This window comes from Fulvimarina thalattae (assembly GCF_040239565.1).
Lineage (GTDB): Bacteria > Pseudomonadota > Alphaproteobacteria > Rhizobiales > Rhizobiaceae > Fulvimarina.
The window spans coordinates 1-56,711 of record NZ_JBEHWS010000002.1; the positions used below are offsets into that span (position 1 = coordinate 1).

A 56,711-nucleotide genomic window follows, 5' to 3' on the forward strand; every position below is an offset into this window, starting at 1 on the left:
AAAAAATCCAGCCGACCCGAAAGCCAACCAGACAAAAAGAGACCCGGCATCGTCGATCATCCATCAGCCAAGGCCGAAACCCCAACCAACAAGACAACCAACGTCATCTATGCTTCGAAAGACAAGACATAAGTCAGCGTTCAAAAGCTCTCCCCAGTCATCCGGTAAAGGCAAAGGTACCCTACCGAAAGCCAGGAGCCGCAAAAACGCCGCCCACGTCTCTCTTTCTTCTCAATAAACATAACCAACTTGTCAAAGAACACGCAGAGAAAAAAACCCTGCGCCGGACACGACGAGACCCAACCCGCAAGTACAGGTCGAATGCTATACGCCGAGACCGAGATAGCGACGAATGAAGGCGCGAATTCGAACCGGACACTTCCTCATCAGAAGATGACCAGTCGATGAAATGACAGAAAACGAGAACTTTCAGCTCTCGGCTCAATCAACTCGCTCGGCGCCAACGCCGTCGTTGATGAACACCTTATAGCCCCCTCTTGAGCGCCCCGTCAACAGCGAAATCGAAGAAGAGGCGATTTTTTCGCGGAGCCCTGAAAACCCTCGCCTGCGGCCCGCTGTCGACCGGCGGAGGCCACTGCGGGCGACCTTATGCGCCCGATCTTTAAGAACGCACGCTGTGGGAGAAGAGGTCCTCGTTTTCCCAGCCCGCGAGATCCATACGAACGCGCGTCGGCAGGAAACGGAAGCATTCACGCGCCAGATCCATCCGCTCTTCCCGCTCAAGCCTCTTGTAAAGGGCGCCCATGATATCGTGGAGGTAAAGGACGTCCGAGGCCGCATAGTCGAGCTGCGCCGGGCTGAGCGTTTCGACCGCCCAGTCGGACGATTGCTGCTGCTTGGAGAGATCGACGCCGACCAGCTCGCGGGCGAGATCCTTCAACCCGTGACGATCTGTATAGGTCCGTGTCAGGCGCGAGGCGATCTTGGTGCAGAAGATGCCATCGGTCATCGTCCCGAAGGCATGGTAAAGCGCGGCCACATCGAAGCGGGCATAGTGAAAGATCTTCGTCCTGGAAGCGTCGGCGAGAAGCGCGGTTATATTCGGGGCTTCGCTTTGCCCCTTGGCGATCTGGACGACGTCGGCCGTGCCGTCCCCCGGCGAGAGTTGCACCACGCAAAGCCGGTCACGCAACGTATTGAGGCCGAGGGTTTCCGTGTCGATCGCGACTGGACCGGAATAGCGGTCGAGATTGGGAAGGTCGCCCTTGTGAACGCGAATGGTCATGAAGTCGTCTTTCATCGGTCTTGCAGAGATTTGGTTCTCCATAAACCAACCGGCACGAATGGAAACCCATGGCTTGGAGCCGCATTCGTTTTCCGTCTAGAAGCTATGCGGATCGAAATAGCTCGTCGCGGGTACACTTGAGATCGGCAACGATATCGAAGGCGGAAACTCGGTCGGCGCTGGATGATTTCCAAAGTGTCGTACGGTATGCGCGGTAGACTGCGGCCCATCGACATCGCGATGAAGGCAAGTGACGAGACCGATGACAAGACCCGAAACCAGCAGTGACGTATCGATCGCCAAACGCCTCGTTTTCGTCTTTCCGGGTTTCGAACCGCTTCCGCCAGAGGCACAGATCGCACGTTTTCGGCGGGCTGCGGAGCGTTCGGCTGCCGTGTTCGAAGCTGAGGTCGCTTTTACCGCAGGGGATGCGACGGCCGATAAGAACCAGTCGCTTACCGTCGGAGATAAGGCTGCGAACGAGCTCAATGCCAGATTGACGCCGCGGGACGCCAAAGAAAGCGTCGATACCGATCTCATCTTCTGCACGTGGGACGATCTCATCGAGGAGTATGCGGCCATATATCTCCCCAAACGTGTCAGCCGCGGGTTCGCGGCACTCGGCGCGTTCCTGATCAACGGCACCTTCTTTCGTTATTGCCGGACGTCCTGGCGATATGCGCTGTTCTTCCTCTTTCCGATCCTCCTGACGCTCGCGATCCTTGCGATCGGTGTTGCGCTGGCACTTACGCTGGGCAGTCTGTTCGACGGGCCGACGACATGGCTCGCAGGCATTCTGATAGGAACGGCCGCGTCGGCGATCCTCTTCTATCTCGCCAATCGCCGCTGGTTTCTGACGACGGCTTTCGACGACTGGGCGCTGGCGCGGGAACTCTGCGAGGGCACCAATCCCAAGCTCGACCGACGCATCGACGAGTTCGCAAAACGGCTCAAAGACAGGGCACAGTCGGGAGAACCGGACGAGATCATCGTCGCCGCGCATTCGCTCGGCGCGAGCTTTGCGGTTCCGGCGCTCGCAAGAGCATTCGCGAACGGTCTCGCACCGAACGTGCCGCTGCATATCCTCACCGTCGGGTCCAGTCTGATGAAGACGGCGCTTCATCCGAAGGCCGAGGAGCAGCGCGAGGCGGTTCGACATCTGACGGTCGATCACGGCATTCCATGGACCGATTGTCAAGCGCTGACCGATCCGATCAACTTCTACAAGTCAAACCCAGCAGGATCACTCGGCATTGCCGCGGACCCGATGCCGCTCGTCGTCAAATTGCGATTGAGGCAGATGGTGGCACCCGCGACCTACCGGCGAATCAAGCGTGATTTCTTCCGGCTTCACCGGCAATTCGTCCTCGCGGTCGAGCGCCGCAGCCCCTATTCGTTCCATATGCTGCTTCTCGGACCGGCATCGATGCAGGCCTTCCGCGAGCATCGCACGATCAACCGGGCGCCACTTGCGCAGCAGCGGGAAAAGAGGCTCGGAAACACGGTCATCGCCGAACCGGAACCGACCCTCGTTCAGGAGACCGCACGATGACCGTCGAACTCGCCGGAATGTTCTCCTGGGTCATCATGGTGATCGGCTGGTATGTCATCCGTTATCCATTCGAGCGCCGCGCCAAACGGGCCAAGGTCAGGGCCACCCGGCGCGGTGGTGCGGAAACCCTTCGGATGCTGGTTTCCTTCAGCGGCCTGGGGCTGATTCCCGGGCTCTTCGTCGCAACGGGTTTTCCCGATTTCGCCGACTACAGCCTGTCTGTCGTCCAGCTGCTGCTCGGGGTTGCGGTCGGTATCCTGGCCCTCACGCTCTTCCGGCTGACCCACAAGGCGCTCGGCAAGATGTGGTCGGTCTCTCTCGATCTGCGCGAAAAGCACAAGCTCGTCACAACCGGCATCTACGAGAAGGTGCGCCATCCGATGTATTCGGCATTCTGGTCGATGGCGCTTGCCCAGGCACTGCTCTTGCCGAACTGGATTGCGGGTCTGGCTGGCCTCGTTGGCTTCGGGACGCTGTTCTTCCTGCGGGTCGGCCCCGAGGAGGACATGATGGAAACGGCGTTCGGCGAGGAATATCGCGACTATCGCCAGCGGACAGCGCGAATTATCCCCGGCATCTACTGACCGGGACGTCTACTGGAGTTCGAGTGACGCCGTCTTGCCCTGATCCTCAAGGTCCCAGAAGGCGGACCAGTTTTGGCCGTCCCGCTCGAGAACCATGAAGTTGCGTTCCTCGACATAGATCGTGCGCGCCGATGGCATGCGGTGCATCTTGATCTTGCGCTTGGGAAGCGGGCTCTCGCCGAGGCGCGCCAGCATTGTGAGAACGAGTGCATAGGCTTTGGGTGGCGCACCGTGCGAGATACCGGACGAGACGAGCTGATGGATCAAAGACTTGTCCTTGAGGCGCATCTCTCCGCGGGTGGCGAGATGTATCTCTCCCGAAAGGATCGTCACCCGATTTGATGTTCCTTCCTGGGCCTCCGCGATAATACGAAGGAAGCGCTTCCACTCCTCACGATGGCTACGGCTCTGCCATTGGTCCCGCAGGTCGTCCTCATATTCCCGGGCCGGCGGCACGTAGTCTGCAACCAATTCCAGCCAGGAGAGCCGCGGGCCCATTACCGGGACGCTCGACATGATCAGGATACGCGTATTCGCAGGCGTGTCGGCCATTGCGGCTTCGAACCCGCTCCAGCCCTTAGGGCCCATTACGCGGTCACGCCGACGTTCACTGCGAAGATCGGGAACGATCACCCTTATGCCTGGAAAGTCGAGGGTGAAACTCAGGCTCTCGCGCGATTTGTCGTGGAAGCAGGATGGCAGTGGATTCTCGCCGATTCCGAGCTGGAAGAGCAGGAACATCTCCCGCGCAGCCTCGAAGATGCCCCGACCAATCGGGCTGTCGAGAACCTCGTCGGCATGGCTGCCCCAGCCGTCGATGATGTCGTGGTCGTCCCACATCATCATGGCAGGCACTTCCGCAGACATCAACGCCATGGACGGGCGACAGTACGTGATCGCGTATCGGTTGAAATAGAAGAAGCGGATCGCGTCGCGCGCTTCCTCGCTCAGCGGCATTGAAGCACAGTCTTCGTCCGAGGCCTCGTCCCAGGCGATCACATCGGGATGGCATTGGAGAACGTCGTCGGCGTAGAGCTGATCGCCGCCCTCGCAGAGCAATCCGAACGGATCCTGCCGATGCTGGGTGACGAGCCGGTCCCACATCACTTCACGCTCTTCGAGCGGACGTTCCAGATCTCCGTCTTCCTGACCGTTGCAGGACACATAGGCGATCCGGAGGTCATCGGTCCCGCAAGGCGCGATCTGCCGCGACTCGCCGCCAAGCGTATAGTCGACGGCTTCGGCAGCGGGCGCGTCGAAACTGTAGCGCCAGACCTTCGAGCCGAACAGGGTTGCGAGAAGTTCGACTTCCACCACTCCACGATCGGACATCACGAATTCCGGCGCAGCTTCGTTCTCCGGACGCACGAGGATCGCGACAACACGGTGCCGATCTGCTTCGACGCCACGCGAAATCAGAATGGGACCGACCGAAAGTCCGGCTGAGCGGATGCCGTCGCCGTTCGAGGTCTGAGCCATGTTCCGATCCTTGCCTGAAAAGCCACAGGGTATAGGGCGTGGCTCGATGGTCCCGGCTGATGATCTAAGAACGCGGCCGCACTTCGCAACGCGTCAATGGCGCCGCAGGTCTCGAATTCGGGTTTGGGGCGGAGACGAACGTCATGCTTTCAGACAAAGCGAAGCGAGGAGAATGCGGAAGGAAGCCAGCCCATACGCGCTCACGAGACACTCCCAGCGCGATCCAGGAACACAGCGCAAAAGCAGGCCCTAGAAGCTACCGCATCCCGAAGCGTCCCCGCTCCAGGAGGCAAAACTAGCTCTCCGAAAGAGGTTTGCGAGCCGCGTGACGAAACCGGGCAACAACGATCTCGTCGGCCGCGACGCGATAGAACAGAACATAAGGGTAAGGCGACAGGACCACACGCCGGAAGTCGCGGCGGCTCGTCATCTGCCCCGCCTGCGCATGATCTCGGATCAGATCGACGGCCGTAAGGATCCGCTGGCGAAGCGCGGCCGCTCCCTGCGGCGATCGTTCAGAGGTGTATGATAACGCCTTATCGATTTCGCGCAGTGCGGTGCGGGTATAGCGGAGCTTCACAATTTGTATTTCGAGAAAACCGCATCGACATCGTCGTCACTGGCAAACTCTCCGCGTTCGATCTCAGCTTCCGCTTCGATCAAATCCGCCTCTTCCTCGGGCGAAAGCCGAAAGACTGCCTCGTCGTGACCAGCCAGCCGCAATAAAACCCGCGCGAAATCATCCTGCGTTTCGGGTGGCAGGGAGCGAACGCGTTCGATGGCCTGTTCGAGGAGTTCAGTCATGAAGAGAATATGGCTCCAAACAGACTGACAAAAAAGTGCTCGACAGAATGATGTTTCGAAGCGACTGAAACGGCAGCTTTCGGCAAAGTGAGTCCCGTTCGGGCATGCCGGACCGCTACTGCTTGCCACCTGAAAGCGAGCCGAACAGCGCCATGAACGGATTGCTGTCGGTCTTGGGTTTCGTCTGCCCAAGAGCCATCGCTTCCATCGAGTCGCTTTCCGTATCGCCGCCCTGCGAGAGCGCTGCGAAGTCGAAACTCGGCCTGCCGGCCTTCACATCGGCCTGGGTCGCGAGCGGAACCTGGCTGCGCAGCTTTCGGCCGATCTTCTCGTAGAACGAATTACCGCCGGCGATCGCGACATAATGCATGTTCGGATAGCTGAAACTGTGGCCCGCCGTATGGAAGAAGCGTGCGGTTCGGACGGCTTCGTAGCGCTCGCCGCGCAGGACCCTGGCGGCCGTGTTCATCGCGAGTTCCCGGCCGGAATTCATCTCCCGGGTCATGACGCCCGGAGCGAACTGGCCCGGCTGTGACACCACACCGCAAACATCGTTCGGAAAAGACTCGCTCTCGACCCGGTTCATGACGACCGTACCGACGGCCAGCATGCCCTCCTCGCTGGAGCGGTTCGATTCGAAATACATCGCGCGGGCAAGGCATGTCTGCTCTCCTACATCGACGGAGGCGAGAACCTCCTCGACGGGCGAGCGCGAGTTCATGCAGCCAGCGAGCGGCACGAGAAGCGCGGCAAGAAGGCCGCAGCGGAGAAAGGTGTGGTGCGTCGTTTTCATGGGGAAAAGCCGTGTTCCCGGAATCGGGCCAGAAATCGGCAGACCTGGTCCTTGCCTATCGAACCGGGGACGACTGTTGCAGCCACGCATCGAGAAGCCTGACCCATCTTGCGCGAGCTTAGGGGGATGCGCCCGCCTTGTGAGGCTGCTCAAGCTTTAGGCGCAGCGCTGCCCATAAAAGACGCAAACCATCGCGAAAAGCCCTGAACTGAGCCGATTGGCCCTGATTAGTCAGGAATGGCACGGCACTTGTATGTGTAGATCCGTGCGGTGCGTCTAGGGTTCCGGCATTCGTTCAATGGATGCGGCTGGTCCGAGAGACGCACTCCCCGTGATCAGGCGGGGAGACACGGCGGGCCAAAATCCCGGGAGAACGCCGCACGGACCCGCGCGAGCGGGCCGTCTCCCGGTCCTCTTCGCGCGAAAACCAGATTGGCCGCTTCGGCCCAATGCGACGAAAAGGATGCTGCCTCATGAAGAGTCTCGCCACCGCCCTCGCTTTCAGCGCCGCGACCTTCCTCACGCCTTCAGGCGCACTCGCGCAGGAGAGAACCGACTTCTCCGTCTGCTGGTCGATCTATGCCGGCTGGATGCCGTGGGGCTACATGCAGGACTCGGGCATCCTCAAAAAGTGGGCCGACAAGTACGAGATCAGCATCGATGCCGTGCAGATCAACGACTACGTCGAGTCGATCAATCAGTACACAGCCGGCCAATATGACGGCTGCTCCATGACCAATATGGACGCGCTGTCGATCCCTGCCGGCGGCGGCGTCGATACGACCGCACTCATCGTCGGCGACTATTCCGATGGCAATGATGGCATCGTGCTCAAGGGCGACGGCGATCTCGCTTCAATCAAGGGTCAGAACGTCAATCTCGTCGAGCTTTCTGTCTCGCATTACCTCCTCGCCCGGGCTCTCGACACGGTCGACATGTCCGAACAGGACCTGACGGTGGTCAACACCTCCGATGCCGATCTCGTCGCCGCGTTCTCGACGCCGGACGTCACCTCCGTCGTGACCTGGAACCCGCTCCTGTCGGAAATCCTGTCGATGCCGGACACGACCGAGGTCTTCAACTCTTCTGAAATCCCGGGCGAAATCATCGACCTGATGGTCGTCAACACCGAGACGCTCGAAGCCAATCCCGATTTCGGCAAGGCGCTCGTCGGCGCGTGGTATGAAACCATGGACCTCATGGAGTCGGGTAACGAGGAAGTTCTGACGGCGATGGCGGAGGCCGCCGGAACCGACCTCGAAGGCTACAAGGCCCAGCTTGAAAAGACCGCCATGTTCTACAAGCCAGCCGAGGCGGTCGAGTTCACCCAGTCGGCCGACCTTCCCGAGACGATGACATTCGTCGCGAACTTCCTGTTCGATCACGGCATCCTCGGCACCGGTGCGCCGAGCGCCGACTTCATCGGCGTTGCCTATCCGGGCGACAAGACGACGGGCGACACGAACAATATCCAGTTCCGCTATGACCCGTCCTACATGCAGATGGCCGCAGACGGCTCCCTGTAAGGGGCGCTCGCCATGCGGCTGATCAACCGCAAACCCGGTCGCCCGGCGCGTATCGCGCTGGGTGCCCTCCCCTTCGTCGCAGCGATCGTCGCCTATGCGATCGGCAGCGCGATCCGCCGCGCCGACAATCCGGCCGACAAGCTGCTGCCCTCCTTCGAGGCGATCGCGACGGCGGTCAACACTATGGCCTTCGTCCCGGACAGGCGCACGGGCGATTATCTCCTCTGGGTCGACACGCTCGCGAGTCTGGAACGCCTGTTCATCGGCATGGCGATCGCCGCCGTCATCGCACTCATCGTCGGCGCGCTCATCGGCATTCTGCCGATCGGTCGCGCGCTGTTCTCGCCCTTCGTCTCGGCATTCTCGCTGATCCCGCCGATCACAGTCCTGCCGATACTCTTTATCGTTCTAGGACTGGGTGAAGCCGCCAAGATCGGGCTGGTCGTCGTCGGCACCGCGCCACTGATGATCCGCGCGCTCGGCCAGGCCATACTCGACATACCGCGAGAGCAGATCGTCAAGGCCGAGACCCTCGGGGCCTCGACGTGGCAGATCACCATGCGGGTGATCCTTCCGCAGCTATGGCCGCACCTCATCCGCGCGATCCGCCTTGGCCTCGTGCCCGCCTGGATCTTCTTGATCTCCGCCGAAGCCATCGCTTCAACGGAGGGGCTTGGCTACCGGATATTCCTCGTCCGCCGCTATCTCGCGATGGACGTGATCATCCCATACGTGATCTGGATCACCATTCTCGCCTATGCCATCGACCGGGCGCTCGCGATCCTGTCGCGCCGGGTGTTCCGCTGGGCCCATCTGACGGGAGACAGCCTATGAGCTTCGTCAACGCCCGACAGATCGCCGTCTCCTACGGCGATGCCCAGATCCTCGAACAGGTCTCGCTCTCCGTCACGAAAGGCGCCTTCGTCACCATCGTCGGCGCCTCCGGCTGCGGAAAATCGACATTCCTGCGCATCCTCCTCGGCCAGGAACGGCCATCGCGTGGGCATGTGGAGATCGACGGCCACGAAATGGCGCCCGAACCAGATCCGGAGCGGGGAGTCGTTTTCCAGAAATACTCGGTCTTCCCCCATCTGACCGTGCTCCAGAACCTGATGCTTGCCTTCGATCTGGAAGGCTCCGCCTTTCTCGGCCGCCTCTTCGGCGCCAGGAAGAAAGAAGCCCGCGAGCAGGCTCAGGAAATGATGAAGACGATCGGGCTCGACCACGCGGCGAACCGCTATCCCGCCCAGCTCTCGGGCGGTATGCAGCAGCGGCTAGCGATCGGTCAGGCCCTCCTGAAGCGGCCGAAGATCATGCTCCTCGACGAGCCCTTCGGCGCGCTCGATCCGGGCACCCGCAAGGACATGCAGGCGCTCCTTCTCGATCTCTGGCGCGAGACCGGGATGACCGTCTTCATGGTCACCCATGATATCAAGGAGGCCTTCGAACTCGGCACGCGGCTCCTCGTCTTCGACAAGGTGCGCCACGATCCGCAATTTCCAAACGCCTATGGCGCAACCGTCACCTATGATCTACCGCTCGACCACGGCAGCCGGCGAAAGGATGCCGAAGCCGAGGCGGAAGCCGCCCTCAAGAAATCGCAAACGGAACAAACTCAATGACCTTCGAAAACCGTTTCGAACGCCCTGCACGCTTTAGCCGAAAGGCCGGCGCCAGCCCCTCGCCCAAGCGCGAGCGGCTCCACCATCCGAACTTCGACGCGAAGGAAACGCGCGGTTGGAAGGCGCTGGAGGCCGAGGACAAGCTTTCCGCCGACGGCTGGAAGCGCGAGCAGAAGTGGGCGCTCGACATGGGCCTGCCCGGTGCCGATTCGATCACCGACAAGTCGATCCCCACCTTCGCGCGCGGCGAACTTCCGCATTTCGCCGGTATCAACACTTTCTTGAAGGCGCCGTATGTCGAGAATGTCCGCGACGTCGGCAAATATGACGCCGCCGTCCTCGGCATCCCATTCGATTCCGGCACGACCTACCGGCCCGGTACGCGCTTCGGGCCGCAGGGAATCCGCCGCATCTCGGCGCTCTATACCACCTACAACTACGAACTCGGTGTCGATCTTCGCGAGCAGATGACGCTCTGCGATGCCGGCGACGTCTTTACGATTCCCGGCAATCTCGAAAAGTCGTTCGACCAGATCAGCCGAGGCGTGAGCCACGTCTTTTCCTCGGGCGCGCTGCCGATCATGCTTGGCGGCGATCACTCGATCGGCTTCCCTTGTGTGCGCGGCATTGCCGAATGCACGTCTAAGCGCATCGGTATTATTCATTTCGACCGGCACATCGATATCCAGGAAAAGGATCTCGACGAACGCATGCACACGACGCCCTGGTACTGGGCGACGAATCTGCCGAACGTGCCGGCGGTCAATCTCGTCCAGCTTGGCATCGGCGGGTGGCAGGTCCCACGCCCCGGCGCGAAGGAAGCCTACCGGCGCCAGACCAACGTTCTCACGATCGAGGACATCGAGCATTACGGCCTCGAAAAGACCGCCGAGATCGCGCTCGAACTCGCCTGGAAGGATGCCGACGCGGTCTACGTCTCCTTCGATGTGGACAGCCTCGACTGCGGCTTCGTTCCCGGCACGGGCTGGCCGGAGCCCGGTGGCTTCCTGCCGCGCGAGGCACTCAAAATCCTCGGCCTCGTCTCGGCCCCCGGCATCTGCGGCCTTGAAGTCGTCGAGGTCTCGCCGCCCTATGACACCTCCGACATCACCGCCCTGATGGGTGTGCGCGTCGCAGTCGAGGCGCTTGGCTCCATGTGCGCACACGGCACGATGGGCAAGCACAAGGCGATCATCGACAAGCCGGTCGCCTTCTAGGAACGCGCCACACACGAAGCGCTACGCCTCCTGTTTGCCAGAAGACGGCCCGCGCTTTTCTCACTGCCGACCGCATCATCAGGATGCGGTCGGCGTCGCTTGTTTCCAAACGAAAAGCGACATTCCAATCTGAATCGAGACGACCATGCACCGCGATCACGACCACGTTCATCACGATCACTTCCATCCTTACGACATGCCGCGGGGCGGAGCGGGCCACAATCAGATGGATACGGCCCAATGGCAGACCCCGCATCTGCCGCACGGAGCAGAGGGCGGGCATGACCATCCGCACCTCCACGAGACGGATCTCGATCTCGTCGAGAAGGCCTTCGTCGAGGGCTTTCAGGCCGCCAACGATCCGACAAGCTTTCTGCGCCTTGCCGGCATTCCATTCAAGGCGCGCCTTGCGGACGGCACCGAACTCAAGCTCCTGCGCGTCTCACAGGAGCGGCGAGTGGACATGGGCTCGCTCACCCCGCATCTCGGAGGGCAGACATTCCGCTACGATCCCCTGCCCGGAGCGATGGTCTCGAAGCGCGACAATCTCGCCTTCATCTATTTCGACGGCGCCGCAGCGCGCGAACTCTCCTTCGAGGAAGCTCGGGCACTCAAGACGGATTGATGGGCCGTTCGGGGTGTGACTGAGGTCACTGAGAGCCGACCAGCGGATCGGTAACTTCTGGATATCGGCGGACGAAACGACCGCCCTAATTCAGAGATGGAAGCCCCATTATCCGCAACACCGTCCTCGCCCTCGCCACCCTCAGCCTCGCTGCAACCGCCACAACGACCGGCGCTCAGGCCGGCAGCGATGGCAAGGGATACTGACGCTCTCATTCCTACGAAAAGCGCGTCTGGAAGAAGCAGAAGATGTTCGTCGGCTACAACTATTTCGGCAACGCGATCTACGAATGGCGGAAGGTGAAGATCTGCCACTGAGATCGGCTCCCGTCTCCCCGCACAAGCAAAGACCCTCGGCACCCAAATGCCGAGGGTCTTGTCAATTGTAGAGGGAGACTTTCAGCCTCGATCCGCCAACGTCAATCCGCTTGTCAGCAGCCTGAAATGTCAGACGCGCCGCTCGACCATCATCTTCTTGATTTCCGCGATCGCCTTCGCAGGGTTCAGTCCCTTCGGACAGGACTGCGTACAATTCATGATCGTGTGGCAGCGGTAGAGCTTGAACGGATCTTCGAGCACATCGAGCCGCTCGCCCTTGGCTTCGTCGCGGCTGTCGATCAGCCAGCGATAGGCCTGAAGCAGCACGGCGGGACCAAGATAGCGCTCGCCGTTCCACCAATAGGAAGGGCACGAGGTCTGGCAGCAGAAGCAGAGAATACACTCGTAGAGCCCGTCGAGCTTCTCGCGATCCTCATGGCTCTGCTTCCACTCCTTCTGCGGCTCCGGGCTTTCGGTCTTGAGCCAGGGCTCGATCGAGCGAAGCTGCGCGTAAGGAACAGTCAGGTCCGGCACGAGGTCTTTCACAACCGGCATATGCGGCAGCGGATAGATGGCGACCGAACCGTCGATCTCGTCCATGCCCTTGGTGCAGGCGAGCGTATTCGCGCCGTCGATATTCATCGCGCAAGACCCGCAAATGCCCTCGCGGCACGAGCGGCGCAGCGTCAGCGTCGAGTCGACCTTGTTCTTGATCCACAACAGCGCATCGAGGACCATCGGCCCGCAATCGTCGAGGTCGACATAATAGGTATCGATGCGCGGGTTCTCGTCGTCATCCGGCGACCAGCGATAGATCTTGAATTCGCGGATGTTGTTCGCGCCTTTGGGCCGATCCCAGGTCTTGCCCTCGTTGATCGTCGAGTTTTTCGGAAGCGCGAGTTCGACCATGGTCGTTCAATCCGGTCCTGTTACTATCGAAGCGCAACATAACGAGTGCACCGCAAAACGGAAGGGGCGAATCGGCGCGGCCTATGCGCCCGCACCGTCTTGCGCCGTCAAAGCCACCACCGCAAAGAGCGATTGCGGATCGGTCCACGTCTGATCCAACGACCAGCCGGCCGAATTCGAAAGCTCGGCGAAATCGTCGAGATCGTATTTCCGGGAACTCTCGGTGTGGATCGTTTCACCACCTTCGAAGACGAAGGTCTGATCACCCACCGCAGCGCGGGTCGGGTTCACGCAAACGAGGTGCATCTCGACAGCTGATGCCTCCGGGTTCCAGCGCGCCTCGTGTTCGAAGCTCGCATGATCGAATGAGCCGCCGAGCTCGCGATTGATCCGCGTCAGGATGTTCAGATTGAAGGCCGCGGTCACGCCCGCCTTGTCGTCATAGGCCGCGAGCAGGGTCTCGATGTCTTTCTTCAGGTCGATACCGATCACGAAGCGGCCGCCCTGCCCCACATGGCCGCGCACACGCCGGAGCAGCGCGTACGCTTCCTCGCGTCCGAGATTGCCGAGCGTCGAGCCGGGAAAGAAAGCGCCGCGATTATCCGCAGGAAGATCGGAGGGCAGGTCGAAGTCGGCCGTAAAATCTGCCGTGACAGGGCGGATGGTCAGGTTTGGAAATCTCCCGCGAAGCCGTTCTGCAGAGATTTCCAGAAAGTCGCCCGCGATATCGACCGGCACATAGCATTCAGGCCTCTTGAGCGCGGAGAGGACGATCTCCGTCTTCACGCCCGCTCCGGCACCGTATTCAATCAGCACGGCGCCTTCGCCAAAGGCAGCACCGATCTCAGCGGCATTCTCGTTGAGAATCTTCGTCTCGGTGCGCGTCGGATAATATTCGTCGACGGCGGTGATCGCTTCGAAAAGCTCCGAGCCCTCGTCGTCGTAGAGCCAACGGCTCGGCAGCGTCTTCTGTTTCCGAGAAAGCCCTTCCAGCACGTCGGCGAGAAACGCCTCGCGCTGCTCGAAATCGATATCGACGACATCCATGGCGATCAATTGTCCTCCGCGAGACGCAGGCCCGAGAACTGCCAGCGGGCATCGGGCGGGAAGAAATTGCGATAGGTCGGACGGATATGGGCGGGCGGCGTCACGCAGGAGCCGCCGCGCAGCACGAACTGGCCGCACATGAACTTGCCGTTGTATTCACCGACCGCGCCTTCGACCGGCTTGAAACCCGGATAGGCGGAGAAGGCGCTGCGGGTCCATTCCCAGCAATCGCCGAACATCTGCTTGAGGCCGGTACCGTCAGCAGACGCCGGCTTCGGGCGCAGCCGGCCCGAATCGGCGAAATTGCCGTCCATCGAAACGCCTTTCGCGGCGTTTTCCCACTCGGCCTCGCTCGGCAGGCGCTTGCCCGCCCAGGCGGCGAAGGCATCCGCCTCGAAATAGCTGAGATGGGTGACCGGCGCGGAGCGGTCGACCGGCTGGAAGCCGCGCAGTGTCATCGACCAGTACTCGCCGTCACGCTTGTCCCAGTAAAAGGGCATCTCCCAGCCGTTCTCCAGAATGTCCGCCCAGCCTGAGGAGAGCCAGAGGAGCGGATCGCGATAGCCGCCGTCCTCTATGAAGTCGATCCATTCTCCATTGGAGACGAGGCGATCGGCGAGCTTGTAGGGCTCGAGAAGCGTGCGATGACGTGGCCCTTCGCAATCGAAGGCGAAGCTCTCGCCCTGATGGCCGATCTCGACGATCCCGCCATCGAACGCCTTGTAGAACACCGGCGCCGCATCCCGGGCCTCGACCGCCAGCGGCTGCGGGTCCTTGAAGGCCGGCTTCAGCGGGCTTTGCGCAAAGAGATGCAGGATGTCGGTTAGAAGCAGTTCCTGATGCTGCTGCTCGTGATGGCAGCCAAGCTCGACCAGTTCGGCGACGTCTTCGCTCGGCCCGTCTTCTAAAAGGCTGGACATCGCCGCATCGACGTACTCGCGGTAGGCCATCACCTCGTCGAGCGCAGGGCGCGTGACCATGCCGCGCTTCGGCCGCGGCTGTCGCTCGCCCACGCTCTCGTAATAGGAATTGAAGAGGAAGTTGTAGCTCTCGTCGAAGGGCTTGTAGCCCGGATTGCGCCCCTTTAGGATCATCGTCTCGAAGAACCAGGTCGTATGCGCCAGATGCCATTTGGCCGGGCTCGCATCCGGCATCGACTGGACCGTCGCATCGGCATCGGAAAGGTTGGCGCCGAGCCCGTTGCTCGCCTGACGCACGCTTTCGTAGCGCTCCGTCAATTCGGCTGGCGTCGCTCGACGGGCAAGGTTGTCGGTGAGAGCGGCCATGGGGACCTCCTCGCTTTCGCGTGTCAATGGACCCGGTCCATCGATCGGGCACGCCACGATGCCGATGGACCTTCATACGGTGCGACGGTAGCTAAGCATCGAAGGCGACAGTGCAATGAAGCCAAAACTTGCCCGGCTGCCGATCGCCATCACCGGTTCATGCTCGCCGCGGCACCACCCGAAGCCCACACCAGCCCCAGGCCATTGAACTAGCCTGGGTTTCCGGGGCTTCTCGGCATTACCGCCAGACGGGGCCCGGCCGACTCGACCTGTGCCATTCTATCGCGGGCACCCGCGGCCAAACACGCTTCGGTTCGCTACTCGACAGTCTCGCTTCGCTCGCGCTCGAGAATCCTGTTCTGTACGTCGCGAACATCGCCCTCGGAGATAAACCCGGCTTTCTGGGCTTGCTTGGCCGCTTCATAGAGCGTCGGCGCAAGTGTCACCGGAATTCCCATCTCCTTCAGCTCGTCGATGCCGTTGGTGATGTGATCTTCCAGAACGCCCTTGGTCACGTCGCGGATGTGAACCTGCGCCACGCGGCCCGGATGTTTGCTTGCCACATCGGCATAGATGCGCCCGTCGTCCTGTCCGGAATCGCCGATAAGCAGGAAGTTGAGATGCGGATAGGCGCAAAAGATCCGCTCGATCATCTTGGTCTTGTGGTTGTCGTGACCGCCGGTCAGCCATTTCGAGGCATCGAGCCCGAAATCCTTCAGAAACAGCGGCCCGCGCGGAATCTCGTGGATGACGAGAAACCGGTCGAAGAGATCGAACAAGTTCCAGGGACTGGACGAAACGAAGAATACCGGGTTCGTCTCCGGTCCGGCTTCTCCCTTTGCGAGCGCGCGGTAGAAATGCGAAACGCCGGGAAAGGCCGTTCGCGTCTCTGCGGAATTGGCGACGACAGTCCGCCAGTGCTTTACGAAGTTGAAGGCGCCCGTCTTCACGATCGTATCGTCGATATCGGAAATCACACCGTACTCGGCCTTGTCCGACACCGAGCGAACGGGAAGCTCGCCCCCTATATCCTTGCGCGCCGATTCGTAGCCCGGCACTTCACCCAATTCGATCCGGACCTTGTCCCAAGGCTGGGAGAGCGTGTTCGGATCAAGTGAGACGTTGATATCGAAATAGCCTTCTTCGTTCGTACGCGTCTCGCCGCTCTGATCGCCGATACTCCAGAAGATCTGGGCGTCGAAAATCTCGTCGGTCTCGTACCGCTTGAAAGTGAGCTTGAGATTTTCGATCAGCGATTCGGTCGGCGGCGCGCTGATCGCGCCATTGTCCTCGATCACCCGCCCGCGCATCCAGACACCTTCGGCGCCGGCCATCCCCACGAAAGGTAAAAGGATGGGCGTGCCCAACTTGCCGAGGCGGCGCTTCGCCTCGAACCGGACCTTGTCCCACCGCTTTTCGGCCCAGTGGACGCCTTTTCGGATCATTCTGCCTGCCATCGGCGGTGACATAGGCCAGCAAGGCACGAAACATAGGCGGTTGCGGGTGCCGCCATGTCCATGCTTGTTTTGCCGCCAACATTGTGTCGTTGAGAAATCAGTGCAGAAGGACGCGAAGGTGCCTGGCTGTCCGGAACGCTGTTCGGTAGCGCCTTGCGCGAAAGCAGAGCGGCAAGGCCTGGCTTCTTGCTTTCGCCCTTTTTTTGATCGACACGCCAACGCAAGACAATGGCTCGAGGGGATGAGGGGTCTTGGCCCAATCGAAGCCGGCTTTCGGCGATGAACCACCACTTTTGGTGGACCGTCGGCGCAAGCCCGACCGCAGACAGGTATCGCTCCGCTGGCTCACCGGCACGCTTCTGACGGGCGTGACGTCGAGCGCGCTCATGGGAATCGCCCTGTCGGCTGCGCTCGAAGGGGGCGCCGGTGTCTCACGCCCGTCCCATCTTGCAACGCAAGTCGCCGAAATCTCGGACGTCGCCGAAAAAGGTGCGCGCGTCATCGCAACTGCGCTTCCTCTCGCCAGCTCCCATCAGGTCGTCGAACTTTCGACCATCGTGCGCGAGGGTGATCGCGAAGTCGTCTCGACCCAGCCCTTCGCGCTGGTCAACATGCTGCTCGCCGCCCGTCATCCGACAACCCAAGAATACCCTGACTTCAACCCGCTCACCATCATGTCTGAGGCCGAGGAGTCCTCTTCCGAGGCAGCCGAGGATACCGACCGGCTCTCTCTCGCCGCGACCCAGATTTACGGTGAGCGCGTCGAGACCGACATCACGCTCAAGGTCTCGGACTTTCCGTTCGACGAGACGACCTATGAAAACGCGCCGCCTCTGACATCGGAAACGGCGGAACAGCTCGTCCGCCAAGCGATGCCGGGGCTGAGCTACGAGCCCGTTCAGGTTGCGTCGCTCTCCAGGGTCGATCCGTTCCGGTTTGGCTTCGGCAGCGAAGCCGACAATTACGAGCCGGGCTCCGCCTTCCGTGTCATCCAGGAAAACGTCTCGTTCGAGCCATCGGAAACGGCGAGCGAACATGCCAGGTTCTACGAGGAGATCCTGCCGCTTCGCGAGGAGCAGTCGGTCACCGACGCACTCGCCGGGCTGAGCGAGCGTGGCATCGAAAGCGAAGAGGCAGCCGCCGCCCTCGGCGAACTCCTCGGCGATACGGCGCTTGAAGCAGGGGACGCCCTGCGGCTCGGCATCGAAAGCGTCGGCGACAAACGCGAGGTCGTCCGCCTTTCGGCGTATCGCGGCAAGAAGCATCTTGGCACGACGGCCAAGACCAAAGACAACATATTCGAAGAAGGCCTTGCGCCCGAAATGGCGGACTCTGTCGCGGCGATCTTCGATGAACGCGAGAGCGAGGCACCGATCCGCTCCGACATGCCGACGATCTATGACGGCATCTACCAGGCCGGCCTCGCCTACGGCTTCGACACCATGATGTGCCAGGAGCTGATTCGCACGATCGCCAGCGATGTAGATCTGCAGTCGCGCCTTGCCCCGACGGACAGGCTGTCGGTCTTCTATACGATGGACGAGGGGCGCGAGGGACAGGGTGCATCGCGTTCGGACATCCTCTTTGTACATCTCGAACTCGGCGACATGGAAAAGCGACTTTATCGCTTCAAACCGGATGGCGCCGAACATGCCGCCTATTTCGACAGCGAAGGCCGCAGCGCGCGTCAATTCCTGATCCGCAAGCCCTTACCCCGTGGCCGGTTTACCTCCGCTTTCTCGACCGGACGCAAACATCCCGTGCTCGGCTATGTCCGCCCGCACTGGGGCGTCGACTGGGCGGCACCGCGCGGTACGCCTATCCTCGCGGCCGCGAGTGGCACTGTTCTCGAAGCGGGCTGGAAGTCGGGCTATGGCCGCCACATCAAGATCAAGCACGCAAATGGCTACGTGACGTCCTATTCGCACCAGTCCGGTTTCGCCAAAGGCATCAGTGCCGGCGGGCACGTCAGCCAGGGCCAGGTGATCGGCTATGTCGGGTCGACAGGCCTTTCGACCGGCAACCATCTTCATTATGAGATCGAGGTCAACGGCAAGAAGGTCGATCCGATGCGCATCAAGGTGGGCTCGGAGACGGTTCTGAAGGGCGACGACCTTTCGACCTTCAATCTGGAGCGCGAACGCATCGATGCCTTGATTGCGGAACGCTTCGAAGCCCCGCAGATCGCCTCGCGCTGAGGTAGTGGCGGCGCAATGCGTCATGAAACGGTCACAGGGTTGCAGCAACCGGGCCACACGAGAAAGCCTTAAGGTATCCGATCGCTTTCAATCGGCGAGGCGATTCCCTATAGCTTCGCTCGAATTTTCAGGTCCCATTCAGAAAAAGCGAGACTCCCAGTGTCGTCCACATTCGACAAGGTTGCCGACATCATCGCCGAAACGAGCGAAATCGAACGTGAAACGATCACGCCCGAAAGCCACGTGATCAACGATCTCGGCATCGACTCCCTCGACTTCCTCGACATCGTGTTCGCGATCGACAAGGAATTCGGCATCAAGATCCCGCTGGAGAAATGGACCCAGGAGGTCAACGAAGGCGAGGTCGAGACCGAGGAATACTTCATCATGAAGAACCTCTGCGCCAAGATCGACGAACTGCGCGCCGAAAAGGCGGCCTGACCTTTAACGGCTATCGCCGCGCCCACCAGGCACATCGCAGTCCTTTTTCAGGCACCAACCTTTTCGGCCCGCAAGCATGTCCACCACTTCCCGCGACGTTCTCGTGACCGGCATCGGACTCGTCTCCTCGCTCGGGGAAGGGCTCGACGCGCATCTGGAGCATTTCTCCGGAAACGCGCCGGAGCCGGTGCTCGAACGCGAAGCCTATGCCCCCTACTCGGTCCATCCGCTGCCCGAGATCGACTGGTCCAAGCAGATCCCGAAGCGCGGCGACCAGCGGCAGATGGAGAACTGGCAGAAGCTCGGCACCTATGCCGCCGGGCTCGCCCTCGAAGACGCCGGGATCCCGTTCGACGAGAGTATCCGCTCCGAGATCGACATGGTGGTGGCCGCAGGTGGTGGCGAACGCGATTCCGCTGTCGACGCGATGGTGATGGAGCGGGCACGCAAGTCGAACGCGCCTGAAAAGGTCATCAACGAGACGCTTTCGACCGAGCTGCGACCAACGCTGTTCCTAGCCCAGCTCTCCAACCTCCTCGCCGGCAATATCTCGATCGTTCAGAAGGTGACCGGTTCGTCGCGCACCTTCATGGGTGAAGAGGCGGCCGGGATTTCCGCGGTCTATTCGACCCGCGCGCGCATCGCGAGCGGCCAGAGCGAGATCGCGCTCGTCGGCGGCTCTTTCTCTGCCGCACGGCGTGATCTCATCCTCAATTTCGATCTCGCCGAACTGATGCTGAAGAGCGAATGGGCACCGGTTCTCGCCCGGCAGGACGGCAAGGACGGAATCGCCGTCGGCAGCGTCGGGGCGTTCCTCATCCTTGAATCTCCGGAACATGCGGAGAAGCGCGGCGCGAAGGTCTATGCCAAGCTCGTCTCCGCCGTCGGAGATCGCGGCAAGCGTGACGGGGACAGGACCGCAAAGCGGTTCGCCGAATTGCTGCCCGAAGTCGATCCATCGGACCTTCTCCTCCTGTCCGGGGCGAGCGGCCTCGCCGACCACGCGAAGATCGAAACCGAGGCGCTCGACAAAGCCTATCCGGACGCCGCGCGAATCGCCTACGGCTCGCTCCTCGGTCATTCCTTCGAGGCCCATGTTCCGGCCGGTATCGCACTTGCCGCCGGCGCACTTTCCCGTGGCTCCATTCTGACGCCGACGGACCCGGCGAACGAGCGGGCACAAGGCGCCGCCGCCAAACGCGCATTGGTGACCGCGATCGGCCATCTTCATGCCGAGGGTGCCTGTTATCTGGAAGCGGTGGACGGATCCTGATCCCTTCTCGGCGCTTCGGCAGAAAGACGTTTCGCAAATGACGACAAACACTCGCGATCACCTCGGCCGCTCGATCATTGCCGTTACCGGTCTCGGCGCGGTTTCCGCGCTCGGCCGCGGCATCGAGGAAAACTGGGACAAGCTGACGAGCGGCACATCCGGCATCCACCGGATCGAGCGCTTCGATACCGAGGGCCTGCGCACGACGATCAGCGGCTCCGTCGACTTCATGCTCGACAAGAATGCGAGCTCCGTCGACCTGTCCTATGCGATGGCGGAAGCCGCTGGCGCGGAAGCCGTGATCATGGCCGGTTTCCCGGAGGACGATTTCGGCGGTCCGCTCTTCCTCGCTGCCCCGCCGGTCGAGATGGAATGGCGCTTCCGTCTGGCGCTCGACAAGCAAGATGGGGCGACCCGAGAAGAAGCCGGCTATGAACGCCTGCTTGAGATCGCCCGCAAGCACCCCGACCGCGCGATCTACAATTCCACCCAGTGCAGCCGGATTTCCGAGTTGCTGGCCGACCGGCTCGGCACGCGCGGCCTTCCGATCACGCTCTCGACGGCCTGTGCCTCCGGCGCTAGCGCCATCCAGCTCGGCGTCGAGGCGATCCGGCGCGGCGAGACGGCCCGCGCGATCTGCATCGGCACCGACGGTTCGATCAGCCAGGAATCCCTCATCCGCTTCTCGCTGCTGTCCGCGCTCTCGACGTCGAACGAGGATCCGGCAAAAGCCTCAAAACCCTTCTCGAAGGATCGCGACGGCTTCGTCATGGCGGAAGGCGCCGGCGCGCTGGTTCTGGAATCCCTCGACAGCGCCCTTGCGCGCGGCGCGAAGGTTCACGGGCTCATTCTCGGCTGCGGCGAGCGGGCCGACGACTTCCACCGCACACGCTCCAAACCGGACGGCTCGCCCATCATCGGTGCGATCAAGGCCGGCATCGAGGATGCGGGCCTGACGCCCGACGATATCGACTACATCAACGCCCATGGCACCTCGACGCCGGAGAACGACCGCATGGAGGCGACCGGCCTCGCGGCAGTCTTCGGGGACGCTCTCGCCTCGACGCCGATCTCTTCCAACAAGTCGATGATCGGCCATACCCTGACAGCGGCGGGTGCCATCGAGGCGGTGTTCTCGATCCTCGCCCTGCGCGAAGGCGTGCTGCCGCCGACGATCAATTACGACATACCCGATCCGAAGATCGAGCTCGACACTGTTCCGAACACGGCGCGGAAAGCTGATATTCGCGCGGTTCTGTCCAATTCTTTCGGCTTCGGCGGACAAAACGCCTGTCTCGTCTTCGGCCGCGCGAACTGATAAGTCCGGCGCGAACACCGATTCCAGAACGAGAGCCTTCAGGATGCGCGCACTTCAGCTTGTCGGCGACAAGGACCTCAAGATCGTCGATCTGCCCGAGCCCGAAGCACCGGGTCCCGGCGAGGTCACGGTCCGGGTCGCGACCGTCGCACTGAACCATATCGATGTGTGGGGCTGGCGCGGCATGGCCTTCGCCAAGCGCAAGATGCCGCTCGTCATCGGCGCCGAAGCCTCAGGCGTCGTCACGACGCTCGGCCAGGGCGTTTCTTCGCTGCTTCCAGGTCAGCTCGTCTCGATCTATGGCGCGCGCACATGCGGCCTCTGCAAGCCTTGCCGGGAAGGCCGCGACAATCTCTGCGAGCACGTCTCCGGGGTCCACGGTTTCCATCTCGACGGCTTCGCCCAGGAATACGTGAACCTGCCGGCTCGCCTTCTCGTACCGGCACCTCCCGGCTGTGACGCCGTCGGAGCCGCGCTTGCTCCGGTCACCTTCGGCACTGTGGAGCACATGCTCTTCGACAATGCCAAGCTCGAACCCGGCGAGACGATCCTCATCCATGCCGGTGGCTCCGGTATCGGCTCGGTGGCGATCCAGCTCGCCAAGAAGATCGGCTGCACGGTCATCACCACGGTCGGGTCGGATGATAAGATAGAGAAAGCTAAGGCCCTCGGCGCCGATCACGTGATCAACTATCGCGAAGACCGGTTCGAAGGCGTCACGCGAAAGCTGACCAAGAAGAAGGGCGTCGACGTCGTTTTCGAGCATGTCGGCAAGGACACCTTCGCGGGATCGATGCTGTGCATGAAGCGCGGCGGCCGGCTGGTCACCTGCGGCTCTACCTCCGGCGTCTCGACCGATGTGAACCTGATGATGCTTTTCCAGCAGCAGCTGAAGCTCTTCGGCTCTTTCGGCTGCCGGATGGAGAACATGGCCAATGCCATGCAGAAGATCGCGCGCGGCCTCGTCCACCCGGTCATCGACACCGAGGTCACCATGGACGAGATCGAGGTCGCCCTTCAGCGCATGGAAGGCCGGCAGGTCTTTGGTAAGGTCATCCTGAAGATGAGCGACGCGTGACCTTGCTGCCCGTCATTCGCATGACATCATGAACCCACGCCTCATGAAACTGGCGCTTCGCACGAAGCGCTTCACGGATTGGGTGGTCGCTAAGATCCTCTTTGCCCTCCTTTCGATCGTGCGCGTGCTGCCGCCCGAAACGGGTCTATGGCTTGCCGATCGCGTTGCCCGCACGCTGGGTCCGTTCACGCCGCGCCACAAGCTCGCGGTGCACAATCTCAAACGCGCCTTCCCTGAAAAGGACGATGCCTGGGTCGAGAAGACGGCGCGCAGCAATTGGGGCCATATCGGCCGTATGGCCGCCGAGTTCGTCTTTCTCGACGATCTCTTCGATTTCGACGACTCGCGCCCGAACGCAGGCCGCATCGAGGTCGAGGGCATCGAGACCTTCATCGAACTCAGGGACAGAAAAGGCCCCTTCATCTTCTTCACGGCCCATATGGGCTGTTTCGAGCTCCTGCCGATCGGCGCGGCGTCCTACGACCTCGAATTCACCGCCCTCTTCCGCCAGCCCAACAACCGCTATGTCGCCGAAAAGGTGCTGGCGGCCCGGCACACGGCCGGCGGACATCTGGTTCCCTCCAAGACCGGCGCGACCTGGGCTTTGGCGGGCATCCTGAAGGGCGGAAGCTCGGTCGGCGTCCTCGTCGATCAGAAGTTCCGGCGGGGCGAGCGGACGAGCTTTTTCGGCCTGCCCTGCAAGACCAACCCGCTCCTGCCGAAGCTTGCCCGGCAATACGGAGCCGAGGTCTACCCGGCGCGCTGCATCCGCCTCGACAACTCGCGTTACCGGCTGGAGCTCCAGCCGCGCCTCGATCTGCCGCGCGGCGCCGACGGCGAGATCGATATCGCTGCCAGCTGCCAGACCCTCAACGATGTCGTCGAGGAATGGGTGCGCGAATATCCCGAGCAATGGATGTGGTTTCACGACCGCTGGAGCCAGAAAAAGAAGCTCCGGTGACCGCCTGACGCGCGAGCCGTGGAACCGAAGCAAGCGCGCTTAAAACCCCAAGGACAACGAGTCTTGGATGCTCGGCGGGCGATCGAACGAGTCCTGAGCCACCGAGCCGGCCCCGTTTTCCGTGTCTCCGAAGTCGAGCACCGGTTCATTCGCGCTTTTCGGAGAAGTGCTGGCCGACTTTGGCGGCGCGGCAGGGGAAGCGGAGGCCTGCTCGGCCCGGTCGTCCGGCACCGGAGCGGCAGCATCCTGTTGTGGCTCCTCGCCGTCATCCGCCGGGCTTGGGGAGCTATCTTCTTCGCGCTTCCGTTCGAGCCAGCGATAGAACCGCGTCTCGCGGCGCAGCCGAAGTGTCTCCTCCAACCGCTCCTGCATCGCCTCGACGCGCGCCTGTTCGCGTTCCAGTGCACGCACGGCCAGATAATTGGCCAGAACGGAGTCGTTCCGGTCGAGCAGCGGCGCATCGACCGGGCCCTGGAGAGCATAACGCACTTCGGGCTGCGCGCCTTCGACCGCTTCGTCCCCGGGATCGATGTCCAAACGCAGATCGGCATCGAGGTCGAACGATGCGAGATCAAGCCGGCCGGACATCGTCAGTTCGCTGCCCGTCTCAGACACTGTCACAGGCGGCAGAATAACCTCGCCAGCGGTGACAGAATAGCCGCTGACGAGCCGCGGTATCTGAAAGCGCTGCTCGCCTGAAATCTCGTCAAAGGTCGCTGATGTATCGTCGTCCGCCGAAAAGCCGTCGACATCCGCAGCGGCAAGAAGCGGCTCAATCGGCGCCGAGGGAACGCCTGGAATGACGAGCCCAACGGCAGTCAACTCGCCAGCCCCGGTCATCGCCGAAACCAGACCTGCGGCCGATTGCGCGGTCGAGTCGAGCTTGGTCGTCACAGTCAGATCGGAGTTGTCGCCGTTTGCTGCGAGCGCTGGCGCGATCGCGGACAGGCGAAACTCGTCGCCCCGAATGTCAGCACTGAAACTGCCGAGACCATCGAGATTGCGGAACATGATATCGCCAGCGATATCGCCCCCCAGATAGGTGCCGGACATGCCGGCCAGGGAAAGCTCACGCGCCGAGCTTGACAAGGCGGCCGAGAAGCTCTCGATCTCCAGCCCGCCAGCATCGGCCAGATCTGAGCTCACATCGATCGAAACCGGGATATCGGGGAGAAGCGATGACGCGAACGGGTCGGTGGACCAGACATCCTCTCCACCGCCGTTGAGATCGACGCCATAAACCAGTCGTGCAAGCCAAGGGAGCGATATACGGTCGGTGCTCAAGCGGCCGATGATCCCAGCAGTCTCGGAAAGTTCGAAATTCCCCTCGACAGCCTGCCCCCCGAGCGCACCGGACAGCTCAGACACCTGCCAGAGATCATCGGTATAACCAATGCTTGCGACAAGGTCCGAGTCGAGAGCGGCGAGCGTCTCTTCTTTCAGTCCGGCATCGATCCCGAATGCCTCGATCCATGGCCCCAAGGACTGGCTCGACAGCCGAACGCTGCTGTCTACGTTTTCGACCCCGTTATCGGTGAGATCGAGAACGCTTTCGAGATCGCCGTCGGTCTGCGGGCTTCGCAGCGTGGCGCTGACCACCGCCGGGCCCCGGGCGGACGCCGAAACCGACGTTTCGAGTTCCAGTGGACCTTCGATAGCGCTCTCGCGAGACGGTAGTCCGAGCTGTGTGAGGAGCGCAGTCGGCCGATCGGTTTCGAGCCGGAGATCGACGCCGATCCGCCCACTCAGTTCGAGCGCGCGGAACCCGTTCTCGACGGCAGCGGAGAAATCGATGCTCGTTTCAGCGGCCGTTCCATCCAGCCGCAGCAGCAGTGTCGGCGCGTCGGTCCCGCGTTCGATCGATTCGATCTCGCCCGAAAGCGCAAGCGGGCCGAGCGTGTCCGCGCGCGATCGCAGAACCTGGATCAGAGGCGTATCGGGGCGAATTCGATCGAGAAAAGCCAGGAATGTCTCGGGATCCTCAGAACTCAGATCGAGATCGATCCGGCCTTCAGTATCGGCGCCGAGACCGCGAAACTGTCCCGTGCCGGAGAATGAGGCACCGGCCAGCCCGTCGACATCGAGCTTGGCGATCGCCAGAACCGTGCCGTCGTAAAGAAGGTCCGCATCGACCCGGTCCGCCTCAAAGTCCCCGTACCGGACGGGCCCGGCATTCAGGGCGATGTCATAGCGCGCGACGCTCGTCATCGGCGTTTCCGAGCCGGTCGCCATCGCGCCCAGGGCGCGCAGCGCGTCGAGATCGGTTTCGCCGCCCGTCAGGCGCGCCGTCAGCCGGCCGCCGGCCTGGTTTGCAACCCTTTCGATCATGCCGGTCAGCGTGCTGCCATCCAGATCGAGTTCCAGATCGCGGAATGTCTGCCGCCCCGGTCCGAGCGCGACGCGGGCGGAGAGCCCTGCCCGGTCGAGATCGCGGATCACCGGATCGACCTCGCCGGTCAGCCAGTCGGAAAGCCCCGAGGGTTGGCGCGATGCGATCAGAAGATCGCCGGTGAATCCGAGTGCGGGATCGAGCCGCACCACACCGTCGGCCTCGACGAGCGTACGACCGGGTATTTCGGCACTGAGACCGTCGATCATCCAGCCGCTCGATGCCGGCATCGCCCGGAACGAAAGCGTACGGATCGTCGTGTCGCCAAGCGTCACCACCGGAAGCGACAGCTGTAGGACGCCGTCGATCTGGGGTTTCGGAATCTCGCGGAGGACCTCGCGAACGCCTTCGAGCCGATCGGTGAGATTGCGGTAGGCAGGCTCTTCGGACGTTTCCGAATCTTCCTGCCTTTGGGCAAGCTCATCGACATCGAAGCTTTCGCCTTCGAGCGCGAGGCCAAAGCCGGGCGCACCATTTCGCACGAAGAGTTCACCGCTGCCGGTCAGGACATAGGGCTCGCTCCCACCGCCAACCTCGACCCTCAGGGCGTCGCTCACCGCGCGATCGGCGGTGACCCGCACCGAACCGCTCGCCCGAACCGGTGGCTTGGCTCTTTCGGACATCTCATCGGAAACCGAACCGCGCAGCCCTTCGACCGGGCCGCTTTCATCACCACCATCGTCCTGAAGCGCGGCAAAGACGCTTCCCGTCTCTTCTTCCTCGGCGGTCTCTGCCGCTAGAGGCTGACGGTAGGCGAGTTGCCCCTCGAAGCGGGCCGGGCCGTCGGCAGTCAGCACCCGTCCGTCGAGATCGATGGCGGCGGAATAGCGTTCGCTCAGGAACGAGACGCGCAGCGACGCGCTGCCTGTGGCATCCGTATTCCCGGCATCGAGTTCGAAGGCCACTTGTCGCCCGTCGAGACGAAAGGCACCATTGCCTTCGAAGGGGCCAGAAAGACTGCCGGCCGAGAAGTTTCCATCGATTGCGGAGATCCGGGAAATGCCGGCATCGATGACATTGCTGTCCTCGGCAAAGAGAATCGCGCCATTCGAAACATCGACGTCTTCAAGCACGATTTCCGCGCTCGTCGGGATCGAAGGATGCGGAAGCGAGAGCCCCTCATTGCCGATACGAAGCACCGGATTGTCCAGCGCCATCGCGAAAATGCGGATTTCTCCAGAAAGATAGGGAGCAAGCTCCGCGTTCATGCGGAATTCGTCGATCGTCAGGAACGGCTCGTCTTCACGATCGCCGGCAACGCTTAAGTCCTGAAACGTGACGGAGGGAAACGGAAGCAGACGCGCGGATGCTTCGCCTTCGACGCGGACTTCGCGCCCAAGAATGCGGCTCGCCTCGCGCTCGAAGTCGGACCGATAGGCCGACCAATCGATAAAGAGCGGCGCGATCAGCGCGGCGAAAAGCGCAGCAACGAGAAGACCGCCGAAAAGGACGAAAACTCGGACCAGCTTGACGCTCCTTTCTTGTCTCCTGGGTTGCTTTGTCTACATCGGCACGACCGTTCGGCGACGGTCTGCCGAACTCATCATCGTCTTCGTTCCTTGGGTCAATCGTGCAGGAATATCGCCGAAACGAAGCGCCTCACGGATCTTCATAGAAATCAGGCTCTTGCCCGCAGGTCCATCGGAGGCATCGATATTATTGGACAAAGATGAGGCGGGGCGTCGATGCCACAGGCATCACACCGCAAGAAAAAAGCCGGATTTTTGGATCGAGAACCGCGAATCGCCGCGCCAAGGCGAAATCGGGCATTCTGTAGAGAGAACGGCGGAGAAGTCCGAAGTGTCGGCCATTGGGCCATCCAAAACTAGCCGGAGCCCGGAGATCGACGACAAGGGCGCTTGGGACGCAGAACCCTGACCAAGCCCGCCTTGCCGTCTGATCTCTTTTTTAGATTGCGAGGGTTACTGTTCGGTTAGCACGTAACGTCAGGCGCAATAATTTTCGAATTGATGTCAGGAGAGCCGGTCTGCGTTTGCCTGAAGCCGGGTGACGAACGGCTCAAGTGCGCTCGAAGGAAGATCGCCAAAGCCCTCGAAATAGGCGCTCGGCGCGAAGTTGCCCTGCAGAACCGCCGCCTGCAACGCAAGCAGGGATGCCGTGAACTGAACCTGGAATGCCACGGCCCCTTCGATCGCGGCTCCGACCTTCTCGACGACCGCAAGTCGGGTCTCTTCACGTTCGACCAGGGAATACGTTCCCGTTTCCGCGACGAGCTTCGGTACACGGGCCGCCATCACGAACGGGGTCAGATGCCAAAGGGTCAGGACGCTCGAAAAGGCCGCGACGGGATCGGCGGAAAGCCAACTGGCAGCCGGCTCGCTCTCCTCTGCCGCGTCCTCTTCAATCAGAAAGTCGAAGCTCTCCTGGTCGCGCATGATTGGTCATTCCTTTCTCGGTCCGTCTCGCAACTCCTCGGACAGACCTTCAAAGCCGGCGGAACGTCGATCGAAACGGCAATATGTCGCAGCAATAGGTGGCTGAGACATGGAGGGGATCGCGCTCTGTATCAGCTGTCGTCTCGACGATGTGCGCCGACGTTTCTTTCGTTTGTGCACCGCACAATATAGGAGCGCAGCCACACGTGAAACCCCTCACCCGAAAAGTCCAGTGAAGACCTGATCACGGGCGATGCGTACAATAGCCGCTTGGTCAGTAAATTGCCTTGGCATGCCAGAAAGACTGTCCTAGTCTCAGAGCACTGCGCATGAGGGGAGACATGTGAGCTATGGGACTAGAAACAGGTCTCGATCGAGAAAGACTGTTCACTCGCCATGCTCTTCGACTCCTGAAAACTCGCAAAGACTTCCTGACAACATCCCGAAGGTGCAATCCATGAAATTTCTCTTCGCATCAACCATTCTGGCCGCGGGCCTCTTCGGCGCGGCGACATCGGCGTCCGCCCAGGAATGCGACGTCACCATCTCCAACATGAACTGGGCCTCGGCCGAGGTGATGGCGGCCATCGACAAGCTTATCCTCGAAGAGGGCTACGACTGCTCGGCAAATCTCATTCCGGGCGACACGATGCCGACTTTCGCCTCCATGACGGAAAAGCAGCAGCCCGACGTGGCACCGGAAATGTGGGTGAATCAGTTCCGCGAACAAATCGATGCCGCCGCCGAGGAAGGCACGGTGAAGTTCGGTGCTGAAGTGCTGTCCGATGGCGGCGAGGAAGGCTTCTGGATTCCGAAATATTTTGCCGACGCCCATCCCGAGATCAAGACGGTGGCCGACGCCTTCGCCAATCCCGACCTCTTCCCCTCGTCGGAAGATCCGTCCAAGGGCGCGTTCCACAACTGCCCATCTGGCTGGGGCTGCCAGATCACCTCGGCCAACCTCTTCAAGGCGTTCGATGCCGAGGAGCAGGGCTTCGTCATCGTCGATACCGGATCAGCCGCAGGCCTCGACGGCTCGATCGCCAAGGCCTTCCAGAACGAAGAGCCGTGGCTCGGCTATTACTGGGCCCCGACGGCCGTTCTGGGAAAATATCCGATGGTGAAGCTCGACTTCGGCGTCGAGCATGACCCCGAGGAATGGCAGAACTGCACGACCGTCGCCGATTGCGAAGACCCGAAGAAGAACGCCTGGACGAAGTCCGAGGTCTACACGATCGTCACGCCCAAGGTCGAAGAGATCGGCAATGGCGTTCCCGAGTACTTCAACAATCGCTCCTGGACGAACGACGTCGTAAACCAGCTTCTTGCCTGGAAGGACGACAACCAGGCCACGGGTGAGGACACCGCCTACTACTTCCTCGAAAACAACGAGGACATCTGGAGCGAGTGGGTGAGCGACGAAGCGGTCGAGAAGATCAAGTCCGCGCTCTGAGTGCCTGAAGTGAGTGCGCTCGTTTCGACCCGATGGGCGGCAAGCGAGCGCCTCACGAACCATGGCGAGACGATCATGTCGGCAGCCTGACGGCGGCCGACATTTTTTCGCGTCTCCCATCATGATCAAGAAGAGCCAGCAAAAACGATGATCCGGCACTTACGAACGACCGGCACCAGGAGACCTGCCCCTTGGATTGGCTGACTGAATTCCCGCAGATACCCGGGCGCGATCTGCGGCAGCTTTCCCGCGCCATCGACCAGCAATATCGCGCATTCTCTCGCGCATGGGGCGATTCGATCGAGGCATTCTTCCGCCCGCTCCTCGATTTTCTGCTCTGGTTCGAGAACCTTCTGCTCTCGACGCCATGGTTCATCATCATCGGCGTGCTTGTCGCGATCGTCTGGTTTGCAAGCCATTCCAAGCGCATCACGATTGGCACCGCGATCGCGCTCGTCCTGATCGGCCTCTTCGGAATGTGGGAGCCGACCATGCAGACGCTCTCGATCATCGTCGTCTGCACGCTGCTCTCGATCGTCATCGGCATGCCGATCGGCATCGTGATGTCACGGTCGGACAAGGTTCAGGCGGTGGTCAATCCGATCCTCGACGTCATGCAGACCATGCCGTCCTTCGTCTATCTCATTCCCATCGTCATGCTGCTCGGCATTGGGCTCATCCCGGGCCTCATCGTTGTGGTGATCTACGCCATGCCGCCGATCATCCGCCTCACCAATCTCGGCATAAGGCTGGTCGACAAGGAAGTGCTTGAAGCGGCCAATGCATTCGGTTCTTCCAACTGGCAGAAGCTCGTACAGGTGCAGCTTCCGCTGTCGCTCCCGACCATCATGGCCGGCATCAACCAGACGATCATGATGGCACTCGCCATGGTCGTCGTCGCCTCGCTTATCGGCGTCAGAGGCCTTGGCCAGCCGGTGCTTCAGGCGATCACCAACCAGTATTTCACCCAAGGCGTCCTCAACGGCATGGCGATCGTCGCGATCGCCATCATCTTCGACCGCGCGAGCCAGGCTTACGGCAAGCGTCTCCAGCGCCACCGGGAGGCTGCCCATGGATAAGTCCGCGATTTCCGTCCGCAACCTCTACAAGATCTTCGGTCCCAACGACCGCGCGCTGGTCGAAAAGGTGAAAAAGGGGATGTCGAAGACCGACCTCCTCGCCGAGCACAACCACGTGCTGGGGCTGAAAAACATCAATCTCGACATGCCGGCCGGCGCGGTCCAGGTCGTGATGGGGCTGTCCGGCTCGGGGAAGTCGACCCTCATCCGTCATCTCAACCGGCTGATCGAGCCCTCGGCGGGCGAGGTCTATGTGGGTGACGACGACGTCCTGAAAATGTCGGCCAAGGAGCTGCGCGAGTTCCGCCGGCACCGGATCTCCATGGTCTTCCAGCGCTTCGGCCTCCTGCCGCACAAGACGGTGATCGACAACGTGGCCTACGGGCTGGCGGTGATGGGAAAATCCGCCAAGGAACAGCGCGATGGCGCGATGGGCTGGATCGAGCGCGTCGGCCTCAAGGGGTATGAGGACAATTACCCCGCCCAGCTCTCCGGCGGCATGCAGCAGCGCGTTGGTCTCGCCCGCGCGCTGGCGACGGACGCCGATATCCTCCTGATGGACGAAGCCTTCTCGGCGCTCGATCCCCTCATTCGAACCGATATGCAGGGCGTGCTCCTCGACCTCCAGAAGGACCTCCACAAGACCATTGTATTCATCACGCACGATCTCGACGAGGCGCTTCGACTTGGGGAGAAGATCGCGATCCTGCGCGATGGCGAGATTATCCAGCAGGGCACCGCCCAAGAAATCGTCCTGCGCCCGGCCGACGACTACATCGAGTCTTTCGTAAGAGAGGTGAACCGGGGTCGCGTGGTTCAGGTCGAGACCATCATGGAGCCTGCGCCTGAGGGCGTGAGTACCGAAGGCCTCACGGTCGAAAAAGGCTCGATCATCGAGACGGCCGCAAGGCTGATGAGCGAGGCGGACGTCACCAGCGCCATCGTCACCGAGAACGGCAAACCCGTCGGCCGCGTTACCATGCGCCAGATCATGGCCGCCGTGGCGACGCCGAACCTGAAGGAAGCGCTGGCGGCATAAAGGAGCGGCTATCCGATCGATCTCGTATCCACGCAGTGTCGCACCAACAGGTCTAGCCTCTTTCGCTCATACGCTTTTGAAGCCAGACGCTCTCATTCGTGGTAAACCGCGCGAAAACCAAACCCTTCGGAGACCGGCTGCATGAACGAGCCAATCAAACTCTATTTCAACGCGCGCAGCCGGGCGGTAACCGCGCGCTGGATGCTCGAAGAGGTCGGCGCAACCTATGAGCTCACGCCGATCGACTTCGAGAAAGGCGAACAGCACAGCGCTGAATTTCTGGCTCTGAACCCGATGGGCAAGATCCCAACTCTTGTTCTTCCAAGCGGCACAGTGGTCACGGAAACGCCCGCGATCCTTCTGACGCTTGCGGATCTCTTTCCAGCAGCCGGCCTCACTCCGGACATCGGGACCGACGAGCGCGCGCTCTGCTATCGTTGGCTATTCTTCGGCGGAAGCTGCTTCGAGCCTGCCATGACGATCGAAATGGCGGCAAAGCTGAAAGAGCCTCTACCGCCACAGATGGTCGGCTGGGCCGATTGGAAGCGTGTTCTGGACACGCTCACGGCACAACTTTCCGATCATTCCTATCTGTGTGGCTCAGCACCCAACGTTGCCGACATCTTTATCGGTGCACAGCTGATCTGGGCGCGCATGTTCGGCGCACCCGGCATCACGGACAATCCGGTTCTGTCGGCTTATGCAGATGGAATGGCGGCGCGCCCAGCGTGCCGAAAAGTCTTCGAGTTCGGATGAATTCTGGCCAAGCGCTTCTCTAAGAGAATTACTGCCCCCGCTTCTCAAGCCATTCGCGCATCTGATCGATTTCAACCTGCTGACTGGCGACGACATCCTCGGCGAGCCGGCGGGTGAAGTCGTCCTTGCCGTATTGGAGAACGATCTTCGCCATAGCGACAGCGCCTTCGTGATGGGGGATCATCGAGCAGACGAAGGCGACATCGGGATCGGAGGCCATGGCACCTTCCATCATCGGAGCGTGGGTCTTCATCATCGCATCGCGATAGGCGGACTGGGCCTCGCCGACCGGTGCATCTCCGTCCCCTGCCGTACCTTCCACGGCTGCCATGGCGTCTTCGGTCTTCGCAGCCGCTTCGCCGTCAGCTGCCCGAGAAGCATTGCATGCCGCGGGCAGCGCCTCCGGTCCAGAGCCGCCGCCCATTGCATGTTCCTCGTGGTTCATACCCTGATGTGCCGATGGCTCACTCGTCTGGGCGTAAACGCTTCCGCCTGAAGTTCCAGCAAGCAAGAGCGCTGAGAAGAGGATGCGGGTCGATGTCGACATCGTGACTTGTCCTTCAATGTGCCCAACGACCGACGGCAAAGATTGCCGTCGAACGATTTGTACACTTGAGAACGTCTCGGCTGCGGCGGAATCACGGCGAAGGCGATCACGTCACCGACATCGACCGGCCGGTTATTCGCTCGACATCGTGACCGTCTCGCGCCGCGCCGCCAGTTCCGCGTCCCGCCGGGTCCGCTTCTGAAATTCGCGCCAGGAGAACGGGATCGAAATGAAGTAGAAAAAGGCGGTCACCGTCAGCGTTTCCCAGAAGAAGCTGATCAGGGTCGTGACGTAGAGAACGGCGACGAGGATGATGGGGATCGCATAGGTGCGCGGAATGCGCAGGCCCGCGCCTTTGCCGGACCATGTCGGAATGCGGCTCGACATCAGAAGCCCGACGAAGACAAGATAAACGGCCGAAACGCCGGCCGTGAAATCCGGCACGCCCAGATCGGGCCCGATGAAGCCGACATACATCGGCAGAAGCGCAAGCCCCGCGCCCGCCGGGGCCGGCACGCCGACGAAGAAGGCGCCATGCCATTTCGGCCGCTTGGGATCATCAAGCATCGTGTTGAACCGAGCGAGGCGGAGCGCACAGCCGGATGTGTAAAGCAGCGCGCAGATCCAGCCGAAGGAACCCGCCTCGTGCAGGACATAGCTGTAGAGCACCAATCCCGGCGCAAGACCGAAATTCACGATGTCGGCGAGTGAATCCATCTCCGCGCCAAATCGGCTTTGCCCCTTGAGGAGCCGCGCGATGCGCCCGTCGATCCCATCGAGAAAGGCCGCACCCAGGATCATCGCGACGGCAAGTTCGTAGCGACCTTCGAAGGCGAGGCGCACGCCGGTCATCCCGGCGCAGATGGCAAGGATCGTGACGAGGTTGGGGACGATCTGCCGGATCGGAAGGCGCCGGCGAGACTTGCCGTCGTCGTCGTCCGGTTCGCCCGGTGCGAAGGGCGGGAAGAAGTCTTCGAGCGACATCAGCCTCGCCTCACATCGTAGGTCGAAAGCGTCTCTCCGAATTCGGCAAGCACGGTTTCACCGGCCAGCGCGCGCTGACCTTCGGCGACCCTAGGCACGAAGCCCGGCGGGCAGTAGATATCGAGCCGCGAGCCGAAGCGGATCAAACCGAAGCGCTCGCCGGTCTGAAGTCCATCACCCGTCTTCGACCAGCAGATAATGCGCCGCGCGACCAAACCGGCAATCTGGGCGACACCAACCGACCCATGAACGCTGTCGATCACGAGGGAATTGCGCTCGTTCACCTCGCTCGCCTTGTCGAGCTCGGCATTCTTGAACGAGCCCTTGCTGTAGACGATTTGCCGGATCGGCCCCGCCACCGGGGCGCGATTAACATGGCAGTCAAAGACGTTCATGAAGACCGAGATGCGCAGCATCGGCTCTTCACCGAGGTCGAGTTCTTTGGGCGGAGCGATGTGGCCGACGAGCGAGACATGACCATCCGCGGGGCTGACCACCAGATCATCCGAGACCGGAGTCACGCGCTCGGGATCGCGGAAGAAGTAGGCGCACCAAGCCGTCAGCACGAGACCGATCCAGAAGAGCGGTTCCCAGAGAAGGCCGAGAAGGATCGAGGCTACGAAGAAACCGGCGACAAAGGGCCAGCCCGCTCGATGAACGGGAACGAGCGCATTTCGGATGGAATCGATGATGTGCAAAGTAATGGCGCCGTGGGTTCGGTGGTTGCGTTTGACGACAACATAAGCCGCATGCCGCACTTATGCAGCCCTTCCCATTTCGGCTTTTAGCTCTTCGAACCCGTCATGGATCGCAAAAAGGCGCTCAACTCCTGAGAAACGGCGGTCACGCGCACCGCGTCATAGCCCCTCCGTGTAGCCAGCTTGTCGAGCTGGAGGAGAACAGATAAGACCAAAGTCAAGAGCCCATTCGCACAAATAGTAAAATTTGTCTCAATATATCATGAAAAGCAAGATTCTCGGTATCCTCATCGCATTTTTCATGATCATCGGCGCCATCTTGGCCGGTTATTGGGACATGCTGGAAAGCGAGCGCGCGGAACTGCGAAATATCGCTCAGCGCGCCCTTGATCGCTTCTCGACATCCGAAGAGGGAACAGATCCCTCCGCTGCTGGCGACAACCGCAACACCGGAAATGGCAGTCAGGCAACTGCAAGCTCCGACGAGACGGACGACACGTCGGACGGACAGGAGAGCACTGCGGACAGCGCCCAAGGAGAAGGCGAAGAGGTTAATAGTACTGCGGCCAGCCAACAGGCCGCGGATGGTGGCGGAAACGAAGGCTCGGCAAGTTCGGATCAGGCCGTTACAGATGGTGAAGAGGACGACTCCTTAGATGTCGCTTCCGGAGCTGCAGGAGACACTGCCGAGGAAAGCACCTCGAATCGGGCCGTCGAGGCGGATGAAGCCGACGCCAGTTCGTCGCAGACCGAAACGAGCGACGGCGCGGCAACGGACACTTTGGAGGCGTCGGATACCGCATCCAACGAGGCTGATGCCGATACGCCAGAGGCAACAGAATCTGAGGCAGAAGTAGCGCCGAAGGAGCCGGCCGAAACGGCTACCGCATCCGATCTCTCGGAAAGGCAGGCCGCCCAAAGCACGAAAGGCAGCGCGTCAGAACGACAGGCCGACAATTCGTCAGACGCAGCGCGCGCTCAGGACGGCGTTGCTGCGGCGAGCGGGTCTCGGGAGAGCGAGGCGAGCGATAGCGTTGCGTCGAGCTCCGATAACGAGAACTCCGAACCGAACGAACGCAACGCGGACACCGCATCGGCAGATACTGAAAGCCCATCCGACGTCGCTTCCAACGAATCCAGATCGTCGGATGACAACCAGCAGAACGGTTCGTCCGCCGCATCGGATACAGCTTCGGCGGCCTCCGAAGGCTTCGACGAAATGGCACAGTCGGGCATCGACGGAAAAGCGACGCCAGAAGCACCGAGCGAGGCGGGCGATACTACCGACGAGAGTGACGTGGTCATGCTGCCGCTCACGCCGAGCGAGGGCGGCGATGTGGAAGCCGTTTCGAACGACCGGCTGCGTTTCGACGTCCTCAGGGTCGAGCCCGACGGCTCGATGGTCGTCGCCGGTAAAGGCCCGGCGAACAGCACGATCTATCTCGAAGATGGCGGCGAGCGGATCGGCTCGGATACCTCCGGCACGAGCGGCGACTTCGTGGTGATCCTGTCGGACGGGCTCGAAATCGGCGCTCATGCGATCAAGCTCGTTGCCGAAACCGAGGACGGCACACAGGCCGTTTCCGAGGAGACGGCGATCATCGACGTGCCCGACCGAGGCCAAGAGGATCAGTTGCTTGCTCTCGTCGAATCGCCCGACGAGCCCTCGCGCCTCATCGACATTCCCGTCGCCGACCCATCCGCCACTGCTGATTCGAGTGATGCAGAAACCGGCACCAAGGCGGCAGAAGCTGGATCGAGCCCCGGAGAAGCTACACAACAAGCAACAGCGTCCGAATCGTCCAGCAGCGAGCAGGACCAGAGTGCGTCGGAACCATCCTCGAGCAGCGAAGACGGGTCGGCCGAGACCGCCTCCTCCGCTGAAGTCAGTGCATCTGCAGCCGAAAGCAGCGGCGGGGCCGAGCCTGCATCTGACAGCCCGGAAATGCTGACCGCCGAGACACCGACCTCGACAGACAGAAGCTCTGACAAGTCAGCCGATGTAGTGTTTCTCCCCCGCGAAGACTCGGGCTCGGCACCGTCCCCACAGCAGGAAGAGTCGAATGCCCTGCGCGTCGAAGCGATCGAAATCGAGGGCGAACGGATATTCATAGCCGGTGTATCCCCGAGCGGGTCGAACATCCGGGTCTACCTCGACAACGAACTCCTCGCGGAGTCGCGCTCCGTCGGCTCCGGACGCTTCCTGATCGAAGCGGCGAGTTCGATCGCCGTCGGAGACCACACGGTGCGCGTCGATCAGCTCGATGATAGCGGCGATGTCGAGGCGCGCGTCGCCGTGCCGTTCATGCGGCCTGATTCCGGTTCGATGTCAGCCGTCTCCCCTTCGGTAGATCTTTCCCAAGGCGGCAGCGACACGGCACAAGCAAGCGATAGCCCGGCACAGACGGATAACTCGGAAAACGAGACGAATTCGGGTGAGAGTGCTGGCGCAGACGGGATGAGCGAAGGTTCGGCTCAGTCGAATTCCGAGCCTTCAAACGTCCCCTCCGGCGACGCCGCAGCATCCACACCAAGCAGTTCGGAGAGTCCTGAGACGATATCCGGCACGCCCAGCGAGGGAGACGAATCCGCCGCCAGCGAGACGCCGGTGTCCAGCGATTCGTCTTCACAAGACGCCGACGCGGTTTCGCAGTCGTCGACTGATGGCGACGAGTCCCCAGCTACTGTCGACGCAGGCTCGGGAACCACCGCACACGAAAGTTCGAGCGATTTACAAACCGGCTTGGCTGACGATAAGAGCGGCCAGTCGGACAAGAACGCGTCCTCATCATCCAACACGAATACGGACCTCTCCGAGACGTCCGTATCCGACGGCGCTTCGGCAGCTGCTTCGAACGCGGGAAATACTTCGCCCAACACTTCGAATTCGGCGGAGCCGTCCGGCGAAGCTACCGCTGACGCTTCCAGCGACACGCAGCCGGACGAAACCCGATCGAACGGCCCGGCCGCTGACGAAAATTCCGGGAGCCAGACGACACCGGCCACCTCCCCCGAAACCGCGACAAGCGTGCCGGAGCAAGGCGATGAAGGGGCAGCGGCTGCGGATCGAGAGCCGCAAAACGAGACAACCGAAGCCGGCTCATCTCAGGACTCAGGCCTGACCGGCGATGCGCTTGCGGACGCCCTGACCCGGCGCGGGCCGCCTGATGATCAGACCAAGATCGTCGCCTCCTCGTCCGCGTCTTCGAAAGAAGACGACGCTTCCAGCCAGTCCACCGGCTCGGACACTAGCGCCGCAAGCAGCAGCACCGAAAACACCGGCATGAGCTCCACGGCAGAAAATGCCAGCGGTCAAGCGGCGGATACTTCGGCGGAACGAGAGGCTACCACCGATTCAGAAACGGCAAGCGAGCCCGATCGAGAGAGCGCTTCGGCCACCGCAAACGGCCAGACGGATTCCGGCGGCACCGAAGTTGCGGCTCTGGACAACGACTCGACGGAAAATGCCGGCGAACCGGCGAGCGCGCGCAACCGCGACAGCCTGCAGGACTATTCCGTGCCGACGCGCATCCAGGCACCTCTCGAAACACGCGCCGGCCGCGTCCTGATCCGCAAGGGCGACACGCTCTGGCGCATTTCGCGGGACAATTACGGTGAAGGCACGCGCTATACCGTCATCTATCTCGCAAATGGCGATCAGATCCGCGATCCCGACCTGATCTATCCCGGCCAGATCTTCCGGATGCCGTCGAAAGCGAATGCCGAAGATCCGCCTTCGCCGAAGCCCCAGAAATAGGGCGTCGGCTGCCTCCCCACTTATCGGCGCTTCGCGGATTGACGGTTGGAGCGTCAGGGTCCACTTAGAGTCTTTCTAATCTACGGGCGCCTATGGCGTCCTTTCGATCCCGCCCTGATCCCCGCATTCGAGACCTCGAGCAGCCTATTGTCCTCCCAGCAACGGACAGTCTCCGGCGACAGCGGCAAGACGCTGTCGACGATCAGAAATCTCTGGCCTTACATGTGGCCGGACGACCGGCCGGACCTGAAGCGCCGGGTCGTCATCGCCGGCATATTCCTCGTCGCGGCAAAGCTGCTCACTGTCGGTGTTCCCTACTTCTACAAATGGGCGACGGATGCCCTCGATGGCGCCAACACGGCCTATGACTGGCTACCCATCATCCTCACTGGCGCGATCACGCTGGTGGTCGCCTACAATGTCGCGCGGGTAATCGCCGTCGGCCTCAATCAGGCGCGGGATGCGCTGTTCGCCAGCGTCGGCCAGTACGCCGTTCGCCGCCTCGCCTTCCGTACCTTCGTACACATGCACCGGCTATCCCTACGCTTCCATTTGGAGCGGCGCACGGGCGGGCTTTCGCGCATCATCGAGCGCGGTACGAAGGGCATCGAGTCGATCGTCCGCTACACGATCCTCAACACGCTGCCGACGATTCTCGAATTTGCGCTGGTCGCACTCATCTTCGGCTTTGCCTACGGCCTCGCCTACATCGCCGTCATCGCGATCACTATCGTCCTCTATGCATGGTTCACGATCAAGGCGAGCGACTGGCGCATCGCCATCCGCCGGAAGATGAACGATTCCGACACCGAGGCGAACACCAAGGCGATCGATTCGCTGCTGAACTTCGAGACCGTCAAATATTTTGGCAACGAGGCCATGGAGGCCCGCCGGTTCGACGAATCCATGGCCAAATACGAGGTCGCGGCCACCCGCATCTGGACCTCGCTCGGCTGGCTGAACTTCGGCCAAGGCATCATCTTCGGCCTCGGCATGGGCGCGGTGATGGTGATGTCGGCGTTGGAGGTGCGCGCCGGAACGCAGACGCTGGGCGATTTCGTCTTCATCAACGCCATGCTGATGCAGCTTTCGATCCCGCTCAACTTCATCGGCTCGATCTACCGCGAAATCCGGCAGGGCCTCACGGATATCGAGGCGATGTTCGACCTGCTGGCGGTGAAGGCAGAAGTGAAAGACCGGCCCAACGCACCGCCGCTCGACGTCTCCGATGGCACGATCCGCTTCGAGAACGTACGCTTCGGCTACGATCCGGAGCGCGAAATCCTGAAAGGCGTCTCCTTCGAGGTGCCGGCCGGCAAGTCGATCGCCATCGTCGGGCCGTCAGGAGCGGGCAAATCCACCATCTCCCGGCTTCTTTTCCGCTTCTACGACGTCGGCTCTGGCCGCATCACCATCGACGGGCAGGATATTTCGCGGGTGACGCAGGAGAGCGTGCGCGCGGTCATCGGCATCGTCCCGCAGGATACGGTGCTCTTCAACGATACGATCGCCTATAATATCCGCTACGGCCGAACCGATGCTTCGGAAGCGGAGGTCCAGCGCGCCGCCGATCTTGCCCAGATCGGGGATTTCATTCGCTCGCTGCCGGCAGGTTTCAAGTCGATGGTCGGCGAGCGCGGACTGAAGCTCTCGGGTGGCGAGAAACAGCGCGTCGCGGTGGCCCGCACCATCCTCAAGGCCCCGCCCATTCTCGTCCTCGACGAGGCAACGAGCGCGCTCGACACCCACACGGAAAAGGACATCCAGTCCGCCCTCGATCTCGTCTCGAAGGATCGTACGACGCTGACAATCGCCCATCGCCTGTCGACGGTGATCGGCGCGGACGAGATCATCGTCCTCAAGGCCGGTGAAATCGTCGAGCGCGGCAGCCATCGCGAGCTTCTCGCCATGGACGGTCTCTACGCCGAGATGTGGACCATGCAGCGCGAGGCGACCGAGGCGGAAGAAGCCTTACGCCGCGCCCGCGAGGCCGACGAGATGGGCGTAATCGAGCGCAAGCCCGCCCCGGTCAGGGTATCCTGACGCGCTTCTTCAAACCTTGCCTTTCATCGCAGACCGTTGCGGCAGGCGGGCTGGCGAGCTATCGAGAGACCGAAATGGTGCCGGGTCGCATATTATGGGCCGGCCCACCCTGTTCGCCGCGCGTTTGAGGAGTTGAGAAAAAAGTGCCGCAGCGTCTCAACATCGCCGATCCCGATTTCGAAGCGGACTTTGCCGCGCTGATCGACGGCAAACGGGACGCCTCGACTGATGTCAGCGACCGGGTGCGCGGGATCATCGCCGATATTCGCAAACGCGGCGACGCGGCCCTCATCGAACTGACGCGCACGCTCGACTCGCTCGATGTCGATCGCGCCGATGCCCTTCGGGTCGATGCTTCGGAGATCGAAGCCGCGTGGGCAAATGCTGACGAGGTGACCAAAGAGGCACTTCGCACCGCCCATGACCGCATCCGCTCCCATCATGAGCGCCAGCGCCCGAAGGACGACCGCTACACCGACAGTCTCGGCGTCGAGCTTGGCAGCCGGTGGACGCCGGTGGAATCGGTCGGGCTCTACGTGCCCGGCGGCACGGCGAGCTATCCGTCCTCGGTGCTGATGAACGCGGTGCCGGCCAAGGTCGCGGGCGTGAAGCGCATCGTCATGGTTGCGCCGGCGAAGGAAGGCGTTCTCAATCCGCTGGTTCTGGCCGCCGCCCATCTCGCCGGGATCGACGAAATCTATAAAATCGGCGGCGCTCAGGCCGTCGCGGCGCTCGCCTACGGCACAGAGACAATCGAGCCCGTCGTCAAGATCGTCGGCCCGGGCAATGCCTATGTGGCTGAGGCCAAGCGGCAGGTCTTCGGGCGCGTCGGCATCGACATGATCGCTGGGCCTTCGGAAATCCTCGTCATCGCCGACGGCGAGAATGACGCCGCCTGGATCGCCGCCGATCTCCTGAGCCAGGCCGAGCACGACACCGCCGCACAGTCGATCCTCATCACGGACGATGCCGATTTCGCCGGCAAGGTCGAGATGGAGATCGAGCACCAGCTCCAGAGCCTGCCGCGCACAGCCGTCGCGCGGGCGAGCTGGGAGGACAATGGCGCGACCATCACCGTCGGTTCGCTGATCGATGACGCGCCGGCGCTCGCCGACCGGATCGCGGCGGAACATCTGGAAATCGCGACGGACGATCCCGAAGCGATATCAGATCGTATCACCAACGCCGGCGCGATCTTCCTTGGGCGCTACACGCCGGAAGTGATCGGCGATTATGTGGGCGGATCGAACCACGTCCTGCCGACCTCCCGCTCGGCACGCTTTTCCTCCGGTCTCTCGGTGCTTGACTTCGTGAAGCGGACATCGATCCTGAAGCTCGGTCCCGACCAGCTGAAGGCGCTCGCGCCGGCTGCGATGGAACTGGCGCGGGTCGAGAGCCTTGATGCCCACGGCCGTTCGGTCGGAATACGCGTGAACCTATCGGGGCGAGAGAGCGACCATGGCTGACGATTCCCACGGGCGGCTGATCGATGTCGAACTCGACGAGAGCATCGGGCGCACGACGCCCGACATCGAGCACGAGCGCAATGTCGCGATCTTCGACCTGATCGAGGAGAACCAGTTCGATCCGGTGGGCGCGCCCGACGGCGGCAAGTTCAAACTGAAACTTTCGATCGCCGACAAGCGCCTTGTCTTCGATATTCGCGGCGAGGAAGACGAGCAGCTCGTCACGCACATCCTGTCCCTCACCCCGTTCAGGAAGGTGATCAAGGACTACTTCATGATCTGCGACAGCTATTATGAAGCGATCCGGTCCTCGACGCCCCAACAGATCGAGGCGATCGACATGGGCCGCCGGGGCATCCACAACGACGGCTCGGAGACCCTGCGCGAACGCCTTTCGGGCAAGATCGAGGTCGACAAGGACACCGCCCGGCGGCTCTTCACCCTGATCTGCGCTCTCCAGCGGCGGGGCTGATCTTTGATCCTCGTTTCGCATCTCGGGTGCCCCGCCGCCCTCGCGGTCGAGGCAGAGGCGGTGAGCTAGCAATGGCGGACAGTTCTGCCGGCCGCGTCACCTCGGTGCTGTTCATGTGTGGGATGAACTCGATCCGCTCGCCGATGGCCGCAGCGATCGCAGGCCGCATTCTGTCGCGCGGCACCTATATCGCCTCGGCCGGCGTCAGGGCCGGCGAACGCGATCCCTTCGTCGACGTGGTGCTGGAGGAGAACGGCCTCGATCTCGGCGGGCACAAACCACATCTCTTTGAGGATCTGGAAGACGGCTATTTCGATCTCGTCATCACCATGGCCCCGGAGGCCCACCATCTGGCTCTCGACACTATGGGCGCGACCTATTCGGATGTCGAGTTCTGGCCAATGCCCGATCCATCGGTCGCGACGGGCACGCGCCAGCAGATTCTCGACGCCTATCGCGATCTTTATAAACGCATCGAAAAGCGCCTGATCGAACGCTTCAGCTAAGACACCCTATCGGCGAAATTTCGCCCTCGCCTCGTAAAGGCGCGAGAGCACGATCGCGGCGCTGGTCGCGACATTCAGGCTGTCGACATCGGGCTCCATTGCGATCCGCACACCGCGCGCGCGGTCGAGAATGTCCTGCGGGAGGCCAGGGCCCTCCGCGCCGACGACGAAGGCGATGCTTCCGGCCGGATCGAAATCGTCGAGCGTTTCATCGGCATGAGGCGTCAGCGCAATCGGCGTATATCCAGCCGTCTCGACTGCCGTGATCAGATCACCCGCGCCGCCAAACCGGCACCAATCCTCGGTGAGGACCGTACCGACCGAAACCCGCAAAGCCTTGCGATAGAGCGGATTGCAGCTCGTTTCGTCGAGCATGACGCCCGCAACTCCGAACGCCCGCGCATTGCGGAACAGTGCGCCGACATTGTCGTGGTTGGCCATGCCGATCGCAACAAGGATAGGCCCCGGCCGGTCTCTAGCAGCCTGGACCACATCGGCGGCGGTGCGCTCCGGCATCGTGTCGACCCCATGAGCCAAAACCCCGCGATGCATCGGAAAGCCGGCAATCCTGTCGATCAGTTCACGTTCGACGACGTAAACCGGACAATCCTTGGGCAGACGCGCAAGGCGGTCCGCGATCCCCTCGAGTCTGTTGCGAAGCACCAGAACCGAGCTCGGCCTGAATCGCGCGCTCAACGCCAGCTGATCGAGAACGACGGTCCCTTCCGCGATAAAGCCGTGCCGCCCGGTGAGATCGCGTTCGCGGATATCCCGGAATGCCGCAATCCGCGGGTCCGCGGGGTCTGTGACCGGCGCGATCGCGCCGCTCTGTTCGAAAAGGTTCGACTGGCTCATGCAGTCGGTCTAGCGAAAGCCGGCCCTGAAGCAAGCGGACCGTCTTCTGGCTAGGTTACCGCCTCAGGCGCGCAACGACTCGAGCGGCCGGCTTGTGTCGGCAGATATCAGTGCCTCCGGCCGGACCTCTTCCGTTGCATCCATGAAGATGTCTGCACAGGCGGCCCAACTGAATTGCGCCGCGCGCGAAAGTGCGTCGACCCGGTCGAGCTTGAGCGCGTCGAGACAGGCGGCTCGCAGGTCGTCAGAGATACATCCGGCACGCGATTGACCGAGAACGTCCAGCGGACCCGGCTCGGCGTAGGCCGCAAAAGGTGTGCCGCATGCGATGGCTTCCAAAAGAACGATCCCGAAGGTGTCCGTCCGCGAAGGAAAGACGAAGACATCGGCTGACGCATAGTAGCGCGCCAGCGTCTCGCCGGTCTGAAGTCCGGCAAAATGGACGTCCGGATATCGCGCCATCAACTCGGTCCGGCTCGGCCCGTCGCCGACGACGAGCTTGGAACCGGGCAGATCGAGATCGAGGAAGGCTTCGATATTCTTTTCAGGCGCGAGCCGCGACACGGTAACGAAGATCGGCCGCGGCAGATCGAGCGGCAGCGGAGGATAGGGTTGAAAGACCCTGCGATCCACGCCGCGGGTCCAGGTGACGAGATCGCGGAATCCCCGCGCCTCCAGTTGACGCTTCATCATCTCGGTCGGCACCAGACAGGCTGTCGATGGCGCGTGAAAGCGCCGGAGCCATGCGTAGGACCAGCTTTGCGGCACTGGCGCGCGGGCACTCAGATATTCCGGAAAGCGGGTATGAAAACTCGTGGTGAAGGCGAGGCGCTTGTTGAGGCATGCCCGCCGCATGGCGCTTCCGACCGGGCCTTCGGTGGCGATGTGAATATTGGTCGGTCGAAACGCCTCGATCCGCTCCGCCGCCTTGCCCGCTGTCGCAAGCGCGAGGCGGATGTTGGGATAGGTCGGACATGGAAGCGTCCTGAAGTCGGCTGGAGAGAGAACATCCGTCTCGTGCCCGCGCCGTTCGAGCTCCTGCCGAAGATGGGACAGCGTCCGCACGACGCCGTTCACCTGCGGCTCCCAGGCGTCCGTTGCGATCAGGTAGCGTCCCATCAGGCGGCCTCCCCCTGGCGCTTTTCGTCAGAGCGCGACCGAAGCGGAAGCCGGTGAACATTGCCCGCCTCATGTTCGTCCCGCAGAACTTCGGCGAAGCGGATCAGTTCGAGCGTTCCGTCGAAATGCTCGGCAACGGCGGTGCAGCTTTCGACCCAATCGCCCGTGTTGACGTATTCGATACCGCTGAAGGTCTTGAGCTCGGCATGGTGGATGTGACCGCAGATCACGCCGTCGCAGCCATGCCGGTCGGCTTCCGATGCAAGGGCTTCCTCGAAGGCCCCGATGAAGCTGACGGCGTTCTTGACCTTCAGCTTGGCCCAGGACGAGAACGACCAGTAGGGAAAGCCGAGACGACGACGAATCTTGTTGAAGACGACGTTCAACGCGATCGCAGCGTCATAGGCCCAGTCGCCGAGATAGGCGACCAGACGCCAGTTCTTGACGACGATATCGAACTCATCGCCGTGGATGACCAGGAGACGGCGTCCGTCGGCCGTCGTGTGCACATCGTTCTGGCGCACTTCGACGCCGCCGAAATGCTGGCCCGGAAAGCTTCTCAGAAACTCGTCGTGATTGCCGGGAATGTAGACGATCCGCGCACCCTTGCGCGCCTTGCGCAGGAGCTTCTGAACGACGTCGTTATGGGCCTGCGGCCAGTGCCACATGCGCTTCAGCCGCCAGCCATCGACGATATCGCCGACGAGATACCAGGTCTCGGCCTCGTGCCGGCGCATGAAGTCTATGAACATGTCGGCCCGCGCCGCCTTCGATCCGAGATGGATATCGGAGACGAATAGAGTGCGGAAACGTCGGGGTTCGGTCGATGAAGCCATGTCGCAATGCGTCCTCGTTCTGCAACCGTGACGCTCTCGCTCTGCGCGCGTTCGATTACACCCGTGTGACGCCGTTCCGGCGTTTTGTGGAAAGCCCGCAACACAAGCTCAGGCAAAAATCGACAGGCAGAATTGCTAGCCGGTGATATTGCCTTCGCTCCGGCGTTGGCTTCCGCGAACTATGGCCCTATCCTTCGGCACCAAAAGAACCGAATACTGGGGAACGGAAACATGGCATCCAGCGGCGATAGCGAACGTCTGTCCGAAGGCGATCTCGACCAGCAGGCGATCTTCTACCACCGCAATCCGAAGCCCGGTAAGCTCGCCATCCAGGCGACGAAGCCGCTCGGCAACCAGCGCGACCTTGCGCTCGCCTATTCTCCCGGTGTCGCCGCGCCCTGCCTCGAAATCGCGGAAGACCCGCAGAAGGCGGCCGACTACACCAGCCGCAGCAATCTCGTCGCGGTCATCTCCAATGGCACGGCCGTTCTCGGCCTCGGCGATATCGGCCCCCTCGCCTCGAAGCCCGTGATGGAAGGCAAGGCGGTCCTCTTCAAGAAGTTCGCCGATATCGACGTCTTCGACATCGAGATAGACGCCAAAGAAATCGATCATGTCTGCGACGTGGTCGCGGCGCTGGAGCCGACCTTCGGCGGCATCAATCTCGAAGACATCAAGGCACCCGAATGCTTCGAGATCGAATCGCGCTTGCGCAAGCGCATGAAGATCCCGGTCTTCCATGACGACCAGCACGGCACCGCGATCATCGTCGCGGCAGCGGTTCGCAACGCGCTGCGTCTGTCGGAAAAGAAGCTGGAGGACGTGAAGATCGTCGCCTCCGGCGCGGGCGCAGCCTCGCTTGCCTGTCTCAACCTCCTCGTCGAGTGCGGCGCAAAGCGCGAGAATATCCTCGTCACCGATCGCGAAGGCGTCGTCTACGAGGGCCGCAACACGGGCATGGACCCCTGGAAGGCGAAATACGCCCGCCAGACCGAAAAGCGCACGCTCGAAGATGCAATCGACGGCGCCGACATCTTCCTCGGTCTCTCGGCCGCCGGCATCCTGAAACCTGAACTCCTCAAGACGATGGCGAAGGACCCGCTGATCCTCGCCCTCGCCAATCCGATCCCGGAGATCATGCCGGATCTCGCCCGCGAGGTACGGCCCGATGCCATGATCTGCACCGGCCGTTCCGATTATCCGAACCAGGTCAACAACGTCCTCTGCTTCCCCTTCATCTTCCGCGGCGCGCTCGATTGCGGCGCGACGCACATTACCGAGAACATGAAGATGGCAGCGGTCGACGCCATCGCGGCACTCGCCCGCGAGAACGTCAACGAGGTTGCGGCCAAAGCCTACGGCTCCGGCACGCCGATCTTCGGTCCGGAATATCTTATCCCGACGCCGTTCGATCCGCGCCTGATCCTCAAGATCGCGCCAGCAGTCGCAAAAGCCGCAGAAAAAGAGGGCGTTGCGAGCCGACCGATCGAGGACATGAACCAGTACATCGAGCAGCTGAACCGCTTTGTGTTCCGGTCCGGCCTCATCATGAAGCCGATCTTCAAGTCCACCCAGGACACCGATCATCGCGTAATCTTCGCCGACGGAGAGGACGAGCGGGTGCTGCGCGCATCGCAGGTCCTGCTCGAAGACCGCGTCTGCCAGCCGATCCTCGTCGGTCGCCCATCCGTTATCGAAAGCCGGCTCAAGCGGTTCGGCCTGTCGCTCGTGCCCGGAAAGGATTTCCAGGTCGTCGATCCGACGGACGATCCGCGCTATCGAGAATATGTCGATTCCTACTTCGCCAAGGTCGGCCGCAAGGGGATCTCGCCCGATTCCGCGCGCACGATCATGCGCACCAACTCGACGGTTATCGCCGCGACCGCCGTCACCCGCGGCGAGGCCGACGCCCTCATCTGCGGGCTGGAAGGGCGTTATCCGCATCATGTTCGAGATATCAGCCAGGTCATCGGGCTAGAGCCCGGCGTCCGGCGCTTCGCAGCGCTCAGCGTGCTCATTGCCCAGCAGGGCACGAAGTTCTTCGTCGACACCTATGTCCAACGCTGTCCGAGCGCCGAGGACATCGCGGAAATGACGATCCTGGCGGCAGAGGAGATCAACCGCTTCGGCATTACGCCGAAAGCTGCGCTCGTCTCGCACTCCAATTTCGGCACGGACGATACAGAGGATACCCGCAAGCTGCGCAAGGCGCTTGCGCTCATCCGCGAGCAGTGCCCCGAACTCGAAATCGACGGCGAGATGCACGGCGATGCCGCCCTCAATGCCGCAATGCGCGACCGGACGATGCCGGACTCGACGCTCACCGGAGAGGCGAATCTTCTCGTCTTCCCCACCCTCGATGCGGCCAACATCACCCTTAACGTCGTGAAGACCATGCTCGAAGCGCTGCATGTCGGACCGATTCTTCTGGGGACAAACTCGCCAGCTCACGTGCTGACGCCATCGGTCACTTCGCGCGGTGTCGTGAACATGGCGGCGATTGCCGCTGCTCAGGTGGTTCAGAACACGAGGGAAAGTACCGGCGGCTAACCATTATCGGGGCAAAACCGCATTTTTCGGTCGTTCACCTTGCCGTCAGGCTGATTTCGCGGGCGGATTGGTGTAGGATAAGATACTGAAATTAAACACGGCGAGGGTGGACAGCGCCTCCGCACTGTCTAGTTTCTTTTTCGATCCGTTCTAAAGAAGACCTCTGTGTGGTGACGCTTGCCCATGGCCACGAAATTTTATCGGATCGTCTCGCGTATGCTCCTCGCATTCAGTGTGTTCTTCGCGGGCATGATCCCCATGACGCCGGTGCCGGTTCAGGCGCAATCTGTCCTTGAACGGCTGTTCGGCGCTCCGACAGCGGCCCATCGCCAAAAGATCGGCCGTGCCGCTCCACAACGACAAGTCAAACGCAAAGTCATTCGGAAGCGAACGGTCAAGCGGTCGACGAAACGGCATCGTCAGTCTGCCAGCCGTTCGTCGGGATCCTCATCGCGGTCCAGAAACCGAGGCTCCGTTTCGAAAGCGTCATCGCGCGGCTCGAGCTACACCTACCGCACACTTTGCGTGCGCAAGGCCGACGGCTACTTCTTCCCCGTAAGCTTCTCGACGACGCAAGACTATTTCGATCGCGACCTCGAATCCTGTGAGGCCCGCTGCCCCGGAGCCGATGTCGACCTCTATTTCCACCGCGTCCTGCGTGAGGAAGCAGAGAATATGGTCAGCCACTCGACAGGCGAGAATTACACGGCGCTGGAAACGGCCTTCACCTACAAGACCAAGGGCATCGATGCGCAAGCGGCCAAAGCCTGCGAGATCGAGCCTGAACCGGCTTTCAAGATCGAGGTCGCGGATGGCCTCGGCGATTTGCCTTTCGAATCGGCGATCCCACTCCCAATCCGCCGACCAGACCCGGAAGAAGTTCTGGTGAGTGATCTGAGGGGCGGCAGCAGAGATGTCGCCGAGGTATCCGGGCGTCAGAAGGTCATCCGCCGAGTCGGACCACGATTCTTTCCCGACCAATAAGCGGAAGGAGCGCGGCCAGTTCCGGGCCGTGATCGAGGCCCGTCAGAGCAAGCCTCAGAGGCATGAACAGCGACCGGCCCTTGCGGCCGGTTTCTTTTTTGAGGTCGGTCGTCCAGGCCTTCCAGGTGTTTCCATCGACCGCACCTTCGGGCAGGCGCTCATGCGCTGTCTTCAGAAACGCCTGATCATCGGCGCCGATGTCTTCCTCGCGCTCGATGTCGCCATAGACAACGTTCCGCCAGAAGCCGGTATCGCGCACCTTCGCGCAATTGGCCCGCACCGCCAGCCAGAACGCCTCGCGTTCGCTATCCGGAATATCGAAGGTCGCGAGACGGTCGGCGACATCTGGATAGGCCAGCGAGTGCACAATCTCCTCGTTCAGCCGATCGAGTTCGGCCGGATCGAATTTCGAAGCCGAGACGGAAACCTCGCCGAGGTCGACGCGCTCTGCCAACGCATCGAGCTCCCGCACGGCGTCGATCGATCCCGACAGACCGACGAGCGTCGCCAACGAAGCGACCGCCATCGGCTCGTAGCCTTCCTCGCGCAAAGTCTTGATCGAAAGTGATCCGGTTCGCTTCGAAAGCCCCTCCCCGCCGATCGTCGTGATGAGATTGTGGTGCCCAAAGCGCGGCGCCGTCAGCCCCAGCGCCTCGAAAATCGGTATCTGAACGCCGGTATTCGTCACATGGTCGTCACCACGGATGATGTCGGTGATGCCGACTTCGCCATCGTCGACGATCGATGGAAGCGTATAAAGATAGCTGCCATCGGCGCGGATCAGCACGGGGTCGGACAGCGAAGCGAGGTCGACTGTCTGGGGCCCGCGCACCAGATCGTCCCAGTGCACCTCGGTTCGCTTGGTGATCGCCGGATCGCCGTCGTGATTAGGCAGGAGGAAGCGCCAGTGCGGCTTTCGTCCTTCTGCCTCCAAGGCGACCTTCTCCTCAGGCGAAAGGCGTAGTGCCTCACGGCCGTAGACCGGAGGCAGCCCCCGCGCCGCAAGCCTCTTGCGTTTGCGGTCCAGTTCCTCAGGCGTCTCATAGCAGGGGTAGAGCAACCCCAGGCTCTTCAGCCTCTCAGCCGCGTCGTCGTAACGCGCGACCTGTTCGGACTGGCGCAGGATGCGATGCGGCGCGATCCCGATCCAGGCGAGATCGGCCTCGATCTGATCGGCGAATTCCCGCGTCGAGCGCTCCTGATCGGTGTCATCGAAGCGCAGCACGAATTCCCCGCCGCGGCTCTTGGCATAAAGCCAGTTGAACAGCGCGGTTCGGAGATTGCCGATATGAATGAAACCCGTCGGAGACGGAGCGAAGCGGAGGATGACGGTCATGAGCGAGCCGATTACCAGACCTTTCCGATCACGCGCAATCGTTCGCGGCGTGCGTTGTCAGGGCTCCGCTATTCCCCACATGACGCGGTAGACGCCAACGGAACCGATGCATGCTCGATCTCAACACCATCACTCACTTCGTCAAAAGCCGGATCGAACTGAAGGCGCTGATCGCGATCCTGACGGCCGCCTGCGGCATCTGGGCATTTATCGCGCTGGCCGGCGAAGTTCTGGAGGGCGACACACAAGCGTTAGATGAGGACATCCTCCTCTTGATGCGCAGTGCGGTCGATCCGCAGGAACCCCTCGGCCCTCCCTGGCTGGAAGTCCTCGGCCGGGACATGACGGCCTTTGGCGGAACCGGCGTTCTCATCATGGTGACGGCGTTCGCCGCACTCTACCTCTTCATGCAGGACAAGTGGCGCACGGCCCTCGTGGTTCTCGCGGCAATCGCGTCGGGTTTTCTCATGAGCCAGCTCCTGAAATGGGGCTTTTCGCGTCCCCGGCCCGATCTCGTTCCGCACGGAACCCATGTCTACACGGCGAGCTTTCCGAGCGGGCACGCAATGATGTCGGCCGTGACCTATCTCACACTCGCGATCCTTACCGCGCGTGTCGAACCGCGCATTCGGGTTCGGGCCTTTCTCGTCACCTGTGCCGTCATTGTGACTTTCCTCGTCGGTGTGAGCCGGGTTTATCTCGCCGTTCACTGGCCAAGCGACGTCCTCGCCGGCTGGACGATCGGCGCGGCTTGGGCGATCGGCTGGTGGTTCGCCGCGCGATGGGTTGAAGGGGCAGCCGTGACCAAACCGGAGACTTCGAACCTCGCCCAGGATCGCAGGCTCCCGCAATCGAAAAATTCGGGGTAACGGCAAAGCGCCCGCACGAAAGGCTAATTGCTCGCTCCCACCGGCCTTCGTAAGCTGCACTGAATTCGGTAGAATGGGTTAGCCACTGCCGTTCGGACGCGAAGAGTGATCATGACGACCTTTCTTCTCATCGACGACCATCCGCTGTTCCGCGACGCCCTGCGCGCGGCGATCGAGGCGGCCGTGCCGGACTCGCAGACCGTGGAAACCGACACGATCGAAGCCGCCATCAAGGCCGTCGACGACAGCGAGACGAGCTTCGATCTAGCGCTTCTCGATCTCACCATACCGGGTGTTTCCGGTTTCGAGGGGCTCCTCGAATTGCGGGCGCGGTTCCCGAAACTACCGATCCTCGTCGTCTCGGCGCTCGATGACCCCAAGATCGTGCGGCGCGTCCTTTCCTACGGCGCGGCCGGTTTCGTGTCGAAATCGGCCAAGAAGCTCGATCTCGCGACCGCGATCACCGAGGTCCTGTCCGGTTCGGTCTATGTGCAGGACGAACTGATCGCCAACGGACCGGAAGACCACCCGGACGTCGACTCCCTCGCCTCGCGTGTCGCAAGCCTCACGCCACAGCAGCTTCGCGTTCTGTCGATGATCCGCCAAGGGCTTCTCAACAAGCAGATCGCCTATGAACTGTCCGTCGGCGAAACGACGGTGAAGGCGCATGTCTCGGAGATCCTGCGCAAGCTCAACGTCTTCAGCCGCACCCAGGCGGTGATCGAAATCTCCAAACTCGACTTCGACAATCTCGCCACCCCGTTCTCCGAGACGAAGACGCTCGATCGCGCGCCTGGCTGAAGATTATCGGCAGATATCGTTTGCGGTTCGACCTATCTCTTGAAGGCGCCGGGCTGTGGAAGCAGTACTTGCCGGCCCGCCTCGAGGACAACTTGAAAAGCTCCCGACGACAAAAGATCGAAAAGAGTGCAGGCTGACCCTTCCCTAGCGAGCGCCTGGTCGCCGCCGCAGCGCATTCGCCCGATCGCGATCGGCCTCATCGTCGAAGACGGTCATGCGCTGCTGATGGAAGTTCGGGACCGGTCCGGAACGCTGAAGGGCTTTCGTCCGGTCGGAGGCGGTATCGAATTCGGCGAGGCCGCCGGACATGCGCTCACGCGGGAATTCCAGGAAGAACTCGGATGGAAACCGCTCGATCTCCAGTTCATCACGGTGTGCGAGAACCTTTTCGAGCATAACGGTTCGCCGGGTCATGAGATCGTCTTCGTATTCAAGGGCCGTCGGCCGAATGATGCGCCTCCGCCCGACCACAGAACGCGGATCGACTTCGAAGATCACGGTACCCCGACATCGATCCGATGGGTTCGCGCGGGAGACCTCGCCGGAACACCGCTGTTTCCCGATCAGATCGCGCCGCTTCTCAAGGCACGGATCGATCGCGATTGAGCGAAACTGGTAAGCGGGGTATATTAAACAGGGGCGTGTGAAGGAGTTTATCCGATGAACATCGAGCTGCTGCAGCCCAAGCCATTCGATCTTGTTTCCAGCAAAATCCTTCTCGCCGGAAATGCGGTCGCGTTCGAAGGTACCTTGAGTGTCTCCGTCAGCGAGGGCCATGACGAGATTACCGGATTTGTCCAGGTCGGTTCGACGTCGATCCGCCAGTTTCAGGGCGAGATCGACATCCCCAGCGATGCCGCCTTTCAGCTGAGCCGGCTCTTTGTGACCGTTTCAGACGATACCGCCGGCGGCGGCGAAGCACCTCCCCCCACAATGACCGTTCCAGTCTTCTACGGACCGATGATCCTGCCGGACTATGTCGGCTTCCGGAACTACACGGTCCAGCGCGGGGACACGCTTTCGGCGATCGCCCAGCGTTTCTACAACGATCGCAACCAGTTCCGCGTGATCCAGCAGGCGAACGCCCACGTCGTCGAGGACCCGAACGTTATCTTCCCCGGCCAGATGCTCCGCATTCCAGTCGCGGACTGACGCCAAACGCTATTTCGGCACGTTATCGATGCCGCCCTTGCCGAACGGGCCGCATCGGCCGACGCGCTTGGCCGTCAGCCATCCACCGCGCAGAAGACCATGGCGGGCGATGGCCTCGTATCCGTATTCGGAGCAGGTCGGAAGATGCCGGCAATGTCCGCCGATCAGCGGCGAAAAGGTGAGCTGGTAGGCGCGAATGAGGACCGTTCCGACCACGCGGCCGGGTGTCTTGCGCCAGGGTCCGGCGTAGTTACGAGACATCTTCGCCGGCCTCGCGAAGGATGGTTTCGATCGCCGACCTGAGTTGAGGAATGTCTCTCCTCGCTGTGTCGACGACAACTTCTATTAGGACATCCTCATAGTCGTGGACGATAATGTGCCGCATTCAGTAGGCCGGCGCGAGCTCGAGTTCAGAATTAGCCGCAACGAATTCGGGATTCCGCCGAAGGAGCCGTCCGGAGACCTCCCCGACTTGTTCAATCACTTTGGTCAGCGCGAGCTCGTGAATGCGGCTTTCCGAGAACAGCGCGTCCGGTTGCCCTGAAATCATTTCTTCCGCTTCGACACACCAGCGGCGCAAGAGAAGAAGTAGTCCGACAATATCGTCGCTCAGCCCGGTCACAGTGGCTGAGCACCTCGGGCAATACGTTTGCCAAAGCGAGTGCGCTCGCTGCTGTCGAGACGAATATCGACTCCTACTCCCAGAAGTTCTTCCAGGCTCAATTCGATACGCGCGAGATCGAAGAGCGTAAATGACGCTTCCCGCTCGCTTTTTCTCTTGAGATCAACGAGAATATCCAGATCACTCTCCTCCGTATCCTCACCCCGTGCCACCGAGCCGAAGACGCGTGGATTGCTTACCGGATAGCGCGAAAGTATCTCGCGGATCGTTTCGCGGTGCTTTTCGAGCGCTTCCGAGGGCTTCATCCTGTCTATCTCCGCAAAGCCGAGCGTCGTTCCTGGGCTCAGGCGGCAGCCGTGGTCTCGCCCTTTTCGATCTGGTCGAGGGCATCGACAACCGCGTCGAAGGTCAGCATGGTGGAGGCATGGCGGGCCTTATACTCGCGCACCGGCTCGAGATATTTGAGGTCTTCGAAGCGGCCTTCGGGTGCCGGGCCGTTTTCCTTCAGCATGGCGCGCATGGTCTGCCGCACCGCACGGAGCTCCTCGGGCGTCGCACCGATGATGTTGCGTGCCATCACCGAAGACGATGCCTGTCCGAGCGCACAGGCTTTCACTTCGTGGGCGAAATCCGAAACCGTGCCATCTTCGAGCTTCAGGTCGATCGTCACCGTCGAGCCGCAGAGCTTGGAATGGGCCGTCGCGCTGGCGTCTGGTGCGTCCAGGCGGCCCGTGCGCGGAATATTGCCGGCGAGTTCCAGAATGCGGGCGTTGTAGACTTCGTCGATCATGTTCCGAACCTGTTGTTCTCTATGGCTTGCGCATCGCAACGGCGATCTCGCAAGGCAGTCTCGCTTTTGGTGTCTATCATTCGTCGCTCGGCCTCATTATATAGGCGCGACAGCGATAGGCCGAAAGCCCTCGGTTCTTCCCCCGGATGATGCCGAGACGCCTTGCCGCGACTGAATATTTGACGATACGGCGAAACTGGAGACGTCGTGACCAAGGATACCAAGACGAACCTGCCGGTCCCGACCCAAGAAGCCCCCGATGTCCACTCCGTCTGGGTGGCTGCGCGTATTCCGCATTTCAGGGAGAAAGCCCCGATGGACGCCGTGGTAAAGCAGTTCCCGGACCGCTCGCAGATCGAAAATACGGGCCGGCCGGATCGTGCCGAAGCCGAGGAAGCGGTCCGCACGCTCCTGCGCTGGATGGGCGAAGACCCGACCCGCGAAGGCCTGCTCGAAACCCCGGCCCGCGTCGTCAAGGCTTATGACGAACTCTTCGGCGGCTACAAGCAGGATGCAGCTGATGTGCTCGGCCGCACCTTCGAGGACGTCTCGGGCTACGAGGACATGGTCCTCGTCAAGGACATCGATTTCCACTCCCACTGCGAGCACCACATGGTGCCGATCATCGGCAAGGCCCACGTCGCCTATGTGCCGAACGGCCGCGTTCTCGGCCTCTCCAAGATAGCCCGTCTTGTCGACATCTACGGCCGCCGGCTGCAGACGCAGGAGTCGATGACGGCACAGATCGCCGACGCCATGCAGCGCCTGCTTCAGCCCTCCGGCGTCGCGGTGATGATCGAGGCCGAGCATCTCTGCATGTCGATGCGCGGCATCCGCTCGAAGGATGCGACGACGATCACCACGGCCTTCAACGGCGAGTTCAAAGCCGACAAGGAACTGAGCCGGCGCTTCATGAAGCTGGTCGGCCAGTCGGCCTGACGCACTCCACAATGGCGGCAATCTTCGCAGATCCAGCCGAGGCACGCGAGCAGGAAGAGGGTCTGACCCTCCGCCCGCGCTTCGACGCCAACGGCCTCGTCACGGCCGTCGTGACCGACCATGAAAGCGGGCGGCCGATGATGGTCGCCCACATGAATGCCGAGGCGCTGGACAAGACCATCGAGACCGGCATCGCCCATTACTGGTCCCGCTCGCGGCAGACGCTCTGGAAGAAGGGCGAGACCTCCGGCGCGCTCCAGAGCGTGCATGCGGTTCATGTCGATTGCGACCAGGATGCCGTCTGGCTTTCCGTCACCTCCGCCAAGCCCGAAGACACCTGTCACACGGGCCGCCCGAGCTGTTTTTATCGAAAACTCGATTTACAGAGCAGAAAGCTCGTTCCTTCAATTTCGTGAAAGTTCGCGCGTGTAGACTTGCAATCTCACCGTCCCGAATGGGCCGAACAGGAGGTTGCAAGTGCGAGGATGCTGCAGCGAGTTCTCAATTGGCGCGAAAATGCCGAACCGGTTCCGGTGATGG

Annotated in this window: 53 protein-coding genes, 1 pseudogene and 1 riboswitch (1 of these 55 running past the window's edge); of the genes and pseudogenes, 31 read left to right on the top strand and 23 right to left on the bottom strand. The window is 61.7% G+C overall.

What is annotated here, in order from left to right; translation table 11 throughout:
* Positions 1–622: 622 nt before the first annotated feature.
* Complete coding sequence (locus ABRA89_RS03000; protein ID WP_349939980.1) at positions 623–1,246, bottom strand: ribonuclease D; 624 nt, start codon at positions 1,244–1,246, stop codon at positions 623–625.
* Between the two features lie 262 nt (positions 1,247–1,508).
* Here ABRA89_RS03000 and ABRA89_RS03005 point away from each other — a divergent pair, with 262 nt between their 5' ends.
* A complete protein-coding gene (locus ABRA89_RS03005; protein WP_349939981.1) occupies positions 1,509–2,798 on the top strand; it encodes a hypothetical protein in 1,290 nt (429 codons plus the stop codon).
* Entirely contained in the window at positions 2,795–3,382 is a 588-nt protein-coding gene (locus tag ABRA89_RS03010; protein WP_349939982.1) for a protein-S-isoprenylcysteine O-methyltransferase, read from the top strand. Before ABRA89_RS03005 ends, ABRA89_RS03010 begins: the two co-directional genes overlap by 4 nt.
* A 9-nt stretch (positions 3,383–3,391) precedes the next feature.
* Here the strand turns inward: ABRA89_RS03010 and ABRA89_RS03015 are convergent, their stop codons facing one another.
* From ABRA89_RS03015 to ABRA89_RS03030, 4 genes are all read right to left on the bottom strand, one after another.
* The gene (locus tag ABRA89_RS03015; protein WP_349939983.1) at positions 3,392–4,861 is read right to left on the bottom strand and encodes an alkaline phosphatase D family protein; all 1,470 of its coding nucleotides are present in this window, start codon (positions 4,859–4,861) and stop codon (positions 3,392–3,394) included.
* Positions 4,862–5,156: 295 nt separating this feature from the next.
* Positions 5,157–5,441: a type II toxin-antitoxin system RelE/ParE family toxin gene (locus ABRA89_RS03020; RefSeq protein WP_349939984.1), complete on the bottom strand. Its 285-nt coding sequence runs from the start codon at positions 5,439–5,441 to the stop codon at positions 5,157–5,159.
* Complete coding sequence (locus ABRA89_RS03025) at positions 5,438–5,794, bottom strand: hypothetical protein (RefSeq protein ID WP_349939985.1); 357 nt, start codon at positions 5,792–5,794, stop codon at positions 5,438–5,440. Before ABRA89_RS03025 ends, ABRA89_RS03020 begins: the two co-directional genes overlap by 4 nt.
* A complete protein-coding gene (locus ABRA89_RS03030) occupies positions 5,781–6,458 on the bottom strand; it encodes a cell wall hydrolase (RefSeq protein WP_349939986.1) in 678 nt (225 codons plus the stop codon). The genes ABRA89_RS03025 and ABRA89_RS03030 overlap by 14 nt, the downstream gene beginning before the upstream one ends.
* Positions 6,459–6,723: 265 nt before the next feature.
* Positions 6,724–6,832: riboswitch (guanidine-I (ykkC/yxkD leader) on the top strand.
* Positions 6,833–6,931: 99 nt separating this feature from the next.
* Here ABRA89_RS03030 and ABRA89_RS03035 point away from each other — a divergent pair.
* From ABRA89_RS03035 to ABRA89_RS03055, 5 genes are all read left to right on the top strand, one after another.
* Positions 6,932–7,984 carry a putative urea ABC transporter substrate-binding protein gene (locus ABRA89_RS03035; protein ID WP_349939987.1) on the top strand — a complete coding sequence of 351 codons (1,053 nt, stop codon included), beginning with the start codon at positions 6,932–6,934 and terminating at the stop codon, positions 7,982–7,984.
* 12 nt (positions 7,985–7,996) lie between these two features.
* Positions 7,997–8,818: an ABC transporter permease gene (locus tag ABRA89_RS03040; RefSeq protein ID WP_349939988.1), complete on the top strand. Its 822-nt coding sequence runs from the start codon at positions 7,997–7,999 to the stop codon at positions 8,816–8,818.
* The gene (locus ABRA89_RS03045; RefSeq protein ID WP_349939989.1) at positions 8,815–9,606 is read left to right on the top strand and encodes an ABC transporter ATP-binding protein; all 792 of its coding nucleotides are present in this window, start codon (positions 8,815–8,817) and stop codon (positions 9,604–9,606) included. Before ABRA89_RS03040 ends, ABRA89_RS03045 begins: the two co-directional genes overlap by 4 nt.
* Entirely contained in the window at positions 9,603–10,823 is a 1,221-nt protein-coding gene (locus ABRA89_RS03050) for an agmatinase family protein (RefSeq protein ID WP_349939990.1), read from the top strand. Before ABRA89_RS03045 ends, ABRA89_RS03050 begins: the two co-directional genes overlap by 4 nt.
* A gap of 145 nt (positions 10,824–10,968) precedes the next feature.
* Complete coding sequence (locus ABRA89_RS03055) at positions 10,969–11,448, top strand: hypothetical protein (protein WP_349939991.1); 480 nt, start codon at positions 10,969–10,971, stop codon at positions 11,446–11,448.
* Between the two features lie 446 nt (positions 11,449–11,894).
* Here ABRA89_RS03055 and ABRA89_RS03060 read toward each other — a convergent pair whose 3' ends face one another.
* The 4 genes from ABRA89_RS03060 to ABRA89_RS03075 all read right to left on the bottom strand — a co-directional run bounded on the left by ABRA89_RS03060 (position 11,895) and on the right by ABRA89_RS03075 (position 16,452).
* A complete protein-coding gene (locus ABRA89_RS03060) occupies positions 11,895–12,674 on the bottom strand; it encodes a succinate dehydrogenase iron-sulfur subunit (RefSeq protein WP_349939992.1) in 780 nt (259 codons plus the stop codon).
* An 81-nt stretch (positions 12,675–12,755) separates the two neighbouring features.
* Positions 12,756–13,721, bottom strand: a complete 966-nt coding sequence (egtD, locus tag ABRA89_RS03065) for an L-histidine N(alpha)-methyltransferase (RefSeq protein ID WP_349939993.1) — start codon at positions 13,719–13,721, stop codon at positions 12,756–12,758.
* A 5-nt stretch (positions 13,722–13,726) separates the two neighbouring features.
* On the bottom strand, positions 13,727–15,007 hold the full coding sequence (gene egtB / locus ABRA89_RS03070; RefSeq protein WP_349939994.1) for an ergothioneine biosynthesis protein EgtB: 1,281 nt from the start codon (positions 15,005–15,007) through the stop codon (positions 13,727–13,729).
* 317 nt (positions 15,008–15,324) lie between these two features.
* Complete coding sequence (locus ABRA89_RS03075; RefSeq protein WP_349939995.1) at positions 15,325–16,452, bottom strand: App1 family protein; 1,128 nt, start codon at positions 16,450–16,452, stop codon at positions 15,325–15,327.
* 263 nt (positions 16,453–16,715) lie between these two features.
* On the opposite strand from ABRA89_RS03075, the gene ABRA89_RS03080 reads away from it, so the two are divergent.
* From ABRA89_RS03080 to ABRA89_RS03105, 6 genes are all read left to right on the top strand, one after another.
* A complete protein-coding gene (locus ABRA89_RS03080; protein ID WP_349939996.1) occupies positions 16,716–18,662 on the top strand; it encodes a M23 family metallopeptidase in 1,947 nt (648 codons plus the stop codon).
* A 159-nt stretch (positions 18,663–18,821) separates the two neighbouring features.
* On the top strand, positions 18,822–19,103 hold the full coding sequence (locus tag ABRA89_RS03085) for an acyl carrier protein (protein WP_007065694.1): 282 nt from the start codon (positions 18,822–18,824) through the stop codon (positions 19,101–19,103).
* 76 nt (positions 19,104–19,179) lie between these two features.
* Positions 19,180–20,376, top strand: a complete 1,197-nt coding sequence (locus tag ABRA89_RS03090) for a beta-ketoacyl-ACP synthase (protein ID WP_349939997.1) — start codon at positions 19,180–19,182, stop codon at positions 20,374–20,376.
* A 37-nt stretch (positions 20,377–20,413) separates the two neighbouring features.
* On the top strand, positions 20,414–21,694 hold the full coding sequence (locus ABRA89_RS03095; protein ID WP_349939998.1) for a beta-ketoacyl-ACP synthase: 1,281 nt from the start codon (positions 20,414–20,416) through the stop codon (positions 21,692–21,694).
* A 43-nt stretch (positions 21,695–21,737) separates the two neighbouring features.
* Positions 21,738–22,772, top strand: a complete 1,035-nt coding sequence (locus ABRA89_RS03100; protein WP_349939999.1) for a zinc-binding dehydrogenase — start codon at positions 21,738–21,740, stop codon at positions 22,770–22,772.
* Between the two features lie 28 nt (positions 22,773–22,800).
* Positions 22,801–23,733, top strand: a complete 933-nt coding sequence (locus tag ABRA89_RS03105) for a lipid A biosynthesis lauroyl acyltransferase (protein ID WP_349940000.1) — start codon at positions 22,801–22,803, stop codon at positions 23,731–23,733.
* Positions 23,734–23,772: 39 nt separating this feature from the next.
* On the opposite strand, the gene ABRA89_RS03110 is transcribed toward ABRA89_RS03105, so the two are convergent.
* Together ABRA89_RS03110 and ABRA89_RS03115 are read right to left on the bottom strand one after the other, a co-directional pair.
* Positions 23,773–27,588 (bottom strand): AsmA family protein, encoded by a 3,816-nt coding sequence (locus tag ABRA89_RS03110; protein ID WP_349940300.1) that lies wholly within the window; start codon positions 27,586–27,588, stop codon positions 23,773–23,775.
* A 507-nt stretch (positions 27,589–28,095) separates the two neighbouring features.
* Positions 28,096–28,518, bottom strand: a complete 423-nt coding sequence (locus ABRA89_RS03115) for a hypothetical protein (RefSeq protein WP_349940001.1) — start codon at positions 28,516–28,518, stop codon at positions 28,096–28,098.
* Positions 28,519–28,975: 457 nt separating this feature from the next.
* Here ABRA89_RS03115 and ABRA89_RS03120 point away from each other — a divergent pair, with 457 nt between their 5' ends.
* The 4 genes from ABRA89_RS03120 (at position 28,976) to ABRA89_RS03135 (ending at position 32,845) form a co-directional block, all read left to right on the top strand.
* Positions 28,976–29,971 carry an ABC transporter substrate-binding protein gene (locus ABRA89_RS03120; RefSeq protein WP_349940002.1) on the top strand — a complete coding sequence of 332 codons (996 nt, stop codon included), beginning with the start codon at positions 28,976–28,978 and terminating at the stop codon, positions 29,969–29,971.
* A 191-nt stretch (positions 29,972–30,162) separates the two neighbouring features.
* On the top strand, positions 30,163–31,050 hold the full coding sequence (locus tag ABRA89_RS03125) for an ABC transporter permease (protein WP_349940003.1): 888 nt from the start codon (positions 30,163–30,165) through the stop codon (positions 31,048–31,050).
* Positions 31,043–32,089 carry a quaternary amine ABC transporter ATP-binding protein gene (locus ABRA89_RS03130; protein ID WP_349940004.1) on the top strand — a complete coding sequence of 349 codons (1,047 nt, stop codon included), beginning with the start codon at positions 31,043–31,045 and terminating at the stop codon, positions 32,087–32,089. Before ABRA89_RS03125 ends, ABRA89_RS03130 begins: the two co-directional genes overlap by 8 nt.
* A gap of 141 nt (positions 32,090–32,230) precedes the next feature.
* On the top strand, positions 32,231–32,845 hold the full coding sequence (locus tag ABRA89_RS03135; RefSeq protein ID WP_349940005.1) for a glutathione S-transferase family protein: 615 nt from the start codon (positions 32,231–32,233) through the stop codon (positions 32,843–32,845).
* A 28-nt stretch (positions 32,846–32,873) separates the two neighbouring features.
* Here the strand turns inward: ABRA89_RS03135 and copM are convergent, their stop codons facing one another.
* The 3 genes from copM to ABRA89_RS03150 form a co-directional block, all read right to left on the bottom strand.
* Positions 32,874–33,392 carry a CopM family metallochaperone gene (gene copM / locus ABRA89_RS03140; protein WP_349940006.1) on the bottom strand — a complete coding sequence of 173 codons (519 nt, stop codon included), beginning with the start codon at positions 33,390–33,392 and terminating at the stop codon, positions 32,874–32,876.
* Between the two features lie 132 nt (positions 33,393–33,524).
* Positions 33,525–34,376 carry a CDP-alcohol phosphatidyltransferase family protein gene (locus ABRA89_RS03145; RefSeq protein WP_349940007.1) on the bottom strand — a complete coding sequence of 284 codons (852 nt, stop codon included), beginning with the start codon at positions 34,374–34,376 and terminating at the stop codon, positions 33,525–33,527.
* Positions 34,376–35,080 carry a phosphatidylserine decarboxylase gene (locus ABRA89_RS03150; protein ID WP_349940301.1) on the bottom strand — a complete coding sequence of 235 codons (705 nt, stop codon included), beginning with the start codon at positions 35,078–35,080 and terminating at the stop codon, positions 34,376–34,378. Before ABRA89_RS03150 ends, ABRA89_RS03145 begins: the two co-directional genes overlap by 1 nt.
* 256 nt (positions 35,081–35,336) lie before the next feature.
* On the opposite strand from ABRA89_RS03150, the gene ABRA89_RS03155 reads away from it, so the two are divergent.
* The 5 genes from ABRA89_RS03155 to ABRA89_RS03175 all read left to right on the top strand — a co-directional run bounded on the left by ABRA89_RS03155 (position 35,337) and on the right by ABRA89_RS03175 (position 43,318).
* Positions 35,337–38,831 carry a LysM peptidoglycan-binding domain-containing protein gene (locus ABRA89_RS03155; RefSeq protein WP_349940008.1) on the top strand — a complete coding sequence of 1,165 codons (3,495 nt, stop codon included), beginning with the start codon at positions 35,337–35,339 and terminating at the stop codon, positions 38,829–38,831.
* Between the two features lie 147 nt (positions 38,832–38,978).
* Positions 38,979–40,874, top strand: a complete 1,896-nt coding sequence (locus ABRA89_RS03160) for an ABCB family ABC transporter ATP-binding protein/permease (RefSeq protein WP_349940009.1) — start codon at positions 38,979–38,981, stop codon at positions 40,872–40,874.
* A 143-nt stretch (positions 40,875–41,017) separates the two neighbouring features.
* The gene (gene hisD, locus ABRA89_RS03165) at positions 41,018–42,340 is read left to right on the top strand and encodes a histidinol dehydrogenase (protein ID WP_349940010.1); all 1,323 of its coding nucleotides are present in this window, start codon (positions 41,018–41,020) and stop codon (positions 42,338–42,340) included.
* On the top strand, positions 42,333–42,812 hold the full coding sequence (locus ABRA89_RS03170; protein ID WP_349940011.1) for a UPF0262 family protein: 480 nt from the start codon (positions 42,333–42,335) through the stop codon (positions 42,810–42,812). The genes hisD and ABRA89_RS03170 overlap by 8 nt, the downstream gene beginning before the upstream one ends.
* A gap of 71 nt (positions 42,813–42,883) precedes the next feature.
* Positions 42,884–43,318: an arsenate-mycothiol transferase ArsC gene (locus tag ABRA89_RS03175; RefSeq protein WP_349940012.1), complete on the top strand. Its 435-nt coding sequence runs from the start codon at positions 42,884–42,886 to the stop codon at positions 43,316–43,318.
* Positions 43,319–43,324: 6 nt separating this feature from the next.
* On the opposite strand, the gene ABRA89_RS03180 is transcribed toward ABRA89_RS03175, so the two are convergent.
* From ABRA89_RS03180 to ABRA89_RS03190, 3 genes are all read right to left on the bottom strand, one after another.
* Positions 43,325–44,173, bottom strand: coding sequence for a TrmH family RNA methyltransferase (locus tag ABRA89_RS03180; protein WP_349940013.1), 849 nt, complete (start codon positions 44,171–44,173; stop codon positions 43,325–43,327).
* A gap of 63 nt (positions 44,174–44,236) precedes the next feature.
* Positions 44,237–45,292, bottom strand: coding sequence for a glycosyltransferase family 4 protein (locus ABRA89_RS03185; protein WP_349940014.1), 1,056 nt, complete (start codon positions 45,290–45,292; stop codon positions 44,237–44,239).
* A complete protein-coding gene (locus ABRA89_RS03190; protein WP_349940015.1) occupies positions 45,292–46,128 on the bottom strand; it encodes a UDP-2,3-diacylglucosamine diphosphatase in 837 nt (278 codons plus the stop codon). Before ABRA89_RS03190 ends, ABRA89_RS03185 begins: the two co-directional genes overlap by 1 nt.
* 231 nt (positions 46,129–46,359) lie before the next feature.
* On the opposite strand from ABRA89_RS03190, the gene ABRA89_RS03195 reads away from it, so the two are divergent.
* Both ABRA89_RS03195 and ABRA89_RS03200 read left to right on the top strand, forming a co-directional pair.
* A complete protein-coding gene (locus ABRA89_RS03195; protein ID WP_349940016.1) occupies positions 46,360–48,678 on the top strand; it encodes an NADP-dependent malic enzyme in 2,319 nt (772 codons plus the stop codon).
* Between the two features lie 258 nt (positions 48,679–48,936).
* Complete coding sequence (locus ABRA89_RS03200) at positions 48,937–49,662, top strand: DUF2865 domain-containing protein (RefSeq protein WP_349940302.1); 726 nt, start codon at positions 48,937–48,939, stop codon at positions 49,660–49,662.
* Here the strand turns inward: ABRA89_RS03200 and gltX are convergent.
* Positions 49,622–50,998, bottom strand: a complete 1,377-nt coding sequence (gltX, locus tag ABRA89_RS03205; protein WP_349940017.1) for a glutamate--tRNA ligase — start codon at positions 50,996–50,998, stop codon at positions 49,622–49,624. The two genes, ABRA89_RS03200 and gltX, sit on opposite strands and share 41 nt — an antisense overlap.
* 110 nt (positions 50,999–51,108) lie before the next feature.
* Here gltX and ABRA89_RS03210 point away from each other — a divergent pair, with 110 nt between their 5' ends.
* The 4 genes from ABRA89_RS03210 (at position 51,109) to ABRA89_RS03225 (ending at position 53,820) form a co-directional block, all read left to right on the top strand.
* A complete protein-coding gene (locus ABRA89_RS03210) occupies positions 51,109–51,867 on the top strand; it encodes a phosphatase PAP2 family protein (RefSeq protein WP_349940018.1) in 759 nt (252 codons plus the stop codon).
* Positions 51,868–51,978: 111 nt separating this feature from the next.
* Complete coding sequence (locus tag ABRA89_RS03215) at positions 51,979–52,668, top strand: response regulator transcription factor (protein ID WP_349940019.1); 690 nt, start codon at positions 51,979–51,981, stop codon at positions 52,666–52,668.
* Between the two features lie 126 nt (positions 52,669–52,794).
* Positions 52,795–53,274, top strand: coding sequence for an NUDIX hydrolase (locus tag ABRA89_RS03220; protein WP_349940020.1), 480 nt, complete (start codon positions 52,795–52,797; stop codon positions 53,272–53,274).
* A gap of 54 nt (positions 53,275–53,328) precedes the next feature.
* On the top strand, positions 53,329–53,820 hold the full coding sequence (locus ABRA89_RS03225) for a LysM peptidoglycan-binding domain-containing protein (RefSeq protein ID WP_349940021.1): 492 nt from the start codon (positions 53,329–53,331) through the stop codon (positions 53,818–53,820).
* 12 nt (positions 53,821–53,832) lie between these two features.
* On the opposite strand, the pseudogene yidD reads toward ABRA89_RS03225, so the two are convergent.
* The 5 genes and pseudogenes from yidD to ABRA89_RS03250 all read right to left on the bottom strand — a co-directional run.
* Positions 53,833–54,081: pseudogene (yidD, locus tag ABRA89_RS03230) on the bottom strand (membrane protein insertion efficiency factor YidD); the annotation flags it as partial.
* The gene (locus ABRA89_RS03235; protein WP_349940022.1) at positions 54,071–54,205 is read right to left on the bottom strand and encodes a HepT-like ribonuclease domain-containing protein; all 135 of its coding nucleotides are present in this window, start codon (positions 54,203–54,205) and stop codon (positions 54,071–54,073) included. The pseudogene yidD and the gene ABRA89_RS03235, both read right to left, overlap by 11 nt.
* Positions 54,206–54,442 carry a hypothetical protein gene (locus tag ABRA89_RS03240; protein ID WP_349940023.1) on the bottom strand — a complete coding sequence of 79 codons (237 nt, stop codon included), beginning with the start codon at positions 54,440–54,442 and terminating at the stop codon, positions 54,206–54,208. It abuts the gene before it with no gap.
* Positions 54,439–54,747 (bottom strand): nucleotidyltransferase family protein, encoded by a 309-nt coding sequence (locus ABRA89_RS03245; protein WP_349940024.1) that lies wholly within the window; start codon positions 54,745–54,747, stop codon positions 54,439–54,441. Before ABRA89_RS03245 ends, ABRA89_RS03240 begins: the two co-directional genes overlap by 4 nt.
* A gap of 38 nt (positions 54,748–54,785) precedes the next feature.
* The gene (locus tag ABRA89_RS03250; RefSeq protein WP_349940025.1) at positions 54,786–55,232 is read right to left on the bottom strand and encodes an iron-sulfur cluster assembly scaffold protein; all 447 of its coding nucleotides are present in this window, start codon (positions 55,230–55,232) and stop codon (positions 54,786–54,788) included.
* Positions 55,233–55,547: 315 nt separating this feature from the next.
* Here ABRA89_RS03250 and folE point away from each other — a divergent pair, with 315 nt between their 5' ends.
* The 3 genes from folE to ABRA89_RS03265 all read left to right on the top strand — a co-directional run.
* Positions 55,548–56,171, top strand: coding sequence for a GTP cyclohydrolase I FolE (gene folE, locus ABRA89_RS03255; protein ID WP_349940303.1), 624 nt, complete (start codon positions 55,548–55,550; stop codon positions 56,169–56,171).
* Between the two features lie 11 nt (positions 56,172–56,182).
* A complete protein-coding gene (gene hisI / locus ABRA89_RS03260) occupies positions 56,183–56,587 on the top strand; it encodes a phosphoribosyl-AMP cyclohydrolase (protein ID WP_349940026.1) in 405 nt (134 codons plus the stop codon).
* Positions 56,588–56,656: 69 nt separating this feature from the next.
* Positions 56,657–56,711 carry the start of a patatin-like phospholipase family protein gene (locus tag ABRA89_RS03265; protein WP_349940027.1) on the top strand. Its footprint extends 956 nt past the window's final position, so 55 of the gene's 1,011 nt are visible here — the first part of the coding sequence; it begins with the start codon at positions 56,657–56,659; its stop codon lies off the right edge, out of view.

What these genes read in the sequence shown, in the direction of transcription:
- egtB (WP_349939994.1), bottom strand. Translation starts at nt 15,007, where the DNA reads ATGGCCGCTCTCACCGACAACCTTGCCCGTCGAGCGACGCCAGCCGAA.
- ABRA89_RS03045 (WP_349939989.1), top strand. Translation starts at nt 8,815, where the DNA reads ATGAGCTTCGTCAACGCCCGACAGATCGCCGTCTCCTACGGCGATGCC.
- ABRA89_RS03235 (WP_349940022.1), bottom strand. Translation starts at nt 54,205, where the DNA reads ATGCGGCACATTATCGTCCACGACTATGAGGATGTCCTAATAGAAGTT.
- ABRA89_RS03015 (WP_349939983.1), bottom strand. Translation starts at nt 4,861, where the DNA reads ATGGCTCAGACCTCGAACGGCGACGGCATCCGCTCAGCCGGACTTTCG.
- ABRA89_RS03175 (WP_349940012.1), top strand. Translation starts at nt 42,884, where the DNA reads ATGGCGGACAGTTCTGCCGGCCGCGTCACCTCGGTGCTGTTCATGTGT.
- ABRA89_RS03180 (WP_349940013.1), bottom strand. Translation starts at nt 44,173, where the DNA reads ATGAGCCAGTCGAACCTTTTCGAACAGAGCGGCGCGATCGCGCCGGTC.
- ABRA89_RS03130 (WP_349940004.1), top strand. Translation starts at nt 31,043, where the DNA reads ATGGATAAGTCCGCGATTTCCGTCCGCAACCTCTACAAGATCTTCGGT.
- ABRA89_RS03115 (WP_349940001.1), bottom strand. Translation starts at nt 28,518, where the DNA reads ATGCGCGACCAGGAGAGCTTCGACTTTCTGATTGAAGAGGACGCGGCA.
- hisI (WP_349940026.1), top strand. Translation starts at nt 56,183, where the DNA reads ATGGCGGCAATCTTCGCAGATCCAGCCGAGGCACGCGAGCAGGAAGAG.
- ABRA89_RS03215 (WP_349940019.1), top strand. Translation starts at nt 51,979, where the DNA reads ATGACGACCTTTCTTCTCATCGACGACCATCCGCTGTTCCGCGACGCC.
- ABRA89_RS03035 (WP_349939987.1), top strand. Translation starts at nt 6,932, where the DNA reads ATGAAGAGTCTCGCCACCGCCCTCGCTTTCAGCGCCGCGACCTTCCTC.
- ABRA89_RS03245 (WP_349940024.1), bottom strand. Translation starts at nt 54,747, where the DNA reads ATGAAGCCCTCGGAAGCGCTCGAAAAGCACCGCGAAACGATCCGCGAG.
- ABRA89_RS03075 (WP_349939995.1), bottom strand. Translation starts at nt 16,452, where the DNA reads ATGATCCGAAAAGGCGTCCACTGGGCCGAAAAGCGGTGGGACAAGGTC.
- ABRA89_RS03145 (WP_349940007.1), bottom strand. Translation starts at nt 34,376, where the DNA reads ATGTCGCTCGAAGACTTCTTCCCGCCCTTCGCACCGGGCGAACCGGAC.
- gltX (WP_349940017.1), bottom strand. Translation starts at nt 50,998, where the DNA reads ATGACCGTCATCCTCCGCTTCGCTCCGTCTCCGACGGGTTTCATTCAT.
- ABRA89_RS03050 (WP_349939990.1), top strand. Translation starts at nt 9,603, where the DNA reads ATGACCTTCGAAAACCGTTTCGAACGCCCTGCACGCTTTAGCCGAAAG.
- ABRA89_RS03030 (WP_349939986.1), bottom strand. Translation starts at nt 6,458, where the DNA reads ATGAAAACGACGCACCACACCTTTCTCCGCTGCGGCCTTCTTGCCGCG.
- ABRA89_RS03195 (WP_349940016.1), top strand. Translation starts at nt 46,360, where the DNA reads ATGGCATCCAGCGGCGATAGCGAACGTCTGTCCGAAGGCGATCTCGAC.
- ABRA89_RS03200 (WP_349940302.1), top strand. Translation starts at nt 48,937, where the DNA reads ATGACGCCGGTGCCGGTTCAGGCGCAATCTGTCCTTGAACGGCTGTTC.
- ABRA89_RS03190 (WP_349940015.1), bottom strand. Translation starts at nt 46,128, where the DNA reads ATGGCTTCATCGACCGAACCCCGACGTTTCCGCACTCTATTCGTCTCC.
- ABRA89_RS03135 (WP_349940005.1), top strand. Translation starts at nt 32,231, where the DNA reads ATGAACGAGCCAATCAAACTCTATTTCAACGCGCGCAGCCGGGCGGTA.
- ABRA89_RS03250 (WP_349940025.1), bottom strand. Translation starts at nt 55,232, where the DNA reads ATGATCGACGAAGTCTACAACGCCCGCATTCTGGAACTCGCCGGCAAT.
- ABRA89_RS03225 (WP_349940021.1), top strand. Translation starts at nt 53,329, where the DNA reads ATGAACATCGAGCTGCTGCAGCCCAAGCCATTCGATCTTGTTTCCAGC.
- ABRA89_RS03000 (WP_349939980.1), bottom strand. Translation starts at nt 1,246, where the DNA reads ATGACCATTCGCGTTCACAAGGGCGACCTTCCCAATCTCGACCGCTAT.
- ABRA89_RS03055 (WP_349939991.1), top strand. Translation starts at nt 10,969, where the DNA reads ATGCACCGCGATCACGACCACGTTCATCACGATCACTTCCATCCTTAC.
- ABRA89_RS03210 (WP_349940018.1), top strand. Translation starts at nt 51,109, where the DNA reads ATGCTCGATCTCAACACCATCACTCACTTCGTCAAAAGCCGGATCGAA.
- ABRA89_RS03010 (WP_349939982.1), top strand. Translation starts at nt 2,795, where the DNA reads ATGACCGTCGAACTCGCCGGAATGTTCTCCTGGGTCATCATGGTGATC.
- ABRA89_RS03040 (WP_349939988.1), top strand. Translation starts at nt 7,997, where the DNA reads ATGCGGCTGATCAACCGCAAACCCGGTCGCCCGGCGCGTATCGCGCTG.
- copM (WP_349940006.1), bottom strand. Translation starts at nt 33,392, where the DNA reads ATGTCGACATCGACCCGCATCCTCTTCTCAGCGCTCTTGCTTGCTGGA.
- ABRA89_RS03170 (WP_349940011.1), top strand. Translation starts at nt 42,333, where the DNA reads ATGGCTGACGATTCCCACGGGCGGCTGATCGATGTCGAACTCGACGAG.
- ABRA89_RS03185 (WP_349940014.1), bottom strand. Translation starts at nt 45,292, where the DNA reads ATGGGACGCTACCTGATCGCAACGGACGCCTGGGAGCCGCAGGTGAAC.
- egtD (WP_349939993.1), bottom strand. Translation starts at nt 13,721, where the DNA reads ATGGATGTCGTCGATATCGATTTCGAGCAGCGCGAGGCGTTTCTCGCC.
- folE (WP_349940303.1), top strand. Translation starts at nt 55,548, where the DNA reads ATGGACGCCGTGGTAAAGCAGTTCCCGGACCGCTCGCAGATCGAAAAT.
- ABRA89_RS03005 (WP_349939981.1), top strand. Translation starts at nt 1,509, where the DNA reads ATGACAAGACCCGAAACCAGCAGTGACGTATCGATCGCCAAACGCCTC.
- ABRA89_RS03100 (WP_349939999.1), top strand. Translation starts at nt 21,738, where the DNA reads ATGCGCGCACTTCAGCTTGTCGGCGACAAGGACCTCAAGATCGTCGAT.
- ABRA89_RS03060 (WP_349939992.1), bottom strand. Translation starts at nt 12,674, where the DNA reads ATGGTCGAACTCGCGCTTCCGAAAAACTCGACGATCAACGAGGGCAAG.
- ABRA89_RS03095 (WP_349939998.1), top strand. Translation starts at nt 20,414, where the DNA reads ATGACGACAAACACTCGCGATCACCTCGGCCGCTCGATCATTGCCGTT.
- ABRA89_RS03090 (WP_349939997.1), top strand. Translation starts at nt 19,180, where the DNA reads ATGTCCACCACTTCCCGCGACGTTCTCGTGACCGGCATCGGACTCGTC.
- ABRA89_RS03120 (WP_349940002.1), top strand. Translation starts at nt 28,976, where the DNA reads ATGAAATTTCTCTTCGCATCAACCATTCTGGCCGCGGGCCTCTTCGGC.
- ABRA89_RS03155 (WP_349940008.1), top strand. Translation starts at nt 35,337, where the DNA reads ATGAAAAGCAAGATTCTCGGTATCCTCATCGCATTTTTCATGATCATC.
- ABRA89_RS03105 (WP_349940000.1), top strand. Translation starts at nt 22,801, where the DNA reads ATGAACCCACGCCTCATGAAACTGGCGCTTCGCACGAAGCGCTTCACG.